This is a genomic window from Savagea faecisuis (assembly GCF_042675605.1).
GTDB classification, from domain to species: domain Bacteria; phylum Bacillota; class Bacilli; order Bacillales_A; family Planococcaceae; genus Savagea; species Savagea faecisuis.
The window spans coordinates 1-55972 of sequence record NZ_JBHTJF010000019.1 but is presented as its reverse complement, the minus strand read 5'-3'; the positions used below and the strand labels follow the sequence as shown (position 1 = coordinate 55972).

Annotated in this window: 56 protein-coding genes, 1 rRNA gene and 2 riboswitches; of the genes, 37 read left to right on the top strand and 20 right to left on the bottom strand. The window is 40.5% G+C overall.

Going from position 1 to position 55972, the window contains the following annotated elements; all coding sequences use genetic code 11:
* Nucleotides 1-1127 (top strand): helix-turn-helix transcriptional regulator (locus tag ACFQ0V_RS04425; protein WP_381010175.1); only part of this gene is annotated, 1127 nt, incomplete at its 5' end.
* Nucleotides 1128-1151: 24 nt separating this feature from the next.
* Complete coding sequence (locus ACFQ0V_RS04420; protein WP_381010172.1) at nt 1152-1463, top strand: hypothetical protein; 312 nt, start codon at nt 1152-1154, stop codon at nt 1461-1463.
* 62 nt (nt 1464-1525) lie between these two features.
* On the opposite strand, the gene ACFQ0V_RS04415 is transcribed toward ACFQ0V_RS04420, so the two are convergent.
* From ACFQ0V_RS04415 to ACFQ0V_RS04400, 4 genes are all read right to left on the bottom strand, one after another.
* On the bottom strand, nt 1526-1702 hold the full coding sequence (locus ACFQ0V_RS04415) for a hypothetical protein (RefSeq protein WP_381010169.1): 177 nt from the start codon (nt 1700-1702) through the stop codon (nt 1526-1528).
* A 208-nt stretch (nt 1703-1910) separates the two neighbouring features.
* Nucleotides 1911-3383, bottom strand: a complete 1473-nt coding sequence (locus tag ACFQ0V_RS04410) for a DASS family sodium-coupled anion symporter (protein WP_381010166.1) — start codon at nt 3381-3383, stop codon at nt 1911-1913.
* Nucleotides 3384-3665: 282 nt separating this feature from the next.
* Nucleotides 3666-4400 (bottom strand): TMEM164-related integral membrane acyltransferase, encoded by a 735-nt coding sequence (locus tag ACFQ0V_RS04405; RefSeq protein ID WP_381010163.1) that lies wholly within the window; start codon nt 4398-4400, stop codon nt 3666-3668.
* Nucleotides 4401-4528: 128 nt separating this feature from the next.
* Entirely contained in the window at nt 4529-4921 is a 393-nt protein-coding gene (locus ACFQ0V_RS04400; RefSeq protein WP_381010160.1) for a glycosyltransferase family 2 protein, read from the bottom strand.
* Between the two features lie 511 nt (nt 4922-5432).
* Here ACFQ0V_RS04400 and ACFQ0V_RS04395 point away from each other — a divergent pair.
* Nucleotides 5433-6275 carry a malate synthase gene (locus ACFQ0V_RS04395; protein WP_381010157.1) on the top strand — a complete coding sequence of 281 codons (843 nt, stop codon included), beginning with the start codon at nt 5433-5435 and terminating at the stop codon, nt 6273-6275.
* Nucleotides 6276-6326: 51 nt separating this feature from the next.
* On the opposite strand, the gene ACFQ0V_RS04390 is transcribed toward ACFQ0V_RS04395, so the two are convergent.
* The 3 genes from ACFQ0V_RS04390 to thiD all read right to left on the bottom strand — a co-directional run bounded on the left by ACFQ0V_RS04390 (nt 6327) and on the right by thiD (nt 9764).
* On the bottom strand, nt 6327-7961 hold the full coding sequence (locus tag ACFQ0V_RS04390; RefSeq protein ID WP_381010156.1) for a Na/Pi cotransporter family protein: 1635 nt from the start codon (nt 7959-7961) through the stop codon (nt 6327-6329).
* A 102-nt stretch (nt 7962-8063) separates the two neighbouring features.
* A complete protein-coding gene (locus tag ACFQ0V_RS04385) occupies nt 8064-8831 on the bottom strand; it encodes a TSUP family transporter (RefSeq protein WP_381010153.1) in 768 nt (255 codons plus the stop codon).
* 102 nt (nt 8832-8933) lie between these two features.
* Nucleotides 8934-9764, bottom strand: coding sequence for a bifunctional hydroxymethylpyrimidine kinase/phosphomethylpyrimidine kinase (gene thiD, locus ACFQ0V_RS04380; RefSeq protein WP_381010150.1), 831 nt, complete (start codon nt 9762-9764; stop codon nt 8934-8936).
* A 307-nt stretch (nt 9765-10071) separates the two neighbouring features.
* Nucleotides 10072-10235: riboswitch (M-box (ykoK) riboswitch) on the top strand.
* A 198-nt stretch (nt 10236-10433) separates the two neighbouring features.
* On the opposite strand from thiD, the gene ACFQ0V_RS04375 reads away from it, so the two are divergent.
* The 20 genes from ACFQ0V_RS04375 (at nt 10434) to ACFQ0V_RS04280 (ending at nt 32467) form a co-directional block, all read left to right on the top strand.
* Entirely contained in the window at nt 10434-11021 is a 588-nt protein-coding gene (locus ACFQ0V_RS04375) for a GNAT family N-acetyltransferase (protein ID WP_381010148.1), read from the top strand.
* Nucleotides 11022-11908: 887 nt separating this feature from the next.
* Nucleotides 11909-12193 (top strand): hypothetical protein, encoded by a 285-nt coding sequence (locus tag ACFQ0V_RS04370; protein WP_381010145.1) that lies wholly within the window; start codon nt 11909-11911, stop codon nt 12191-12193.
* Between the two features lies 1 nt (nt 12194).
* On the top strand, nt 12195-13844 hold the full coding sequence (locus tag ACFQ0V_RS04365; RefSeq protein ID WP_381010143.1) for a sodium:solute symporter family transporter: 1650 nt from the start codon (nt 12195-12197) through the stop codon (nt 13842-13844).
* A gap of 72 nt (nt 13845-13916) precedes the next feature.
* A complete protein-coding gene (locus ACFQ0V_RS04360; RefSeq protein ID WP_381010140.1) occupies nt 13917-14489 on the top strand; it encodes a YIP1 family protein in 573 nt (190 codons plus the stop codon).
* A gap of 275 nt (nt 14490-14764) precedes the next feature.
* Nucleotides 14765-15550 (top strand): enoyl-CoA hydratase-related protein, encoded by a 786-nt coding sequence (locus tag ACFQ0V_RS04355; RefSeq protein WP_381010138.1) that lies wholly within the window; start codon nt 14765-14767, stop codon nt 15548-15550.
* A 12-nt stretch (nt 15551-15562) separates the two neighbouring features.
* Nucleotides 15563-16603, top strand: a complete 1041-nt coding sequence (locus tag ACFQ0V_RS04350; RefSeq protein ID WP_381010135.1) for an enoyl-CoA hydratase/isomerase family protein — start codon at nt 15563-15565, stop codon at nt 16601-16603.
* 21 nt (nt 16604-16624) lie between these two features.
* On the top strand, nt 16625-18397 hold the full coding sequence (locus ACFQ0V_RS04345) for a sigma 54-interacting transcriptional regulator (protein ID WP_381010134.1): 1773 nt from the start codon (nt 16625-16627) through the stop codon (nt 18395-18397).
* 102 nt (nt 18398-18499) lie between these two features.
* Nucleotides 18500-20152, top strand: coding sequence for an acyl-CoA dehydrogenase family protein (locus tag ACFQ0V_RS04340; protein ID WP_381010131.1), 1653 nt, complete (start codon nt 18500-18502; stop codon nt 20150-20152).
* 32 nt (nt 20153-20184) lie between these two features.
* Complete coding sequence (locus ACFQ0V_RS04335) at nt 20185-21057, top strand: NAD(P)-dependent oxidoreductase (RefSeq protein WP_381010128.1); 873 nt, start codon at nt 20185-20187, stop codon at nt 21055-21057.
* A gap of 268 nt (nt 21058-21325) precedes the next feature.
* Nucleotides 21326-22894 (top strand): acyl-CoA synthetase MbcS, encoded by a 1569-nt coding sequence (gene mbcS / locus ACFQ0V_RS04330; RefSeq protein WP_381010124.1) that lies wholly within the window; start codon nt 21326-21328, stop codon nt 22892-22894.
* A gap of 153 nt (nt 22895-23047) precedes the next feature.
* A complete protein-coding gene (locus ACFQ0V_RS04325; protein ID WP_381010116.1) occupies nt 23048-23896 on the top strand; it encodes a DUF72 domain-containing protein in 849 nt (282 codons plus the stop codon).
* Entirely contained in the window at nt 23896-24720 is an 825-nt protein-coding gene (locus tag ACFQ0V_RS04320; RefSeq protein ID WP_381010114.1) for a sulfite exporter TauE/SafE family protein, read from the top strand. Before ACFQ0V_RS04325 ends, ACFQ0V_RS04320 begins: the two co-directional genes overlap by 1 nt.
* Nucleotides 24721-24725: 5 nt before the next feature.
* Nucleotides 24726-26099: a bifunctional metallophosphatase/5'-nucleotidase gene (locus tag ACFQ0V_RS04315; RefSeq protein ID WP_381010111.1), complete on the top strand. Its 1374-nt coding sequence runs from the start codon at nt 24726-24728 to the stop codon at nt 26097-26099.
* Nucleotides 26100-26151: 52 nt separating this feature from the next.
* A riboswitch (Lysine riboswitch) is annotated at nt 26152-26319 on the top strand.
* Between the two features lie 75 nt (nt 26320-26394).
* Nucleotides 26395-27957: a Na+/H+ antiporter NhaC family protein gene (locus ACFQ0V_RS04310; RefSeq protein WP_381010109.1), complete on the top strand. Its 1563-nt coding sequence runs from the start codon at nt 26395-26397 to the stop codon at nt 27955-27957.
* A gap of 150 nt (nt 27958-28107) precedes the next feature.
* Nucleotides 28108-29634, top strand: a complete 1527-nt coding sequence (locus tag ACFQ0V_RS04305; protein ID WP_381010107.1) for a sodium-dependent transporter — start codon at nt 28108-28110, stop codon at nt 29632-29634.
* 11 nt (nt 29635-29645) lie between these two features.
* Complete coding sequence (locus tag ACFQ0V_RS04300; RefSeq protein ID WP_381010104.1) at nt 29646-29762, top strand: methionine/alanine import family NSS transporter small subunit; 117 nt, start codon at nt 29646-29648, stop codon at nt 29760-29762.
* Nucleotides 29763-29852: 90 nt separating this feature from the next.
* The gene (gene lipA, locus ACFQ0V_RS04295) at nt 29853-30803 is read left to right on the top strand and encodes a lipoyl synthase (protein WP_213086713.1); all 951 of its coding nucleotides are present in this window, start codon (nt 29853-29855) and stop codon (nt 30801-30803) included.
* Between the two features lie 25 nt (nt 30804-30828).
* Nucleotides 30829-31104 (top strand): YutD family protein, encoded by a 276-nt coding sequence (locus tag ACFQ0V_RS04290; RefSeq protein WP_381010191.1) that lies wholly within the window; start codon nt 30829-30831, stop codon nt 31102-31104.
* Nucleotides 31105-31250: 146 nt separating this feature from the next.
* Nucleotides 31251-31703 carry a DUF86 domain-containing protein gene (locus ACFQ0V_RS04285; RefSeq protein ID WP_381010102.1) on the top strand — a complete coding sequence of 151 codons (453 nt, stop codon included), beginning with the start codon at nt 31251-31253 and terminating at the stop codon, nt 31701-31703.
* Nucleotides 31703-32467 (top strand): HAD-IIA family hydrolase, encoded by a 765-nt coding sequence (locus ACFQ0V_RS04280; RefSeq protein WP_381010099.1) that lies wholly within the window; start codon nt 31703-31705, stop codon nt 32465-32467. Before ACFQ0V_RS04285 ends, ACFQ0V_RS04280 begins: the two co-directional genes overlap by 1 nt.
* Nucleotides 32468-32527: 60 nt before the next feature.
* Here ACFQ0V_RS04280 and ACFQ0V_RS04275 read toward each other — a convergent pair whose 3' ends face one another.
* Nucleotides 32528-32764 (bottom strand): YuzB family protein, encoded by a 237-nt coding sequence (locus ACFQ0V_RS04275; protein ID WP_194563316.1) that lies wholly within the window; start codon nt 32762-32764, stop codon nt 32528-32530.
* Between the two features lie 138 nt (nt 32765-32902).
* On the opposite strand from ACFQ0V_RS04275, the gene ACFQ0V_RS04270 reads away from it, so the two are divergent.
* Together ACFQ0V_RS04270 and ACFQ0V_RS04265 are read left to right on the top strand one after the other, a co-directional pair.
* Entirely contained in the window at nt 32903-33970 is a 1068-nt protein-coding gene (locus ACFQ0V_RS04270; RefSeq protein WP_381010096.1) for an NAD(P)/FAD-dependent oxidoreductase, read from the top strand.
* Between the two features lie 232 nt (nt 33971-34202).
* Entirely contained in the window at nt 34203-34436 is a 234-nt protein-coding gene (locus ACFQ0V_RS04265; RefSeq protein ID WP_381010093.1) for a NifU family protein, read from the top strand.
* Between the two features lie 53 nt (nt 34437-34489).
* Here the strand turns inward: ACFQ0V_RS04265 and ACFQ0V_RS04260 are convergent, their stop codons facing one another.
* Nucleotides 34490-35182 carry a DUF2225 domain-containing protein gene (locus ACFQ0V_RS04260; RefSeq protein WP_381010090.1) on the bottom strand — a complete coding sequence of 231 codons (693 nt, stop codon included), beginning with the start codon at nt 35180-35182 and terminating at the stop codon, nt 34490-34492.
* A 108-nt stretch (nt 35183-35290) separates the two neighbouring features.
* On the opposite strand from ACFQ0V_RS04260, the gene ACFQ0V_RS04255 reads away from it, so the two are divergent.
* The 4 genes from ACFQ0V_RS04255 (at nt 35291) to ACFQ0V_RS04240 (ending at nt 37942) form a co-directional block, all read left to right on the top strand.
* Entirely contained in the window at nt 35291-35656 is a 366-nt protein-coding gene (locus tag ACFQ0V_RS04255; protein ID WP_381010088.1) for a HesB/IscA family protein, read from the top strand.
* A 157-nt stretch (nt 35657-35813) separates the two neighbouring features.
* Nucleotides 35814-37034 (top strand): NAD(P)/FAD-dependent oxidoreductase, encoded by a 1221-nt coding sequence (locus ACFQ0V_RS04250; protein WP_381010086.1) that lies wholly within the window; start codon nt 35814-35816, stop codon nt 37032-37034.
* 63 nt (nt 37035-37097) lie between these two features.
* On the top strand, nt 37098-37583 hold the full coding sequence (locus ACFQ0V_RS04245; protein ID WP_381010084.1) for an NUDIX domain-containing protein: 486 nt from the start codon (nt 37098-37100) through the stop codon (nt 37581-37583).
* A 32-nt stretch (nt 37584-37615) separates the two neighbouring features.
* Nucleotides 37616-37942 carry a YuiB family protein gene (locus tag ACFQ0V_RS04240; protein WP_381010081.1) on the top strand — a complete coding sequence of 109 codons (327 nt, stop codon included), beginning with the start codon at nt 37616-37618 and terminating at the stop codon, nt 37940-37942.
* A gap of 47 nt (nt 37943-37989) precedes the next feature.
* On the opposite strand, the gene ACFQ0V_RS04235 is transcribed toward ACFQ0V_RS04240, so the two are convergent.
* Nucleotides 37990-38463, bottom strand: a complete 474-nt coding sequence (locus tag ACFQ0V_RS04235) for a divergent PAP2 family protein (protein ID WP_381010190.1) — start codon at nt 38461-38463, stop codon at nt 37990-37992.
* 128 nt (nt 38464-38591) lie between these two features.
* Here ACFQ0V_RS04235 and ACFQ0V_RS04230 point away from each other — a divergent pair, with 128 nt between their 5' ends.
* Nucleotides 38592-40085 carry a leucyl aminopeptidase gene (locus tag ACFQ0V_RS04230; protein ID WP_381010079.1) on the top strand — a complete coding sequence of 498 codons (1494 nt, stop codon included), beginning with the start codon at nt 38592-38594 and terminating at the stop codon, nt 40083-40085.
* Nucleotides 40086-40138: 53 nt separating this feature from the next.
* Here ACFQ0V_RS04230 and mnhG read toward each other — a convergent pair whose 3' ends face one another.
* Genes mnhG through ACFQ0V_RS04195 form a run of 7 tightly spaced genes read right to left on the bottom strand, consistent with a single transcriptional unit; the run spans nt 40139 to nt 45900 of the window.
* Nucleotides 40139-40519, bottom strand: coding sequence for a monovalent cation/H(+) antiporter subunit G (gene mnhG, locus ACFQ0V_RS04225; protein WP_381010076.1), 381 nt, complete (start codon nt 40517-40519; stop codon nt 40139-40141).
* Nucleotides 40503-40784: a Na(+)/H(+) antiporter subunit F1 gene (locus tag ACFQ0V_RS04220; protein ID WP_194563307.1), complete on the bottom strand. Its 282-nt coding sequence runs from the start codon at nt 40782-40784 to the stop codon at nt 40503-40505. Before ACFQ0V_RS04220 ends, mnhG begins: the two co-directional genes overlap by 17 nt.
* On the bottom strand, nt 40781-41263 hold the full coding sequence (locus ACFQ0V_RS04215; protein WP_381010073.1) for a Na+/H+ antiporter subunit E: 483 nt from the start codon (nt 41261-41263) through the stop codon (nt 40781-40783). The genes ACFQ0V_RS04220 and ACFQ0V_RS04215 overlap by 4 nt, the downstream gene beginning before the upstream one ends.
* A gap of 7 nt (nt 41264-41270) precedes the next feature.
* A complete protein-coding gene (locus ACFQ0V_RS04210) occupies nt 41271-42752 on the bottom strand; it encodes a Na+/H+ antiporter subunit D (protein WP_381010070.1) in 1482 nt (493 codons plus the stop codon).
* Nucleotides 42745-43086, bottom strand: a complete 342-nt coding sequence (locus ACFQ0V_RS04205; protein ID WP_194563304.1) for a Na(+)/H(+) antiporter subunit C — start codon at nt 43084-43086, stop codon at nt 42745-42747. Before ACFQ0V_RS04205 ends, ACFQ0V_RS04210 begins: the two co-directional genes overlap by 8 nt.
* On the bottom strand, nt 43086-43508 hold the full coding sequence (locus tag ACFQ0V_RS04200; RefSeq protein ID WP_194563303.1) for a Na(+)/H(+) antiporter subunit B: 423 nt from the start codon (nt 43506-43508) through the stop codon (nt 43086-43088). The genes ACFQ0V_RS04205 and ACFQ0V_RS04200 overlap by 1 nt, the downstream gene beginning before the upstream one ends.
* Nucleotides 43495-45900 carry a Na+/H+ antiporter subunit A gene (locus ACFQ0V_RS04195; RefSeq protein WP_381010067.1) on the bottom strand — a complete coding sequence of 802 codons (2406 nt, stop codon included), beginning with the start codon at nt 45898-45900 and terminating at the stop codon, nt 43495-43497. The genes ACFQ0V_RS04200 and ACFQ0V_RS04195 overlap by 14 nt, the downstream gene beginning before the upstream one ends.
* A gap of 155 nt (nt 45901-46055) precedes the next feature.
* Between ACFQ0V_RS04195 and ACFQ0V_RS04190 the strand changes: the two genes are divergently transcribed.
* Nucleotides 46056-46628, top strand: coding sequence for a DUF5366 family protein (locus ACFQ0V_RS04190; protein WP_381010065.1), 573 nt, complete (start codon nt 46056-46058; stop codon nt 46626-46628).
* Between the two features lie 37 nt (nt 46629-46665).
* Here ACFQ0V_RS04190 and ACFQ0V_RS04185 read toward each other — a convergent pair whose 3' ends face one another.
* Together ACFQ0V_RS04185 and ACFQ0V_RS04180 are read right to left on the bottom strand one after the other, a co-directional pair.
* Complete coding sequence (locus tag ACFQ0V_RS04185; RefSeq protein WP_381010062.1) at nt 46666-48531, bottom strand: transglycosylase domain-containing protein; 1866 nt, start codon at nt 48529-48531, stop codon at nt 46666-46668.
* A 116-nt stretch (nt 48532-48647) separates the two neighbouring features.
* Complete coding sequence (locus tag ACFQ0V_RS04180) at nt 48648-49841, bottom strand: MFS transporter (RefSeq protein ID WP_381010187.1); 1194 nt, start codon at nt 49839-49841, stop codon at nt 48648-48650.
* A gap of 303 nt (nt 49842-50144) precedes the next feature.
* Between ACFQ0V_RS04180 and ACFQ0V_RS04175 the strand changes: the two genes are divergently transcribed.
* Both ACFQ0V_RS04175 and ACFQ0V_RS04170 read left to right on the top strand, forming a co-directional pair.
* Entirely contained in the window at nt 50145-50732 is a 588-nt protein-coding gene (locus ACFQ0V_RS04175) for a peptidylprolyl isomerase (protein ID WP_381010184.1), read from the top strand.
* A 26-nt stretch (nt 50733-50758) separates the two neighbouring features.
* Nucleotides 50759-50971, top strand: a complete 213-nt coding sequence (locus ACFQ0V_RS04170; RefSeq protein ID WP_381010181.1) for a hypothetical protein — start codon at nt 50759-50761, stop codon at nt 50969-50971.
* 48 nt (nt 50972-51019) lie between these two features.
* On the opposite strand, the gene ACFQ0V_RS04165 is transcribed toward ACFQ0V_RS04170, so the two are convergent.
* Nucleotides 51020-52201: a MalY/PatB family protein gene (locus tag ACFQ0V_RS04165; RefSeq protein ID WP_381010059.1), complete on the bottom strand. Its 1182-nt coding sequence runs from the start codon at nt 52199-52201 to the stop codon at nt 51020-51022.
* Nucleotides 52202-52425: 224 nt separating this feature from the next.
* Between ACFQ0V_RS04165 and yugI the strand changes: the two genes are divergently transcribed.
* The 4 genes from yugI to ACFQ0V_RS04145 form a co-directional block, all read left to right on the top strand.
* Nucleotides 52426-52812, top strand: coding sequence for a S1 domain-containing post-transcriptional regulator GSP13 (gene yugI / locus ACFQ0V_RS04160; RefSeq protein WP_381010057.1), 387 nt, complete (start codon nt 52426-52428; stop codon nt 52810-52812).
* A gap of 128 nt (nt 52813-52940) precedes the next feature.
* Nucleotides 52941-54185 carry a Glu/Leu/Phe/Val family dehydrogenase gene (locus tag ACFQ0V_RS04155; protein WP_381010178.1) on the top strand — a complete coding sequence of 415 codons (1245 nt, stop codon included), beginning with the start codon at nt 52941-52943 and terminating at the stop codon, nt 54183-54185.
* A 113-nt stretch (nt 54186-54298) separates the two neighbouring features.
* Nucleotides 54299-55207, top strand: a complete 909-nt coding sequence (locus tag ACFQ0V_RS04150) for a DMT family transporter (protein ID WP_381010054.1) — start codon at nt 54299-54301, stop codon at nt 55205-55207.
* Between the two features lie 410 nt (nt 55208-55617).
* Nucleotides 55618-55972 (top strand): 16S ribosomal RNA (locus ACFQ0V_RS04145); the annotation flags it as partial.

Below are 55972 nucleotides of genomic sequence, written 5' to 3'. Positions count from 1 at the left end.
TGAATACACACGTGATGAACTACCTTGAATGGGTGAATCGTCATTTACACAAAAATATTGACAGTACCCAAAGTAATCGTATGAAACAAAAAGAGTTAATCAATATATTAATCAAAGATTATGGTTACAATGAGAATATTAGTAATCATAGAAAGACTTTTAGGCGCCACCTTGAAAAATTAATTCATCATGATAAAAATCATCCTTCTAATAACGAGCGTTTTTCAAAAAAGAAACCGAAAATTTTATACGGTTCGAGAGAAGATGAAATACGAGAAGAGAGTGACGACGGACAAGATACAAAAAAAGGGAAAACATTAACGAACTTCGGATATGCACATACTTTTCAACAACAAGAACTCCGATTGCTCATTGACAGTTTACTATTTTCTCCTCGTATTCCAGATGAAGAACGTCAACAATTGATTAAAAAATTAGAAAGTCTAACAAGCGAACATTTAAAAAAGAGCTTAAATCTTGTAAAGGCGAAGAGTACTCCTCATCCTCACGTACAAAACTTATTTGAAAATATCGAAATTTTAGAAAAAGCGATTAGAAATAATAAAAAAGTGTCGTTCCACTATGCGAATTATACGGTAGATCAGCACAATAAATTACAGTTGACGAACCGCCAAAATTCGCATGGCGAAGATCGGACATATATCATTAATCCGTATGAATTAGTCGCAACGAATGGGAAGTATTATCTCATTTGCAACAATGATCCGTTCGATAATGTTTCACATTATCGTGTGGATCGTATGGTGAACATTGAAATATTAAACAGTTCTCGTAAACCGGAGAAACAAGTACAAGGATTGGATAAAAATAATTTGGCTGAGTATGTAGAAGAACATATTTACATGTTTGGTGGACAATCGACGACGGTTAGTTTACGCTTTAAAAAATACGTATTAAATGAATTCATCGATTGGTTCGGAACGAAAGACTTATATTTTTCGAATCAGACGGAAGATGAAGTGACGGTAACGGTAAGAGTGAATGAAATGGCGATGCGTAAATGGGCGTTGCAATATGCGCTTCATGTGACCGTCACTTCACCGAGGTCATTAGTGGAAGATATTAAAGACGACTTGCGTCAAGCGATGGCTCGTTACGATTTATAAGCGCGACATGAGGAGGAGAGGGATATGTTATTTTTGAATGGGATGCTCATTTTGTTAGCGATTATTGCTTTTAGTTTAGCCTATGCTCATCAATATAAAAAAGGTGAATGGCTTTTTGTCGGAATTAAAAAAGAGCGTATTCGCGACATCTCTCAATATCATAAACAACAAAGCCTTTTGAATCTGTCACTTGGAATTGTATTTTTACTCGTTCCATTGTCGATTTATGCTGTCGAAATGTACTCTATCTCTCCTCAATGGTTGTACGGTTGGCTCATCGTATTGGCAATTTTTATGTTCTTGAATATCCGCAGTGTGCGGAATAATCGAAAATAACGGATGATCTGTTCATATACAATAAGCGGAGCGACCGAGTATTTCGAGTCGCTCCGCTCTTTTTATTCATGTTTTTTCTTTTTCGGTTGGTCGTCACTATTTTTAGGGACAACACCACGGGCATTGCCGTCTTTTGCGAACCCTTCTTTCGGTTCATACTTATCCGGATTCGTGCCATGTTGTTCTTTTCTGCGCTGTTTTTCTACGAGTTTTTGTTCAGGTTCTCTTTTCTCACTCATGCATCTTCACCTCACTTTAGTTAAATTATCTTCAGAACAAATACTAGTACAATCAAAAAGGGGACTACTATGTAGATTCCCTATATTTGTTGAAAAAAACTAGGTGATTCATGAGAAAAAAGAACGGAATTTTTTAAAATAGAAATGAATCAAGACATAGAAAGACAAAAAACCTCTCCCTTCTTTGAATGAAGAGAGAGGCGAATAATTAAAGTAAACCGATCCATTGCCAGTACGTTGCACTGAAGAGAAGAATGAGCAAGTATCCGGCGATCATTAACGGAAGTCCTGATTTAAAGAAGTCTTTCACCGAGAAAGCACCTGTTCCGTAAGCTAACATGTTTTGTGGCGCGTTTACAGGGAGTAAAAATCCGAAACTAATGACGAATTGTTGGATTAAGACGAATCCGACTGGATTGAAGTCTCCTTGTAATGTTGTCGCTAACACGAGCACAATCGGAATGAGCGCACTCGCTAAACTTGTTGCGCTCGCAAAACCTAAGTGAATCAAAATGTTAAATAGAGCGAGAAGCGCGATTGTCGCAAGAAGCGGCATTGAATCTAACCCGAGAGCACCGAACACTTTGTCAGAAAGCCATTGAGCACCTGATGTATCGAGTAAAATGAGCCCTAATGCAATCCCGACAGCGAAGACGATGATCGTTCCCCAAGGGATGAGTTTTTCAACCGTTTTCCAATCGAAAATCCCGATTTTCGGCGTGAGCAAAATCGCGACTGCTACGAGTGTAATCGTCGTCGTATCGAATGGATGTAGACGCGATTCTGTCGACCAGAAAATGAGAAGTAACACAGAAATGACGATGAGTCGAATCTCTTCTGGACGAATCGGACCTAAACTTTTTAAATTTTCTTTGACGACGTCCATGCCGCCTTCTACAACTTTCGTCTCTGGTTTAATGAGTCGGACCATGATGAAGTACAAAATGACGGACATGAGAATCGACCACGGTGCGGCATATAAAAACCAATCGCCCCATGCGACTGTTTCTCCAAGTTGTTTTTCGATAAAGTCAATCGCGACCATATTTTGAGCAGCAGCCGTTTTAATTCCGACGTTCCAAATGGAAATCGCTTGAACTGCTGTAATGACGAGCAACGCGCCGAGTCTACTATTATGTGGTAGGCCGAACGCGGCAACCATTCCGAGTAAAATTGGAACGACAGCACCCGCACGTGCCGTAGCGCTCGGTACGAAAAAGGCTAAAATGATGGACACGAGAATCGCTCCGAAAACGATAGCTCCTGTTTTAGCTCCTACTTTCGATAAGATAAAAAGTGCAAGTCGCTTGTGCAAATTCGTCGCTTGCATCGCAGCGGCTAAAAATAGCGCTCCAGCTACGAGTGCGACGGCAGAGCTAGAAAATCCAGCAAGCGCATATTTCAATGCACCTTTCGTTCCCATGAGTTTTTCAGGATCGTCCAAACTTGGACTCGTTCCTAAAGATAAGGCGACGATAGCGATAATCATCGCAGCACTGACGGGATAGCTTACTGCTTCCGTCACCCATAAAATAACCGCGAACGCTAAAATCGCAAGCGCACGTTGACCAGCTACAGGTAAGTCAGGCGGTGTTGGAAGAAATGTAATGATAAATAATGTTGCAAATGCGAGTAAAATCCAAAGAGGTTTCAAATTTCTTTTCTTTTTTTCTTCAGTCATATAACTCTCCCTTTTTAAATAAATAAATGATTCCACTACTATTGTGCCATATTTTATAAGAAAAAAGTATGGAAAAATGAAAGTTAATATGAGCTTTACAAATAAAGAATGAATCAAATAGATAATTATTAATTGAAGGTGAAGATATATGATTTTGTAGAAAGTGATGGGAGAGAAGGGGAAAATGTCTTTTTTCTTTTAATACTATTCAATTGAAAGCGATAACAAAGGAAATTGAAATGATAAAAAAAGTTCCGATTTTTGTTAAAAAAGGAGCGAATGTTAAATTTCTCGAAATAGCTTATTCATCATTTTTGTTTTTTGTACGACTTTATACAAGAGGTTGACAAGGAAAAATAGTGAAAACATCATAATCACGAGAATGGGTACATGATAAGGATAAGCAGGAATATTGCTTAAAAACGGTGTCGGCGGTGCGGTGCGTAAATAAGCGTAATTGCTGCCGAGCCATTCATTAATGAAGAGAATGCTTAAAAAATAAATAGCGCTATATTGATACGTTTTGAAAAGATGCGCTTGATTCGGTTTGTAGTCGTGAATGACGGCTAAAAACACAGTTCCAATTAACAAAGCAGCATGCCCTAAGAAAAATTGAATAAACATGACATTCGGAAAGCCTAAGCCATTCGTGTCAGGAGAGAGAAGTGCCAGAAAAGCGCCGATTATTCCCCAATAAAACGTAAAATGAAACAATTTAGTATTCCATTTAAACAATAAGAATAGAACAAACAAAGTATTAATACGACAAGGATAAAGCGGTAGAGCGTCTACTGGACCAAAGGCATTGTGGGCAATGTACCAGGAATATAATAAAAATTGTTGAATGATAATCGTTACGATAAGCGAAACGCGAATCGTTTTTTCATAACGAAACGCAATTTGCGGACGAATGACGAATAATCCAGCAAGTAAAAAAATAAGCAAGAGTAAAGAAAGATGCTCGATCGACAAAATGGCGAATGTCGGCGCCTCTGAATAATACATAGAATGAATCATCAGCATTGGCCTCCTCATAAAAGTGTTTGTTTACTATACGATAAAAATTGAGAAAAGTTGTCAAAAAAGATAAGAATTAAGGATAACTTAAGATAAAAAACGAGCCCTCGATAAGAGATGCTCGTTTTTTACATAAAGGTTATTTTTTTATTTTCCGACTTAGCGACAACCTGGTCATATCCTTCTTCCCAAGCAGTGATTAATTCAGGTATGAGAGACGGCGGATGTTGTAAATCCCCGTCCATTAAAATAGCAGCATCGTATTCGCAATGTTTAAGGCCTGCAAGTAAAGCAGCTTCTTTCCCAAAATTACGAGAGAAATTAATAAAATGAACATATTTCTTTTGTGCGTGAAGTTGTTCTAATGTTTCTTTCGTATGATCTGAACTTCCATCGTTAACAAAAATATATTGAAATGAAAGGGAAGAAATTTTATGCGTCACGTCGTCTAAAACGTGGACGACACGTGTAATATTTTCCTGTTCATTGTAGACAGGAATAATAATGGCGATTTTTTTCATGTTTTTTCCTCAATTTCCTAAAATGATAATATATTGTCATTTCCACTTTTATGAATAGTTAAACTCACCTCTTCATCTTCTGTTGTATGAATAACCAAAATGTCCCCACCTATATTACGAAATAGAGAGCTATAAGTTTTCAAATAGTAACAAAGTGTTGTCGTGTCATTTCATATTTTGATTTTGCTTTAGTTAGATAGTATACGATGAATTAGAAGAAAAACATCGAAAATCCTTAATTTTTTATGAATAATTCATTGTAAATGATTCAAAAAGTAATTAATTATACTATAGGTGATAAGTGATAGTCAATGATTGAACTTGATTTTTTGTTACATATATGTTACGATAAATAAACAGAGACTACAGGATTAAAAGATCGTGCTCAATTTCTTTTTTCGAGAATTTGTGTGCGATTTTTTATATGTATAAAGAGATTAGAGTGGAACGTTCTCGACATGCGATTTTGAAAGAGAACGATGACACAAACTGATAAAGGGAGAGTGGAATTGTGAATTTAATTGATGAAACAGTGACGCATAAAGTTTTTGGTGAAGGACAAATTGTCGAGCAAGATGAGAAAACAATTACCGTAAACTTTGATGAGGATGTTAAAAAATTCGTATATCCGGATGCTTTCAAATCATTTATCATGTTGCAAGATCGTGATTTATCAGAACGTTTAGAAGAGACTTTAAAGAAAATGAGAGCGGAAGAAGCTAGATTAGAAGAAAAGCGAGAAAAAGAATTTGAACAAAAAATGATTCAACAACAATTGCGCGCTCGTTTGAAAAATGAAAATGTGCATGAAAGTTCTCAAATTGTTTTCTGGTTGAATGAAGAAGATGATGAAAACATTTTTGAAGATTGGACAGTTTTCACAGGAACAGTGCAAAGTGGTAAGAAAAAAGGAGAACCGAATCGCGCAGCTCGTTTACGTCCGAATAGTATGGCTGTTTTGACGAAACGCGACGCGAAAGAACAAGAAGCTGACCGTAAAATTGTCGGTCTGTTTATGGTGAGTGAAACATTTATCGGAAGTTCCAACGAAGATGGCTTCATCCCTTCTCATGAACTGTTTAAAATTGAATTAACAGAAGAAGAGTCTGAACAAATGTTGTTTTGGAATTACTATATGAATCCACGCTCGCCGAAACGAATGGCATGGAATTCAGGACGTTATCGTTATTTCGATAATGTTTGGGGCGCTCAAATTTTGCGAGACGTTTTAAATTTACGTCAAGATGAGGAAGAGCAAGAACGTTTAGAGGCCTTTTTTGACTATTACTGTCATTTAAATTTATTGGACCGTGAGACGATTCCAGCGGCGAACGGTTCATTACTCCAACAATAAATAATGGAAAAAAAGAAGGTTTGCGTGATAAAATGCAAACCTTCTTTTTTATTATAAGCGCTTTCCGAGTACGACTTCTGCCAAGTTTACCGCATGGTCACCGCTACGTTCTAAGTTCGATAAAATATCGACGTACACCATACCAGCTTCCAACGTACAAGAACCTTCACGCAATCGATCGATATGTGTTTTACGGTAACGATATTCCATTTGATCAATCGCAACTTCTTGTTCAACAACTTGACGTGCAAGATCTAAATTATTCGTTTGAAGAGCTTCAATCGCTTTCGTAATCGTTTCAATTGTTAAAGAGAACATCTTTTCCATTTCAGCCATCGCTTCGTCAGTAATTCCATTTTTATTTGTATTGTGCAAACTTTTTGTTAAGCCGACAATATTGTCACAATGGTCACCGATTCGTTCGATATCCCGGATGCTATCTAGTAATAATGCGTGTTTATGGGAGTCGCTCTCTGAAATGCGCATCGTGGAAATTTCAACGAGGTAGGACGTAATTTCACGGTCCAAATGGTTGATGGCGTCTTCTAATTGCTTCGCGAGTTCAGCATGCGACTCCTCGCCCGTTTGTACGTATAAAAGAGCTTCTTGCATCCCTTGAACTGCAAATTCTCCTGTGCGCACAACTTCTGCTTTTGCTTGCCCAATCGCAACAGCAGGAGATTCTTGAATGAATAAAGGATCTAAATGTTTCGGCTGATACTCAATCGTCACATCTTTTCCAGGAATTAATTTCGTGACGATCATTGCCCAAACGCCGATTAACGGAAATTGAATGATCGTATTCGCAACGTTGAATGAACCGTGAGCGAATGCGATTTGCATTTTTTCTTCCAGTGCGAGTAGTGCTGCCAACCATTCGACATACATCGTAAAAGGCACGAGTAAAATTAAAAAGATAACGGTCCCAAACAAGTTAAACAGTACGTGGACTGCCGCAGCACGACGCGCAGTAATCGATGCTCCTAGAGCAGCTAAAATTGCCGTGATTGTCGTCCCAATATTATCTCCGAATAAAATCGGTAGAGCGGCTTGCAAGTCGACGAGGCCTTCCGCATACAATCCTTGTAATATCCCGACTGTCGCACTAGAACTTTGGACGATCAATGTAAAGATTGTACCGGCGATGACACCGAGAATCGGATTATCACTCATCGACAATGTAAACTCTGCAAAAGCATCGAGTGAGCGTAACGGTTTCATTCCGCTGCTCATCATTTCAAGTCCTAAAAAAAGTCCACCGAACCCGAACATCACTTCCCCGAAGTTTTTCACTTTATCTTTTTTAAAGAAAAAAATGAGAAACGATCCGACAGCCATAATCGGAAGGGCGTAGGTGCCGACATCTAATCCGATGATGAATGCGGTGACCGTCGTTCCGATATTCGCACCCATAATGACACCTATTGCTTGACGTAATGTCATAAACCCCGCGCTAACGAGTCCGACCGTAATGACGGTTGTTCCTGAACTCGATTGAATGAGCACGGTGACGATAATTCCGACGAGCACACCCATAAACGGATTCGTCGTAAACTTATCTAAAATGCTTCGTAACCGGTCACCCGCTGCTTTTTGAAGCGCATCCCCCATAAACTGAATGGCGAATAAAAAAATACCGAGCCCACCTAAAAATTGAAAAATAATCCCTTGCCACTCGACTTCCACGATACGAATTCACTCCTCGATTCAAAGATACATTTAGTATAGAGGGCGGAATAGAAAAGGGAAGAGACGTTACAACAACTTTACATAACTGTTACAAAGTCTTCATAGTGAAGAAATATAATCCCACGATTGTTTCGCGAGTAAAGAGACGGTGACGACGATAAATAAAATTCGAACGTAACCGCTCCCACGTTTCATCGCAAAGCGAGATCCTACGATGGAACCGACGATTTGTGCAGCTCCCATAATGAGCCCGTAAACGAACAACACTTCCCCAAGCATCATAAACATGAGGAGCGCTGCGAAGTTACTCCCAAAATTTAACACTTTTGCATTGCCTGCTGCTTGTAAAAAGTCAAAGCCGCGCCACAATAATGCAAACATGAGGAACGAACCTGTACCAGGCCCTAAAAATCCATCATAAAATCCGATAAACGCGATAATTCCAGCGAATAAGAGGGCAGTACTTGTCGAAAAATGTTTCATTTGAGTGACACTACCCCAATCTTTTTTCATGAGTGTGTATACCGCGATAATTGCGAGCATAATGAGCATGAGTGGCTTCAAGACGTTCGGATCGAAAAAGGAAACGGTATAAGCACCAAGCATAGCACCGAAGAAAGAGAGAGGAAACAAGATTTCACATCGAGATGCCCTCCCTGAGCGTAAAAACATGAAACTGCTCGTAAAGGAGCCGATGGAACTTGCTAATTTATTCGTCGCAAGTGCCGCAGTTGGCGAAATGCCTGTAAAGAAAAGAGCAGGTAATGTAATGAGTCCACCTCCGCCGACGACTGAGTCGACGAACGCTGCTAAAAATCCGAAAACAATTAAAATGAGTAAAATGGTGAGATTTAAATCTTCTAACAATATGTTTCGCCTCGCTTTCTGTTTCCATTATAACGAATTTTCACACCATAAAATGATAAAAGTGCGCAAACTCAATGAATCGTTGAGCGTGCGCACTTGATGTTAGTCGAGTGGACGAATTGTCACTTCAGGAAGCGCGTGATGACGAGCTGCCCCGTGCATGACAGGTCCGACATATTCATTTAATTTCCAACCGTTTTGAATGGCTGCTGCGACGAATGCTTTCGCTTGAACGACCGCTTCTTGAACAGCGAGGCCGTTCGCTAAGTTTGCAGTAATCGCTGCTGCGAATGTACATCCTGCCCCATGATTGTAGTGAGAATCGATGACGTCGCTTTCTAATACGTAAAATGCCTCACCATCATAAAATAAATCTGTCGCTTTTTCAGTAGGGAGTGAACGTCCTCCTTTAATGACGACGGTTTGCGGTCCGTGAGCATGAATGCGTTTTGCTGCTTCTTTCATCTCTTCAACCGTTTTTGGCGTTTTCCTGCCCGCTAGCTGTCCCGCTTCAAATAAGTTCGGTGTCGTAACCATCGCATGTGGGAGTAAGTATTGAATCATCGCATCGGTATTTCCAGGGTTGAGCACTTCATCTTCCCCTTTACATACCATGACAGGATCGATGACTACTTTTGAAGTTCCAGACTGTTGGATCGCTTCCCCTGCGATTTGAATAACTTCTTCTGTCGCTAACATTCCTGTTTTCATCGCGTCGATCCCTGTAGAGAGCGCTGTTTTAATTTGAGCTTGTAAAACATCCGTCGGCAATGAGTATACACCGTGTGCCCAATATTTTTCTGGATCCATCGTTACGACGACAGTGAGCGCAGTCATACCGTAAGTTCCATGTTCTTGGAATGTTTTTAAATCGGCTTGAATTCCAGCGCCGCCTGACGTATCTGAGCCAGCAATCGTTAAAGTTTTCTTCATATTTTATACACTTCTTTCTCGTTGGAATGAAATGAACAAATTATACATCGTAACAGAAAAAACGACTAGAGTCAGTTCATTTTGAATCGATAAGGTCAGAATTTACATACAACTAACAATCAGAATTATCTGTCAATATAAAGTAGTTAAAATGAGCACAAATAACTATATAAAATAGGTCTAAAGTGCATTGTTGAAATGTTGGAATCGATGTAAATTTAGATTGTTCCAAGTGAACGAAACAAGTTTAAAAAATAAAAAATTGGGCATAGACAAATAACGGTCTTATGCCGCTAACAACATAAAATACAAACCTCGTTAGGTGAGGCTCCTGTATGGAGATACGCTGCTACCCAGAAACGTCTACAGACGCCAATGGGTTAGCAAAAACAATCGATTTAAGGTTGTTTTTAATGTAGCTGGATTCGTCCTATGCCATACAGTGCTAAAGCTCAACGATTGAGGGTTGATCTTAGAAATGTCTATGAGACATTTTAAATTCGACGTGCCTTCAATTGTGGAGGTGCGTTTTTTGTTGTTCGAAAGGAGGGGTGAACATGAGGGATAATTCAGAACTGCCGGCCAGTAGGTCCAACCATCATACAAACAACAATCAAATACAATGTGTGAGTGAGGAAGTACCTCTGTTCACACCGGGAGGTTATCATTATGCTCAAAAAACGTATCCTCAATCATTTCGAACAACAGTGCCTTTACGAAATGATGAGCCATCCTGAAGTGTTACCATTCGTTCGCCACAAAGCGTATTCATTGGAAGAGTTCACAAATGTGAATCGTGAAACAATCGAAGCAGAACTTCGTGGCGAGCTCATTTCACGTGTCATTTTAGACGCGTATGAGCAACCAGCAGGAACAATTAATTTATTCGATATTCATGGTACGAGCGGCTTTTTAGCAACTTGGCTCGGCAAAGAATTTCAAGGTAAAGGATTAAACCAAATGGCAAAATCCGAATTTTTATATGAAGTATTTACAACGACATCAATCGATACAGTATATATGTGCATCCGTAATGAAAACATTCGCTCACAACGCGCAGCGATGAAATTACCTTACGTTTCACAAGCGACAGCAACAAGCTGGGCACATTTTGAAACAGTGCGCAAAGACTACGCACAATTTCAACTACTTCAAGTGAATCGAGAAGATTTTTTACGCTACAACGAACAAGTTGTTCCATTTATCGCAGCAGAAGCTATGGAAGTTGCGCCGATGTTAGTCGCAACAGAGGGGTAAGCGTATGGATCATCCAATACAAAGATATGAAAATCCGTAAATATGGAGAGAATATACTCCATCATTTACGGATTTTTATTTTTTTAAAAATTATTTTTCCTATTTTAAAAAGTTTAATAGGAGATAAATATAATATCAAATCGACTTATCATATATGAAATCAAAGAACACTCTATACATAGTTGTCTAAATGAGAGAAAAAAGAAATGAAAACGAGCAATTGGACAATTGTCTAATGAAATATGTAAAAAAACAGTGTAAGTCGTAAAAAAATCCGTTAATTTTTGTAGAAAGTAAACAAAGTTGTGTATTTCAGTTAGACGAAACGAACAAAATAACAAAAAGTTGTCGGACTAGTTTATCGAGTTAAAAAACGACATGTTTAAAAAAGATGTCTATAATATAAATTTGTGTATAAAAGTGTCTGAAATTTTATGGTCGATCAATGTTTTTTTAGGAAAGGAAATGGAATAAAAAGTATAAAAAAGTATTTGACAACATTTTAGTAGTGAGGTATATTTCACTCATATTAGCAGCGTATTTGCTATTTCAAGCAGAAAAAACAGCTCTTGCATTATTTTAGAATGTGTTGTAAATTCAAGTTGTCATGCGAGATTAAAGGTTTTTTCGCTGTTAGCGATAGACTCCAGTATTCTTTAATGACTGTCTAGACATAATAAAGGGAAGTGTCGACAGAAAAGGATCTGGAGAGTAGATAGAGGAGGGTAGTTATAATGAGAAAGTAATAAGTTCACATTTATTTGTAAGCGCTTTCTATTTGTGTTGGGGAACATAAATGAGAGGAGAAGGTCGATTGGGGAATGGGCACTTCTTTTCTTCTTTGGAAGGTGAAACGCTACAAATGAGATAAAAGGGGGAAATAGAATATGAATGCGTATCAAAAAGAAGTGTGGTTCACGATTATTATGTCAGCTATCTTTTTAGTAGTAGGTCACTCTGGTTTATTGTTTGCGATGTTTCCAACAGACGCGATGCTCTTCGGGTTTCCAGTGATGTATATCGTCCCGATTTTGTCTGGTTGGTTCGGCGTTTTAATTTTAACGATTATTGCGGGAGCAATTGGGAATAAAATTGACGAAGCGATCGAACGTGAAAATGAGATGAAACGAGCGGAAGCAGCGGAAAAGAAATCGTCGGAAGGAGTGAACTAATATGGGGGAAAATGGATGGCAGCTTGAAAATCCGATTATCGGGATTGTCGTTGTAGCTTTAACGTTTTTATTATTCTATGTCGTTAGTTATATTTCCAACCGTTCGAGTAAATCGGTAGAAGATTTATATGCAGCAGGCGGGGGCGTCGGTGCATTTACGAACGGATTAGCGATGGCTTCTACTTATATGAGTATCGCGACGTTTTTAGGAGTTACAGGTCTTATTCTTAATATGAAAGTTCCATTCGTTATTATGTGGATTCAATTAATTTTAGCGATTCCTTTAATTACAATTATTTACGGAACCTCTTTACGACGTATGGGTGCATTTACACCGACTCACTTTATTCGTGAACGTTACGGAATTCGAGCATCGATCGTCGCAGCACTCTTTATGATTTTAGTTCAAATTATGTACGCTTTAGGTCAGATGATCGGAATTGCAGTAGCGTTTGAAACATTGCTTGGAATTCCGTACTTTGTCGGACTTGTCGCAGGTGGTTTACTCGTCATCGGGTTCGTTACAATCGGTGGAATGTCTGGAGCGACGAATAACGCGGCGATTCAAATGGTCATTATTACATTAATGTTCGTCGTGCCACTCGGTGCTATTATGAAAGCGATGGGTGGATCGGGTTGGTATTTCCCACCACTTCTATATGCAGACATGGTACCGACGATGTTGGAAGCAGTTCCGAACTTCTTTGACTATCAATATTCTGTGAAATGGTATTTCGCTATTATTCCAGCATTGACATTCGGATCACTCGGCTTACCGCACTTAGCGATGCGTGTGTATACGGCATCTAGCCTTCAAAGTGCGCGTAAAGCGATGGTTTGGTTCGCATTAGTATTAGGAGTCGTATTCTCGGCGACATATGCGATGGGGTTCGCAGGTGTTTACTTTACAGAAACGACAGGTAATCCAATTTCTGTAGAAGATGCAGATAAATTAACGATTATTTTGAACCTTGTGTATAACTCAGAATGGGTGACAGCACTCGTTATTGCGGGAGCTGTATCAGCAGGGCTTTCTACTTTAAGTGGAAACTTAATTGCGATTGGGGCACTCATTTCACAAGATATCGTTTCGACATTGCGTCCGCATTTAGCGAATAAATCAAAAGTACGTCTCGGTTATATTTCGATCGCACTCGGTGGTGTTGTCAGTGTCGTCTTAGCATTTAACCCACCTGATTTCTTAGTCGTTAGTATTTTATGGGCGTTCGGATTGGCAGCCGTAACGAACGCACCACTTATCGTTACAGGAGTTTGGTGGAAAGAGGCGAATAAATTCGGTGCGATGTCTGCCGCAATTATCGGTGGAATCGTCTACATCGTCGTATCACCGTTCGTCTTCCCTTCAATCGTCATTAGTGGCCATGCGATGACGGATGGTTTAGGGTTGTCGGGGGCGATGTTTACCGTACCGATCAGTTTCACTTTATTAATCGTCGTGTCATACGTTACGAACCGTATGCCAGGACTTCAAAAATATTTAACGAAAACTGAAGATGCGGAGTTAATTGAACGTATTCACGGCTGGGAAACAGTTAACCCAGCGCGCTACAATAGTATGGTAGCTGCGGTGATTATCGTTGTCGGAAGTATTGCGGTGTTCGCATGGGCGATCATGCCTTGGAACTTATAATGAAAATGGAGAAATTCGGTGATTGCACATCATCGAATTCTCCTTTTCTTCTATTAAAAGGAGGCGGAAACAATGAACTCACTCCAAACGATTAAAAGAAGTTTATTTTTAGATAAAGAAGCGATGGCGCAATTTAGCCAATCTGAAAAAATGGGAAAGTGGAGCATTTTCCTTATCGGATTGCTCGGAGCTATATACGGAGGGCTTTCCATTTATCAAAATCTCGAAACTGTACAGGCGTTAGAATCACCGTTATTGCGCACGGTTTTAATGCCGCTACTGCTCGTAGGTGTCGGTGTTATTACGGTATGGCTAACGGTATTTGTTTTTTCTTTATTGCTTTGGGCAGCTGCGCGTGGGTTTGGCGGAGCGGGCATTTTACGCATCATTCGTCGCGTGACGAGCATAGCTCTTTTGCCGGCAGCATTTGCGATGCCAGCGTTCATTACATTTACGAGTGGCGGGACGTTAACGATGCTTCATATCGGATTAGCGCTCGTAGCTCTCATTTGGATTTATTTACTTTGTGTTAAGGCGTTGGAAGCGACTCAACAATTCGAAACGAAAAAAGCGTATATTGCAGTTCTCATTATGTTTGTTTTCTTTACGAGTATTTATTACATTATATTGCCACCCGTTGCTTGATCTCTTGCCGACGAACGTTGCGAACGTTCGTTTTTTTATTTGTCTAAAATTGTTGTTTAGACAAACTAAAAGTGAAATGAAGAACAATGTAGAGTGAACATGTTCAATGAGCATAAAGTGTAAAAATGTGTATGTACAAAACTATACAATAATGTATAATTGTATATACAGATAGTCGTTTTTACAATTTAAAAATGTTGAAAGCGCTATCATTTAGACATTGGCATACAACTTGCATTACTTATATAGGCAAATCAACTGGAAAGGGGAAAAGTATGATGAGTGAATATTCAAATGTAACAGTAGAAAATCATATTGCAGTATTGGAGATTGATCACGCACCAGCGAACGCACTGTCTTCGCACGTTATTCAAGAGTTGCGAGATGAAGTGAGAAAATTGGGTGAGCAAGACGATGTTCATGCAATTATCATCACAGGAAAAGGACGCTTTTTCGTAGCGGGCGCGGACATTAAAGAATTCATTCCAGCGATGGGGAACGATGAGAATGGATTAAATATGGCGAAAGCGGGACAAGCGTTATGCGATGAAATTGAAGCGTTACGCAAACCAGTGATCGCAGCAGTGAATGGTCCAGCATTAGGGGGCGGACTTGAAATTGCATTAGGATGTCACGTTCGTTTAGCGAGTGAGAAAGCGATTTTAGGATTGCCTGAATTGAACTTAGGGCTAATTCCGGCATTTGGAGGAACGCAACGTCTCGCACGTTTGACAAATGAAGCAGTAGCACTCGACTTAATTTTATCAGGTCGTCACATTAGTGCAGCTGAAGCGAAAGATTTACACATCGTTCAATACGTCGTTCCAGGGGAAGAATTGCTCGAAAAAGCGAAAGAAGTGGCCGCATCTTATGTAAGCGCTCACAGTAACACATCGATCTCTCGTGCGATGAAGGCAGTTCAAGAAGGACTAGCGACAAGCTTAGAAGAAGGATTGAAAGTAGAACGTGAAATGTTCGCAGAATTGTTCTTAACGGAAGATGCGAAAGAAGGCGTTACAGCGTTCAGCGAAAAGCGTGCAGCTGAATTCAAGCATAAATAAGGAGGGATTTTTGTGGGAGAAGTACTCGTTGTAAAACATGAGAACGGGCTTGGAGAATTAATTTTAAATCGCCCGAAAGCGTTAAACTCATTAAATACAGATATGCTTTTAATTATTCAAAAGGCGTTAGAAGAATGGAAGACGGATGATTCAGTGCAAGCTGTATTGTTGCGTAGCGACTTAGAACGTGCGCTCTGTGCAGGTGGAGACATCAAAATGCTTCATGCGGCACAAGAATCAGAAGAAAATCGTCAAGCGGCGATGAACTTCTTTGACATTGAGTATGATGTTGATTTAACAATCGCAGAATACGACAAACCGATCATCGCTTACTTAAACGGAATTGTCATGGGTGGCGGTGTCGGACTTACACAAGGAGCAAGTCACCGTATCGTGACAGAAACGACACGTTGGGCAATGCCTGAAATGAATATCGGTTTCTTCCCGGACGTAGGGGGATCTTACTTTTTAAATCAAGCACCAGGACAAGTTGGACGTTACTTAGCATTATCAGCGAGCACGATCGGTGCACAAGATGCGATTTATGCGAAAGTGGCAGATGAATATGTGCTGAGCGAAAACTTATCAGCTTTAACGGAAGATTTAAAGCAAGCTGACTTTTCAAGCGGTTCAGCGAAAGAAGTCGTTGAGCAGGCGATCGCAAAAGTTCGAGCAACATTCGACGGAGAAGGGAAGCTTGAACAACAACGCGCGGCCATCGACGAACATTTCGCAAAAGAGACGGTAGAAGATATTATCGCATCACTTGAAAGTGCCGACGATGAGTTTTCTCAAAAAACAGCAAGCATCGTAAAAGGGAAATCACCTGTCTCGTTAAAAGTAACGTTAGAACAATTAAAACGTGGAGAAGGAAAGTCGTTGAAAGACTGTTTAGCGATGGAATTAAACATCGGCTCAAATTTCTTAAAGCATAAAGATTTTTACGAAGGAATTCGTTCAGTCGTCATCGACAAAGATCAAAATCCACAATATGAATATAAAAATTTAGAAGACGTTTCGGAGGCGTTTGTCGATTCATTTTTCACAGCGTAAATAGAAAGGTTTGGTGATGATATGTTTGCCTTTGAAAAAGAGACCGAAGTGAAAGATTGGATGCGTCGTAATTATTTAACGATTCAGCATACGAGTATCGTTCGAGATGCGATTCATCTCGTTATGCAAGTTGAATTGAATGAATTGCCAGTCATTCAAGATGATAAAATTATCGGTGTTTTCAATTTAAAGACGTATGTTCAAGCGTTGCAAAGTGCAGAGCAAATAGATCAAACAGACTCAGTCACCAAATGGATGAGCAAAACATTCGCTTACGTAATGGAAAATGAAAAGATGATGCATATCGAAACAGTGCCGAGCTATGTGGTCGATACGGACTATACGTTAATCGGCGTCGTCGATCAAGCTGTGCGTCACGATTATCATAAGGCGGCTGTACAAGAAATTAAACGTCTACAAGAATTGGAACATTGGTACAGTTTAACATTCGATCTCGCTTATGAAGGACTCGTGATTGTTGATAATGACGGCATCATTCGTGTCATGAACGATGCGTACTGTCGCTATGTCGGGCTGAATAAAGAACAAGCGGTCGGCAAGCGAGCAGCGGACGTTATCGAAAATACACGTTTACCTGTCGTGTTAAAGACAGGGGTACCTGAACGAAGCCAAGCGCACGTGTTAGGGGGACATAATTTAGTCGTTCACCGTTTGCCAATCTGGCGCGATAAAAAAGTAGTCGGAGCTGTCGGGATGCTGTTGTATGAAGGGGTTGCTGAAATTTATCAAGCTGTCCAGCGCATGCAAAAGCTAGAAGTGACAGACAAGGAAGGACTTCACATCAATTGGGAGAGTGAAGAAGAGCGAAATTCAATCGTTCGTTTCGATGATATTTTGGGAGATAGTTTAATTATTACACGAACGAAAAATATCGCGATCCGTGCGAGTGACACGCAAGCGACCGTGTTGATTACTGGGGAGAGCGGAGTTGGAAAAGAGCAATTTGCGAAAGCGATTCATGATATGGGAATTATGAAAGCAGGCAACTTCGTCAGTATCAACTGTGCTGCAATTCCAGATAATTTAATCGAATCAGAGCTTTTCGGTTATGAGGAAGGAGCTTTCACTGGAGCGAAGCGTGGTGGCCATAAAGGAAAGTTCGAAATGGCTCACAATGGCACATTGTTTTTAGATGAAATCGGTGAAATGTCTTTAAACATTCAAGCGAAAATATTACGTGTGTTGCAAGAGCGTGAAGTAGAGCGAATTGGAGGGACAGAAGCGATTCCAATCGATACTCGAATTATCGCAGCGACGAACCGTAATTTAAAAGAGATGGTACAAGCGGGAGAGTTTCGCGAAGACTTGTACTACCGTTTAAATGTCATCCCGATTGAAATTCCACCATTAAGAGAAAGATTGACAGATATTCCACTCATCGTTTCGTATAAGTTGAAAGAATTGGCGAAAAAATATGGGAAAGAGAAAACAATCGAAGAACAAATTATTCGAAAGTTTTACAACCATAGCTGGCCAGGAAATGTTCGCGAACTCGTTAATATGTTAGAGCGTTTATATGTTTTAACAGACGAAGATCATATTCGCATTAATGATTTAACGATTCATTTATTTCAAGAGCACGAACAAACGGTGACACCATCTATTCATCCACAACCTGTTGAAAATTTAGAAGAGTTGTTGGAAATGGAAGATCGCCGTTCGATTATACGTGCTTTACAAGAAACGGGTGGCAATAAGACGAGAGCTGCACAATTATTAAACATATCGAGAGCGACACTTTATAACAAATTGAATCGTTATAAAATGTCTTAAATGTACACGACAAAATGAAAGCGTTTTAATAAGGCTCATGGTGAGCATCATGAGCCGCATTATTTCACATATAGGGTAGTTAAAAAAGGGAGGATGTTTACGATGACAAGAACTTATATTTTTCCACAAATGAATGACACGACAAAAAAATTCGCACCAGACCACTTCAATGATGAAGAGAAATTAATTGAACAGACAGTGGAGCAATTCGCAGCAGAGCGAGTATATCCATCACTTGAAAAATTAGAGTCATACGACTACGCAACAGCGCGCCAATTGTTTGAAGAAGCAGGAGAGCTCGGACTTTTAGGAGCGGATGTTCCAGAAGATTATGACGGGATGGAAATGGGGAAGAAAATTTCAGGACTCGTCGCAGAAGGGCTCGGACATGGCAGTAGTTTCGGAGTCTCGTTCAACATACATACAGGGGTGGGAACACTTCCTTACATGTACTTCGGAACGCCAGAACAGAAGAAGAAATGCTTGCCGAAACTCGCTTCAGGAGAGTGGGTTGGTGCATACGCATTGACAGAACCGAACGCTGGTTCAGATGCGCTTGCAGCGAAAGCGACAGCGAAATTAAACGATGACGGTTCTTACCGTTTAAACGGTGAGAAACAATGGATCACGAACGCTCACTTAGCGAATGTGTACGTCGTATTCGCTAAGACAGAAGAAGGTATGACAGCATTTATCGTCGAGCGCGACATGCCAGGCGTTTCAGTCGGACCTGAGGAACAAAAGATGGGGATCAAAGGTTCTTCAACAGCGACATTAATTTTAGAAGATGTGAATGTCCCAGAAGAAAATATTTTAGGTGAGCGCGGTAAAGGGCATTACATCGCATTAAACATTTTAAACTTAGCTCGTCTAAAATTAGCATTTTCTAATATTGGATCGGGAAAACAAGCGTTCAATACAGCGCTTCAATATACGCAAGAACGTAAACAATTCAATCGTGAATTATCGCAATTTTCAATGTTACGCGAAAAGCTCGCAATGATGGCAGCGTCGATTTATCGAGCGGAAACAGGCGTTTACTATACAGCACGCCTCATCGATGAAGAAGACCTTTCAGAAGAAAATATTTTAAAAGTGCTTCCACAATATGCAGCAGATTGTGCGTTGAATAAAGTAGCAGCATCTGAAATGCTCGACTATGTTGTCGATGAAGGGGTTCAAATGCATGGTGGATACGGATATATGGAAGAGTATGATATCGAGCGCATGTACCGTGACGCACGAATCAACCGTATTTTCGAAGGGACGAACGAAATTAACCGCCTCACAGTAGCACGAAGCATTACGAAATTGTTTGCGAAAGATGCATCTGTTTTCGAAGCGGACGATGCGTTAGGCAATGAACAATATAATAAAGCGTTAGCAGCATTTAATAAAGTGATGCAAACATTGACGAGTGAGGAAGTCATTTCATTAAAAGAGTTCGAAAATGAGCAAGAATTAATGCGTCTCATTTCAGATACAGTGATGGACTTATACTTAATGAAAGCAGTGCTTATTCGCGTGGAAGAATCGAAAAAGCGCGACATCGAGCAAGCACTTGTAGCGTACATTACACATGATAGCAGCCGCAAAATTCAAGCGAACTTATTAGAAATTACAGCACGTATCGCTAAAGATCCAGCGGCACTCCAAGGGGAAATTCGTGATTTAACAGTAGATTCAGTGGACTTGATCGGTCTGAAGCGTCAAATTGCAGACTACATGATTGAAAAAGGTTCATATTCACTATAATTCAACACACATTCACAAAAGGGGGATTTTATATGAAAAAGGTAGGAGTAATTGGACTCGGTAATATGGGATTACCGATGGCGAAAAACTTATTAGCGAAATTTGAAGTGTACGGAAACGACATCAATGAGGCAGCATTAAAAGAGTTAGAAAGTCTCGGGGGGAAAATTGCGACAGGTCCAGCACAGTTAGCGGAAGAGTGTGACGTTATTTTAACGAGCTTGCCTTCTGAAGCGGTCGTCGATGCAGTTTACTTGGGGAAAGACGGCATCTTCAACAATCCGACGAATGCAATTATCGTCGATACGAGCACAGTATCACCTGAAATGAACTCGAAACTCGAAAAAATTGCGAAAGAGAAAAATATTCGATTTTTAGCTGCACCTGTAAGTGGTGGTGTAATCGGAGCGGAAAATCGTACATTGACATTTATGGTCGGTGGAGATAAAGCGACATTCGATGAAGTAATGCCGGTATTCGAACAATTAGGAGAAAATATTTTCTTAGTTGGCGAACAAATCGATAGCGGAACGACTGTGAAACTCATCAACAACTTATTAATCGGTTTCTACACAGCAGGAGTTGCAGAAGCGCTCCATATCGCAAACAAACAAAATATCGATTTAGATATGTTGTTCTCTATTTTAAACGTCAGTTATGGACAGAGCCGTATTTATGACCGTAACTACAATACATTTATCGCTAAAGATGATTATGAACCAGGATTTGCACTTGCACTTTTATTAAAAGACGTAAACTTCGCATTAGATTTAGCGAAAAGTCACGGTCTCGATTTGCCAATTAGTGAACAATTACAACAATTGTACACACAAGCAAACGAGGAAGGATACGGTCCGAAAGATATGGCTGTCTTGTATGAACGAGTAAAAGAACAGTCAAAATAAATAAAATTTATGATTGAAGCAAGAAAGAGTGTATGAGAGTAAATTGTTATGTTAAAACGAAATAGAAAGGAAGTCGATCACTTCCTTTCTTCGTTCTAATTTTTTACAAAAATGGGTTGAAATCTCTTAATGTAAGGGTTATCATTAATGTAATGATTTTTGTGAAGGGGAAAGCAGAAATCACTTATTATTATTTTTAAGTAATTTTTATTCATACTTAAATTTGGGGTTAACACACTTTAGTAATTCAAACGGAGGGGAATGCGTTATGACAAACAAAGACATTATTGCACCAGAGAACTATAATATTATTCAAGAATTCGAACAGTTTACATCTGATCCTGAAAGAATTGCACTCGTTTGGCAAAGTGAAGCAGGGGAAGAAAAGAAGATTACGTATGATGAATTAATTAAAGGTGCAAATAAAATTGGAAACGTTTTCAAAAAACAGGGGTTGAAAAAAGGTGATGCGATTCTCGTTATGCTTCCACGTTTAATCGAGGCATACCAAACGTATATCGCAGCATTAAAAATTGGTTTAATCGTTGCACCAAGTTCAGAATTACTTCGCGCAAGCGATTTAAAATATCGTATTAACCACGGAGATATTAAAGCGGTCGTATCTTATCATCCATATGTCGATCGTTTCAATGACGTGGAAGAAGTTCAAGAAGTTGAACGATTCGTTGTAGGTGGCGATACAGACAATTGGACAAACTTAATCGCTGCAGCAGATTCAGAATCGAATGAATTAGAAATGTCGGATACGACACGCGACTCAACAGCGTTCTTATCGTTTACATCAGGGACGACAGGAAATCCGAAAGCAGTTATTCATGCGCACGGATGGGGGTATACACACCTTCGTTTAGCAGCTAAAAAATGGTTGACGATTAAAGAAGGAGATCGTGTATGGGCAACGGCAGGTCCAGGATGGCAAAAGTGGATTTGGAGTCCGTTCTTAGCGACGCTCGGACTCGGAGCAACAGGTTACGCTTACTACGGTAGCTTCGATCCGGAGAAGTATTTACAAATGCTTCAAGACAATGAAATTAACGTCCTTTGCTGTACACCGACAGAGTACCGCCTCATGTCGATCGTTGATGATATTGGCAAATACGACTTAAGCAAATTACGTTCTGCTGTATCAGCAGGAGAGCCGTTGAACCGTGAAGTAATGGATACGTTCAAAAAGCACTTTAACTTAACGGTGCGCGACGGATACGGTCAAACAGAAAACACATTGTTAATCGGTGTGCTAGAAGGAATGGAAGTTCGTCCAGGCTCGATGGGTAAACCGATGTTTGAAGGCATGATTGAAATTATCGACGATGAAGGAAAGCCGACAGCTGTAGGACAAGTTGGAGATATCGCGATTCATAAAGATACACCTGCATTGTTCCGTGGTTACTACAAAGAGCCAGAGCGTACAGCAGCTCAATTCCGTGGTGATTACTACGTGACGGGAGACCGGGCTTCGAAAGACGAGGACGGGTACTACTGGTTTGAAGGTCGTTCAGATGATATTATCATCAGTTCGGGTTATACGATTGGACCTTTCGAAGTTGAAGATGCATTGCTCAAACACCCAGCTGTCCAAGAGTGTGCGGTCGTTGCGAGTCCAGACCCAATTCGTGGTAGCGTCGTTAAAGCATTCATCGTATTGCGTGGCAATAAATACACGCCAGGTGAAGAATTAACGAAAGAAATTCAAGATCACGTGAAAACAGTAACAGCACCTTATAAGTACCCACGTATTATCGAATTCGTTGAGGAGCTTCCGAAAACAATTTCAGGAAAAATCCGCCGTGTTGAATTACGTGAACAAGAAGAATAGAAACTATGAGCGTATAGACAGTGAAAATTGTCTATACGCTTTTTTTCTCAAGGATTTGCAAAATACAGAAGTGACCTACTTTTTTTGCAACTTAACATGCGAAGCCTTTTATAAAATATGGTATGATAAAGCTAATCTTTAGGAGGATTTTGCATGATTCGAATTGGGTTAACTGGATGGGGTGACCATCCATCTTTATATACGTCGACAGCGGCTTACAAGTTGGTCGATTACAGTGCACATTTTCCAGTAGTTGAAGTAGATTCAAGTTTTTACGCAATCCCTCGAGAGACGACGATTCGAAAATGGATTGATGAAACACCTGAATCTTTTCAATTCATTGTGAAGGCGTATAAAGGTATGACGGGACACTTACCGAAATCTGAATGGCCGTTTGACACAGCAGAAGAGATGTTTGAAGCGTATCGACAAGCATTTTTACCGATGCAACAGTCGGGAAAATTAGCGTTTTTACTTTTTCAGTTCCCTCCTTCTTTTCTTTGTGGAACGAAAGAAGTAAATTTATTGCGATACATTCGACAGCAACTACCTGAGTTCGATATCGCCATTGAGTTTCGACATATGTCTTGGTTTGAAGGAGAACGGACTCAAGCAACATTGCAATTTTTGCAGGAGCAGCGTTTCATTCATACGATTGTAGACGAACCGCAAATCGGTATGGGATGCGTGCCGAAAATTGTTGCGCAAACTGCACCGAAAATGTTTTATCGTTTACATGGACGGAATGACAAAGGATGGATCAATACATTCGGCTCTTCAGAAGCGTGGCGGAAAGTGCGCTATTTATACAATTATTCGGAACGAGAATTATTAGATTTACAAAAAATTGTACAACGAGAACAAGGCGAGCAATACATTATTTTTAACAACAATTCAGGACATCACGCTGCGCCGAATGCGAAGCGTCTTCAACAGTTATTACAAATTGAATATGAAGATTTAGCACCGATGCAACTGGATTTATTTAAGGAGGATTTGTAATGGCATATGTTATATTGGCGCTCATCGCGCTCGCTTCAGGAGTCATCGGAGCGCTTGTCGGCCTAGGTGGCGGCATTATACTCGTTCCACTCACACTCTATTTCGGAGCGGAACTCGGATGGATCGAAGGCATTAACCCTCAAAAAGTAGTCGGTCTTTCTGTCATCATGATGATTTTTACAGGATTATCATCTACGTTATCGCATATGAAAGCGAAAACAGTAGATTATCGAAGTGGTTTGATTTTCTTCGCGGGAAGTGTTCCGGGGACATTGATTGGAGCCTACGTGAATAAAGGTTTAGAAATCGCGTCATTTAACTTATATTTCGGAATTTTATTAATTATTTTAGCGACGATTTTACTCGTGCGAGACAAGGTGAAGCCGATTCATTGGTTTGTTGATCACGGTACGAAACGTACTTTCATCGATCCGGCAGGAGAAACGCATGTCTATGGGTATCCGATTTGGTTCGCATTATTGTTGACATTCGGAATCGGTTTTGCATCAGGGTTGTTTGGAATTGGTGGGGGGTCAATCCTCGTACCTGCGATGCTTATTTTGTTTTTATTCCCACCACATGTAGCGGTCGCGACGAGTATGTTTATGGTCTTTTTATCAGCGATCGTCAACTCAATTTCGCACATTTATTTAGGAAACGTTCCGTGGTTGTATACACTCCCAGTCATTCCAGCGGCTTATCTCGGAGCGACTCTCGGATCGATGTTGAATCGTAAAATGCAATCGAAGACAGTCGTCACGATGTTGCGCATTATATTACTCATTATCGGGATCCGTTCAATTATCGATGGTATATGGGGGTGAGCGTAATGGATTCATTGGAAACCATTCATATTTATCATTTAAATGATGTGCATAGTCATTTTCATAATTGGCCTCAAATGAGTCGGTTCATTCGGGAAAAAACAGCGATTCATCAAAAGGAAGGAGCTTCTACGTTCACTTTTGATTTAGGTGATTTTATCGATCGTTCCCATCCATTGACCGATGCGACGAAAGGAAAAGCGAATGTTCAACTTTTAAATGAAATGGGTGTTGACGCGGTAACAATCGGCAATAATGAAGGAATTACGATGGCTCATAAAGATTTAGAACGTCTTTATGAAAAAGCGGAGTTCGATGTGCTCGTCAGCAATTTAAATCATTTAGACGGGACACCTTTCGCAAAACGCTCCGCTATTTATGAAACACCATTTGGCACGAAAATTGGCGTATTCGGTGTGACAGCACCTTACTATCAGTTTTATAAACAGTTAGAGTGGGAAGTGACAGACCCTTATGAAGCGGTTGCTGAAATGGTTGAGGTGTTAGCGCCTAATGTAGATATTTTAATTTGTCTCTCTCATATCGGTGAACGATTCGACCGTGAAATTGCGAAGCGTCATCCAGAACTGACTATTATTTTAGGTGCACATACGCACCATTTATTTAAAAATGGTGAACGTGTGAATGAGAGCTTGTTAGGGGCGACGGGAAAGTATGCGGAGTATATTGGACATATGAAGTTAAAAGTCGATGAAAATCATCGAGTCGTCAGTCGTCGTGCAGGTGTTATTCGAACGGATCAACTTGCGGTAACGTATCAAGATGCTCAGTTTTCAGAGAATTATATGAAAAAAGGAAAAGAATTATTAAATAAGCCAATTTTTCATAATGAATTTAATTTGAGCAATGATTTATTTCAAACGACGGAACTCGATCGTTTCTTCGGACGAGCACTTTTAGAATATACGGGCGCTGATTGTGCGATGTTTAATTCAGGTATTTTTTTAGGGAGTTTGCGACGCGGGTACGTGACGAGCGAACAACTCCATGAATTGTTACCTCACCCTATCAATGTTGCAACTGTCGAAGTTGAAGGCTCCTTTTTAATGCACATTTATGAAAAAACGAAAGCGGAAGATTGGCCGAGAATTGAAGTGCGTGGATTAGGATTTAGAGGAACGTTGATGGGGAAGATGCATTTTGAACGCTTGTATGAAAAAACAAATGGGACGATTTTCATCGGAAATCGACCGTTGCGTCGCGATGAAACGTACACTTTAGCGACATTAGATATGTTTACGTTCGGATTTTTCTTCCCGGAATTATCCGAACTTCCGAAAAAATATTACATGCCAGAACTTATCCGAGATGTGTTCGCTTGGTATGGTGTACGTTCTTTCGGAGAACTATCTTCATGAGCGCTTGCATGCAATACGAAAAACTGTTAAAGTAAATGAACAAAAGAAAATAGTGTGAAGTAGAGGTTGCAAAATCGAAGAGTATCTTTTTGGAGCGGACAGCGAAGAAGAAGAGAGAAAGGCGATTTTGCCGAAAAGTAGAAGAGGTCACTGTTCTGCTTTGGGGTTACATAAAATATGTGTAACACTGTCATCCGAAAGATGTTGGGCTACTTAAAATGTTCGTCATTGAATATTAGCCTAAAACCGATACGTTCCTGCGTATCGGTTTTTTGAATAGAGAGGAGTTTTTCATATGATTGGTAGTATTGCGTCAATCGTTCCACCGATTATTGCAATCGTCATGGTTTTATTAACGAAACGTGTCATTTTATCGCTCGGGTTCGGTATTTTAAGTGCGGCGATTTTAATTAGTTTAGATGGCCATTCATTTTTCACGGTATTAGGAAAAGGAATGATCGCTTCTTTATGGGATGGAGGAGCGTTTAACTGGAGTAACATATTCATTATGTTGTTCATTTTATTGTTAGGTATTATTACAGCTTTCGTCAGCTTGTCAGGTGGAACGAGAGCGTTCGCTGATTGGGCGACGAGACGAGTGAAAACACGTCGCGGAGCGAAATTATTAACGGTCTTTTTAGGTCTTTTATTTTTCATTGATGACTATTTCAACGCTTTAGCGGTCGGACAAATTGCGCGACCGATTAGCGATAAACAACGTGTGTCACGTGCGCAACTTGCGTACTTTATCGACTCGACGAGCGCACCGATTTGTGTCGTCTCACCAATTTCAAGTTGGGGAGCGTTTTTAATTGGTCAGCTCGCATCGATTTTAGGAGCTGCGGCGATTGTAACGTATTCTCCGTTATCAGCCTTCGTTTTAATGGCACCGATGAACTTCTACGTTGTAGCGACATTAATTTTCGTCTTCTATTTCGCTTTGACGAACGTTTCATTCGGAGGCATGCGCGATCACGAAATGCGCGCTATTGAAACAGGTGAATTGTATGATGCATCAAAAGATATTCCAGGAGAGTTAAAGGAAGATTTCCCAGAGCATAGTTACGGTCGTGTGCGAGACTTAGTATTGCCGATCGTCGTGTTAATTCTCGTGACATTTACGATGATGTTCATTACGGGAGCACGCGCAAGCGATAGTATGAGCATTTGGGCTATTTTTGAAGAGACGGACGTTCCATTATCATTAGCTGTCGGGGGATTAATCGGGGCGTCACTAGCAGTCGCTTTATACATTGGACAAATGAAGAAGAACGAAACAGCTTCTTGGGGCTGGGTTGGTACAGCGTTAAAAACAGGTATTCAATCGATGGCTCCAGCGGTTCTCATTTTATTTTTCGCTTGGGCGTTGACAGACTTTATCGGAACGTTAGAAACAGGTAGTTATTTAGCATCCATCGTCGAACAGACGAATGTTTCTCCAGCCTTTTTACCGTTTGTGCTCTTTATTTTTGGTGGTTTAATTGCCTTTTCAACAGGGACATCTTGGGGTTCGTTCGGTATTTTATTACCGATCGCGGCAGATGTCATGATCGCGACAGACGTGTCATTATTGTTGCCCGCTATGAGTGCTGTATTAGCAGGAGCAGTATTCGGAGACCACTGTTCACCGATTTCCGATACGACGATTTTATCTGCGACAGGAGCGGGTTGTAACCATATCGATCACGTATCGACACAGTTGCCGTATGCGATTTTATCAGCGCTCGTCGCAGGCTTCGGTTATCTCGTGTTCGCCTTTACGACATCGATTGTCATTAGCTTAATTGCATTATTGATTGTGATGGTTATTGTTTTAACTGTTTTATCAAAAAGAAGCAAGATGCCAGTTGCATTATAAGAAAGAAAGACGTTAAGAAGTAGAAACATTGCTTTTTAACGTCTTTTTTGTAATTTTTAACGAAAACCGTTCACCATATTGACAATATTCTGAATATTAGATAAAATTCCAGTATAATAAATGAAAAGTAAGAAGGAAGGGGTGGGGCATATGGACAATCAACAAAATTCACAATGGGGCACACGAGCAGGTTTTATTTTAGCAGCAATCGGGTCAGCAGTTGGACTCGGTAACATTTGGCGTTTTCCATACGTTGCGTATGAAAACGGTGGAGGCGCTTTCTTTATTCCGTACTTATTCGCATTATTAACTGCAGGAATCCCTATTTTGATTATGGAATTTACGATTGGGCATAAATATCGTGGTTCTAGTCCGTTGTCATTTTTTAGATTAGCAGGGAAGAAAGCAGAATGGATTGGCTGGTGGGGAGTCATTGTAGCTTTCGTCATTTCCACTTATTACTCGGTCATCATTGCCTGGGCAATAAAATATACAGGCTATGCGTTTACGATGAAATGGGGACAAGATACGAAGGACTTCTTATATGGGGATGTATTGAAACTTTCAGAAGTGCCTGGAGAAATCGGGGGATTCGTTCCGGGCGTGCTCATTCCACATTTATTCGTTTGGGCAATTGTTTTCCTTATTTTATTCGGGGGAGTTAAAAAAGGAATAGAATTTGCGAATAGAATTTTCATTCCATTATTAACGGTTGTTTTCATTGCGATTGTCATTCGCGCTGTCACTTTACCTGGTGCAATGATTGGATTACAGTCATTTTTCCAACCAGACTTAAGCAAGTTGACGAATGCGACTGTTTGGGTAGCGGCATACGGTCATATTTTCTTCAGTTTATCGATCGCCTTTGCCATTATGATTACGTATTCAAGTTATTTACCTAAAAAATCAGACGTGACGAACAACGCGTTTATTACAGGGTTTGCGAATTCAAGCTTCGAATTGTTAGCAGGGATTGGGGTATTCGCAGCGCTCGGATTCATGGCTTTACAAAGTGGCTTACCGATTGATAAAGTCGTATCAGTAGGTGTCGGATTAGCATTCGTCGCATTCCCATCTATCATCAATGAAATGCCGGGAATGAATGCAATTTTCGGAGTGTTATTCTTCTTATCTTTAACGTTAGCAGGAATTTCATCATTAATTTCCATTGTGGAAACGTACATTGCAGGAATTCAAGATAAATTTAATATTTCACGTGGGAAAGCGGTCTTTTTCGGAGTTGGCTTATCGATGTTATTCTCTTTAATTTACTCGACGAATAGCGGTCTTTATTTCTTAGACACAGTCGATTACTTCATCAATAATTTCGGTGTAGCAGCACTCGGATTAGTAGAAGTTGTCGCGATCGTTTGGATATTCAAAAAGCTCGATACGTTACAAACGCATGCGGATGCTGTATCTGATATTCGTTTAGGAGCATGGTGGAGAATTTCATTGCGTTACATTACACCAGTTGTACTCGGTTACATGTTTATCGATTTATTACGCGTTAACGTTATGCGATTACATGATTCAAAAACAGGAAACTACGAAGGGTATACGAATGAGTTCATCATGACAGCGGGTTGGTCAGTTGCTGTAGGGGCATTAGTATTCGGCATCCTCTTCATGCTGTTGAAATGGCGTAAAGATCCACAGAGAGAACTGTATAAATAGGAGGGGTACTTATGACAGCTAGTGCAATCTTTATGATGATTGTCGGAATTTTAATTATTTGGGGTGGTCTTGCAGCGAGTATCATTCATGCCGTTATGAAATCGAGAAAGTCAATTGAAGGAAATTAAGCGAATTTCATAAAAAAGGAGCAAGAATGTTTTGTTGTCGACATTTGCAATTTGTGTTACATTGACAAATAGAATGAGCACTCAAATTTTCTGAAAGAAACGGAGTCGAGCAAAGTGACAACAAAACGCAAAGATGAATACTTACGCAAACCGGAATGGTTGAAGATTAAGTTAAATACGAACGAAAACTATACAGGGTTAAAAAAGTTAATGCGTGAAAAAAACTTGCATACGGTATGTGAAGAAGCAAAATGTCCGAACATTCATGAGTGTTGGGCAGAGCGCCGTACAGCGACGTTCATGATTTTAGGGGATACGTGTACACGTGCTTGCCGTTTCTGTGCGGTAAAAACTGGGCTTCCTACAGAATTAGATCGTGCGGAGCCAGAGCGTGTAGCGGATTCTGTCGCATTAATGAACTTAAAGCATGCGGTTGTAACAGCTGTAGCACGAGATGATTTAAAAGATGGTGGATCGGAAATTTTCGCTGAAACGATTCGCGCGATTCGTCGTAAAAGTCCATTTACAACAGTCGAAGTCCTTCCTTCTGATATGGGGGGAGATATCGACAATTTACAACGTTTAATGGATGCGAAACCAGACATTTTAAACCATAATATCGAAACGGTTGAACGTTTAACACCACGTGTTCGCGCACGTGCAACGTACCCGCGTTCACTTGAGCTTTTGCGTCGTGCGAAAGAAATGTATCCTGAAATCCCAACAAAATCGTCATTGATGGTAGGACTTGGAGAGACGAAGGAAGAAATCATTCAAACGATGGATGACCTTCGCGCAAACAATGTCGACATTATGACGATCGGTCAATATTTACAACCGTCACGTAAACACTTAAAAGTACAAAAATATTATACGCCTGAAGAGTTTAATGAATTATATGAAATCGCTATGTCAAAAGGCTTCTCACACTGTGAAGCAGGTCCACTCGTGCGCTCAAGTTATCACGCGGACGAACAAGTGAACGCTGCAGCTCGTGAGCGTCAAAAACAAGGTGAACAAGAGCTTCAAGCGAAACAATAATCGATTGGAGAATCTATTCGTGGAAATTAAAATTGGTAAATTTCAATACGAGTTAATACATGATCATAAAGAGGCGTTTCAAGAAGAAGTATTCGCAGAACGCTACACAGATATTTTAGGGAAATATGATTATATCGTCGGGGATTGGGGATACGGTCAACTGCGATTAAAAGGATTTTATGAGGACCGCCATCCGAAATCTACGTTTGAAACGAAGTATAGCAATGTACAAGATTACTTATACGAGTATTGTAATTTTGGATGTGCATACTTTATCGTGAAAAAATTGAAAAAACAATAAGGCAATCGCCACGCTATAAAGCGAAGGAAGGTTCAGCAATGAACGAATCCTTCGCTTTTTTGTTGGAACTTCAATGCGTATCCTCAAATAATTATGATATGATAATACGTAATGATAAAATTTATTATTTAGTTGGAGGGGTCATCATGTATTTTGTAGATCGAAATAAAATTAATGACACATTGCAACATATGGATCAATTGTTAGAAGTGTTCAATGAGCGTTCTGAATGGACAGAAACGACAGTAGAGCAACTCGCATTAGAGCGTTTGACACATGTCGTCATCGAGTCGATTATCGATGTCGGAAATGCGATGATTGATGGATTTATTATGCGCGACCCAGGAAGTTACGAAGATATTATTGACATTATGGACGATGAGGAAGTCATTACGGACGATATGGTTGAACCGTTAAAAGCGGTCGTTGCACTTCGTAAAGAAATCGTTCAACAGTTTACGAATATGAATCATTTAGCGATGTATACAGCGATGCAAAAAAGTATGCCAGCTTTACAAAATTGGTCAAAACGAGTGAATTACTATTTAGAAAATGAGCTCGGCCCTGTATCAGCATTTTTACCAGAGGATCACGCATAATGAAACAGTACCGCGCGTATTGTTTTGATTTAGATGGCACCGTATATAAAGGGACAGAAGTGATTGAAGTGGCAGCTGAAACGATTCGTTGCTTACAACAAAAAGGAATTGAACCTTATTTTATTACGAATAATGCTTCAGTCAACCGAGAAGATGTCGAGAAAAAATTAGCGAAGATGGGGATTACTGCAGTGCGTGAACGCATTTATACGACAGCGGTAGCATCAGCTTTATATTGCGCAGAGCATCATGCCTCTTCTCGCATTTATTTATACGGTGAAGAAGGTTTGCGAAAAGCATTCGCTGAACAAAATCTTCACGTTGTAGGACCAGAAGAAGCGGACGTTGCAGTTGTCGGCATTAACCGTAACTCGACGTATGAGAGCTTGTCCGAAGTTATGAATGTCATTCGAAACGGTGCAACTTTTATCGCGACGAATAGCGATAAAATCATTCCGACAGCGACAGGATTCGGTGTTGGCAATGGCTCGTTCATTCGACTTCTTGCGCATGCGACAGGTATTGAACCACTCTATATCGGAAAACCGGAATCGACGATGCTCGAACTCGTTCGAGAAAGTGGCGGTTATACGAAAGATGAGATGGTCATGATCGGTGATAATTATGATACGGATATTTTATGTGGTATTCGATATGAAATCGATACGATTCACGTCGCAGGAGGCGTTCATTCGAAAGAACAAATTCAAGAACGCGAGCTGCAACCTACTTACTTTGTAAATACTTTAACTGAAATAATATGAAAAAATGCCCTTTTCCTCAAAACTTTCACATAGAAAGACAAGGAAAAGGGCATTTTTCTTTTAAAAGAGAGGATTGTCCTCAATGTATTGATAAATGCGCTCCGTTAATTGTTCAGGCGTTTCAGCTTCTACGATATCGCCATTGACAAGCGCGTATAAACCTTCTGTACATTTCGTACAGTAACTTAAACAACCGTACTCGAGCACGTCTAAGTTCGGATCGCGTTCTAACGTTTCGAACGTCTCTTGTGCACCTTGCGCGAGATTTGAAATGCAAAATTCGATAATTGGATTCACTCTGTTCACCTCACCTTTAAAATGTACTCTGTTTTTTCTTTACCGTCAACGAATAAAAATCATTGTGAAACTTTGCACAAACTGCTATAATCAAAAGTAGAAAAGTTCGGACTATAACAAAAGGTGAAGGAGAATAACATGAGAAAACTACTGTTATTAGGTGCAGGATACGGAAATATGCGTATTTTATTGCGTTTATTAAACAAGGACTTACCAGAAGATATCGATATTACATTAGTCGATCGCACGCCATTTCACAGTTTAAAAACAGAATTTTATGCGATTGCGGCTGGGACAGTTCCAGATTCTGAAATTCGTGTAGCACTTCCAGAACATCCACAACTAACATTTGTAGAAGGGGAAGTATCTCGCATCGATGCGGAGCAACAATTCGTTGAACTTGGGGACGGAAAGAAATTACAATATGACGAACTCGTCATCGGTTTAGGTTGTGAAGACAATTATCACGACGTACCTGGAGCTGCTGAACATACATACAGCATTCAAACGATTGGGGATTCACGCAAAACATATCAAACATTGCTTGGACTACCAGGTGGTTCTACAGTGGGGATTGTTGGAGCGGGATTAAGTGGGATTGAACTTGCGAGTGAACTTCGTGAAAGTCGCCCTGATTTAAAAATTAAATTATTCGACCGTGGACCACGAATTTTACGTGATTTCCCAGAACGTTTAAGCAACTATGTGAAAAGTTGGTTCGATGAGCACAATGTAGACGTAGTTGCAGAGTCTAATATTACGAAAGTAGAACCGACTTGTTTACACAACCATAAAGAAACGATTCCAGTTGATGCTGTCGTTTGGACAGCAGGTGTTCGTCCAGTTCTTCCTGTACGTGAATTGGACGTTGAAAAAGCAGGCGGTGGGCGCGTCGTCTTAAATGAGTATCATCAAGTTCCACAACATGATAATGTATATGTCGTCGGTGATTGTGCTGCTTTACCACATGCGCCAAGTGCTCAATTAGCCGAAGTTCAAGCGGAGCAAATCGTCACTGTGTTACGCAAAGTATGGGCGAATGAACCACTACCAGAAAAAATGCCAGAACTGAAATTAAAAGGATTTATGGGTTCACTCGGTAAGAAAAAAGGTTTCGCTTACGTTGCAGATCGTACTGTTACCGGTCGTATCGCACGTCTGATGAAATCAGGTTTACTTTGGTTCTATAAATGGCATAACAACTAAAATAAAGGCTTTCCTCATTTTACTAAGGAGGAAAGCCTTTTTTATCGAAAATAGAATAATTATTAAGAGAGTATGTTCATTTGATACGGAAAAGAATGATAAAATATTCATTTCTATATAGATGACAATGAAAATCAAGCTTATTCATTCTCAATTAAAAGAGTTCGTGCTATAATGAAAAAAACTCAAGCAACATTTGAGTAAAAGTTAAACGTGAAAGGAGCATCCATCAATGTCACAAGAATTAATGGAACCTGTACAGGAAGTATTGGATAAATTACGCCCATTCCTCATTCGTGATGGAGGGGACTGTGAATTAGTAGATGTGGAGGACGGAATTGTAAAATTACGTCTACTCGGAGCATGCGGTACGTGCCCAAGTTCAACGATTACGTTAAAAGCAGGAATTGAACGTGCACTTTTAGAAGAAGTACCAGGGATTGTAGAAGTCGAGCAAGTATTTTAGTTGAACGTATGAAAAATGTAGACAAAGTGCTTGCACTTTGTCTACATTTCTTTCTATTCTGATTTATTTTCGTCAAGCTCACGAATTTCTTGCCAACGTTCTTTAGCGAGGTCTACCGCTTTCGGATCGGTAGAGTTCTTTTGATTACTAATGATGTAGCTGAAATTTCGAATCGCTTCATCTTTATCGCCGATGCGCCAAGATAACTCTGCGATTAAATAAACGACACGAGTTTCTGACATCGTCGTACCGGCATGATCACCTGCCGTAAACGCTTCTTTGTAAGCGTCGCGAGAAGCAGTGAGGAAGCGAATTTCATTTTCTTCATCACCGAGTTCACGGTAGAGCCAAGCTAAACGTAAAGCGAGCCCAGCAGTAGGAAGCGCTTTTTCTTCTTTTAATTTGGAGCTGAGAAGAGCGAGTTTATACGTTTCAATCGCATCTTCAATCGTACGTTCACCCGTCAGGTCACGTTCGTTCCAATTAGCGCGAATAATTTTTTCGATTTTTTGTTCAGCATGTGGAGCGAAATAAGGTAAGAAATCTTCGGTGAAAGCGAAGCCACAACTTGGACAAACTGCTACGTTATAATAAAGTGGGTTAGCCTCTACATTTTTGTAGTTCGGCTTAAAATCGGTATCATGGGAAGCAACGCGAACGAAACGTGAACGAACACGCGATGTTTTAAAAGGATGTTTACAGTACAGACATTTTATACTTTTCGGATAAATCGGTTCAATTTGCATAATAAAGTCCCTCCACAAATAATTAATAGTTCTTATTAGTATTATAGACGAATAATTAAAAAAATGTGAAGAATGGCTTATAACAATATAAAAGGAGGATGTTGAGAAATGACACAAGCAGTAGAAATTACGACAGCAGCAGCGACACAAGTGAAAACGATGATGAAGCATAACGGGGAAGAAGGTTCTTACTTACGCGTAGGAGTACAAGGTGGAGGATGCAGTGGTCTTACGTACAGTTTAGGGTTTGAAAAAGAACGTCAACCGTCTGATATCGTCTATGAACAACACGGTATTCCTGTTTTAGTAGAGAAAGATGATGCAGCTATTTTAGAAGGGACGATTGTAGACTTTAAACAGTCGCTCATGGGCGGTGGATTTACGATTGATAATCCGAATGCGATTGCATCTTGCGGATGTGGAACGTCTTTCCGTACAGATAAAAAAGTTGGTACTCCAGAAGTTTGTGAATAGTTCACGAAATGGTAACTTTGACACGAGAAACTCGTATAACGTATTGAAATAACCATCTAAAAACGATATTATTAAAAGTAGCAGTTTGTTTCTAACAACATTTGCCAACCGTTCGCGGCAAAGTAAATAAATAATATAAAAGGTGGTTTCGATTTTCGTGAAAAGACCAACGATTTTAGTATTAGGTGCAGGGTATGGTGGTTTAATGACCGTCACGAACTTGCAGAAGAAGTTAGGAGTGAACGAAGCAGAGATCGTTCTCATTAATAAGAACTCCTACCATTACGAATCAACATGGCTCCATGAGGCAGCAGCAGGTACGCTTGAGCCGAATGAGGTTCGTTATGAAATTAAAGATGTCATTGATCAATCTAAAGTAAACTTCATTCAAGCGGAAGTGACAAAGATTGATGTCGATGAGAAAGTCGTATTATCAACAGCTGGAGAGCACACATATGACTACTTAGTGATCGCACTTGGTTTCGAAGGAGAAACTTTCGGCATTCCAGGTTTAGAAGAACACGCATTTTCAATTGCGAACGTTCTCGCAGCGCGTCGCATTCGTGACCATATTGAATATCAATTTTCAACATGGGCTACAGAACAAGAAGGAGAGCGTGACGACAGCCGTTTAACATTCGTTGTCGGAGGCGCAGGATTCACAGGTATTGAATTTTTAGGAGAGTTAGGCAACCAAGTTCCAGTATGGTGTGATGCATACGATGTACCACGTGAAAAGGTACGTGTGATTTGTGTCGAAGCAGCACCTATGGTATTACCAGGATTCGATCCAGAACTTGTTGACTATGCGGTCGCTCAATTAGAATCAAAAGGCATTGAGTTTTCAATCGGTACGCCGCTCGTCGAAGCTACAGAAGAAGGCGTTAAAATTAAAACTGGTGAAGAAGAGTTTGAATTCATCGAAACGAAAACAGTCGTTTGGGCAGCGGGTGTTCGTGGAAATCGTTTAATCGAAGAGACGAATATCGAAAGCGCACGTGCACGCGTACGTGTAGAACCAGATTTACGCGCACCAGGACGCGAAGATGTATTCATCGTCGGAGACTGTGCATTTATGATCAACGAAGCAGAGAATCGTCCATATCCACCGACAGCACAAATTGCGATGCAACAAGGACAGCAATGTGCAGCGAATATCGCGTCACTATTAGCGAAAAAACCTACAACAGCATTTGTTCCTGACTTAAAAGGTAGCGTTTGTTCACTCGGTTCAGACGATGCTATCGGTGTTGTGTTCGGTAAAAAAGTAACGGGCGGTACAGCATCATTTATGAAAAAGATGGTCGATAACCGTGCATTATTCATGGTTGGCGGACTTGGCTTAACGATGAAAAAAGGTAAATTTGATTTGCTATAAGAGCGAATGATAACACTTGCCAACGATTTGTTGAGCAAGTGTTTTTTAAAGGGGGAATGACATTTGAGTCGTCGTGGTGAAGTGTGGTTAGGTGCGGCAGCAATTGTTGAAAATTCGAAAGGCGAACTTCTCGTCGTTGAAAAGTCATACGGCGGATTGAATGGCCGATGGAGTTTCCCCGCAGGCTTTGTCGATAAAGGAGAGACCCTCGATGAAGCTGCAGTGCGTGAAGTGCAAGAAGAGACAGGCATTTCGATTGAAGTTGTCGGTTGTATCGGTGTACGTTCAGGCGTTTTAAGTAATGATGTGAGTGATAATATGGTACTATTTATAGGACGCCCATTAAATGAACGACAGACGATACGAGTAGCTGAAGGTGAAATCAATCTTGCCCATTGGTTGCCGAAAGAGTATTTATTAGAAGATGAAAGAAGTTCAAAAATGATTGTTCAATTTTGCCGTGCTTTTCCGAAAGGATATTTTCATAAAGTTGAGAATTTCAATCCTGGAAATCAATTTGGCTATAAATCATACAATCTGTTCTTATAACAGGGGTTAATGATCAACAGGAGGTTAACGAAGTGGAACAAATTACACTCGTCCAACTATTTTTAACAGCATTGTTATTTTTAGTGATTTTCTTCGGAATCGGGTTTTTAATCAATATGTTGCTCCGAATGACATGGTTTATGGCCATTGTTTATCCGATCATCGTCATTTTAATTATTGATGAAGTAAAGTTTTACGAATATTTTACGAAACCGAAGTATGCATTTGATATGCTCGGAACGAAACTATCAAACTTAATGATGGCAGATATTGTAACGCTCATTTGTGGATTTATCGGAGCGGTATTGTCTGGAATTGTCATGCGTATTTTACGTAAACAAGGGTACCAAATGTTTTAATAAAAAGACCTTCACTTTTAGCTAAATCGCTAATGGGAAGGTCTTTTTCATATACTAAAATAAAGAATAATTGCTAAACCGATCCCTGTACATGCACCGAAAAATACTTCACTAGGCTTATGCCCGAGCAATGTTTTTAATTCTTGGCGCTTTTCAGGTTCATCTTTTTGTGCCCACTCTTTCGATACTTGAATGAGCTGTTGAAAATCGTCGCGCATTTGGTTAATGACAGCTGCTTGTTGCCCCGCTTGATAACGGATGCCTGTCGCATCGAACATGACGATGACTGCAAAAATTGCGCTAATAGCGAAGAGTGGAGAATCAAAGCCTTCTTGCAAACCGACAGCAGTCGTCAAACCTGATACAGCAGCGGAATGAGAGCTCGGCATACTTCCCGTAGACGTCAGCAAACTCCAATCGATTTTGCGTGTGACGAAAAAATGAATCGGTACTTTAACAAATTGTGCGAGTCCAATGGCGAGTAGAGCAGTGATGAGAGGAAAGTTAGAAACTATCGAAATTAGGCTCAGTCCTTTCGTGCATTTTCTCTATTATACTAAACATTGTGTAAATGAAATGTAAAATCGATTCGGAACTCGAAATAAATGGAAAACATGGTATAATGAAAAACGAAAAGGAGTGGAATTTCATGAACGTAACACAAGTGAATCAAACAGCATTCGGTGAAGCGACAAGCTCTTTCTACGTCGTAGCAGTACACCGTGCAACAGATCAAGAGCAATGGGTAGCCGATTTAAAAGAAAAGACAGGGGTTGACCTCGTTGCGCTTTTAAAACAACAACTCATTTCTCATGAAGAAGGAAAAGTATCGCTCGTACCTACGATGCAAGAGTCAGGTATTACACGTATCGTAACAGTCGGTCTCGGAGCGAAATCAGAATGGATGATGTCGACAGTACGTGAAAGCTTCGCAGCAGTCGGAAAAGCGGCGCTTCAAGCGAAAGCGGAAGAAGTGACAATTTGTGTGCCAGCACTTGAAGCATTTGAGCAAGAGGTAGAAGAAGTCGTTAACGTAGCAGTAGAAGGAATCGGCCTCGGTCAATACGTCGTTCCTCATTACAAAGCGACGGTGAATGAAGCGGCATATGAGTGGTCTACGCTCGGTTTAGACGGTGCGGAAGATTTAGATGTTACAGTAGGACTCGCAAGTGCAGAAGCGGTGAATTACGCTCGTACGCTCGTCAACATGCCACCAAACATTTTAACGGCACGTGAAATGGCACGCCAAGCAGAGAAAATTGCTGAAAAGCACGGTTTTGAAATCGAAGTACTCGGTAAAGAAGAGCTTGAAGAAATCGGAGCAGGTGCATTGTTAGCGGTGAACCAAGGTTCTGTAGAGCCCCCACGTCTCATCGTTATGAAATATCATGGCGGCGGAGAAGACTGGACAGATGTGTTAGGTCTCGTCGGAAAAGGAATTACGTTCGATACAGGCGGTTACACATTAAAGCCAGGTCCTAGTATGGTCGGCATGAAAGGCGATATGGGCGGTGCAGCAGCAGTTCTCGGAGCGATGGACTTAATCGGTACACTTCGTCCAGAGCGCAATGTGATGGCGGTCATCGCATCGACAGATAATATGATTAACGGCGAAGCGATCCGTCCGGATGATGTCATTACATCACTTAGTGGCAAAACGATTGAAATTGTCAGCACAGATGCGGAAGGTCGTCTCGTTTTAGCGGATGCCGTAACGTATGCGAAACAAGAAGGAGCAGACTACTTAATCGATGTTGCGACATTGACAGGTGGTGTCATCGTAGCACTCGGTAAAGATAAAACAGGTGCGGTGACGAATGACGAAGCATATTTCGAAGAATTTATGCAAGCGGCGATTGAAGCGGATGAATTCGTTTGGCGTCTCCCATTGACGAAAAACGATAAAAAACGTATTCGCAACAGTTTAGTAGCGGATTTAAATAACGCACCAGGCCGTGACGGTCATATGATTTTCGGCGGTGGTTTCGTAGGAGAGTTCGCGGAAGATACACCGTGGGTTCATTTAGACATCGCAGGAACATCAGACGCAGAAGGACCACATGTGTTAGGTCCAAAAGGTGCGACCGGTGTTATGGTTCGTACGCTCGCGACATTTGCGGAGCAATTTGAAACGGAAAAATAAAAAATTGAAACAAAAAAAGCGAACGTCTCGTTAATCCGAGCGTTCGCTTTTTGTTAATCGATATCAGGGCGAGGGCGTGCTTTGCGCTTCGCTTCCTCTACAACTTCCTCTAATTCGTCTCCAACAGTGAGCGGTGACTTCTCGACGCCTGAAATGTAAGCAGCGCGTCCCATTAAGTGACCTCCGATAGGAGAGGTAATGAATAGAAAGACGATAGCAAGCAATAATTGAATACTGAACAAGCCTTCTTTTAACCAATAGTGGAAAAATACCCCGAGTAAAATACTCAGTACCCCAAATGTCGTACTTTTTGAAGCAGCATGTGCGCGTGTGTACACATCGGGCAGACGGAGAATACCAATCATCGTGACGAGTGTGAAAAGCACTCCGACACTAATTGTAATGACAATTAACGTATTAGCGATCACGGTCATATTGAATGATCTCTCCTTTCTCTATAAATTTAGAGAATGATACTGTCCCGATAAAGGACATAATCGCAACGAGTAAAATGACTTCGATGAAAAATTCTGTATCGAAAATAATGGATAGTAACGCGGTAGCGGAAATGATTAAAATACCAATTCCGTCTAAAGCGATGAGTCGGTCGGGAATCGATGGACCTTTGAAAACACGGTACATGAGCCCGAGCATCGACAATAGGACGAGCACGAGGGCTACCCACATAAATGTCATCATGAACGACTCACCTCCAATATCGCTTTTTCGAATGTGTTTTTGATTGAATGAATCGCTTCATCCACATCATCGACATCGATCGCGTGAATATACAATGTACTTTGATCATCTGAAACGTATAATACGACCGTTCCTGGTGTCAATGTAATTAAACTAGAAAGCAATGTAATTTCCCAGTCATGTTCTAATTCTGTAGGCAATGCGAAAATCATCGGTTGAATCTTTTCGAGATCTGGTTTCAAGACGACCATTAAAACCGAAATGTTGGATAACGTTAATTCCTTTAAAAAGATGAGGAATAATTTCGTCGCTGACCAAAGGCGCCAAATGTATAAACGCTGTTTGAAGAAGCGACGGAAAAGCACGATGAGCAAAAGCCCAATAATATATCCAACAATGAAAGACGTTGCGGAAACCGATGAATTAATTAACATCCAAATAACAGCGATAAATACGTTTAGTAATATTTGAAATGCCATTCGTTCATCACTCCTTAAATACCGCATCAATGTATAATGATGGGTCTAATAATACGTCTTTTGAATCTGTAATTAATGGCATGAACCATTCAGTTCCAACTCCGTAGACGACAGATAAGATGACGAGCAATGTCGTCGGAATCATCATCTTCTTATATTGCATGCGATTGACAGGCTTCGTCTCTTTCGGCTCTCCCCAAAACGCATATAAGAAAATGCGAATGACAGAGAGTAATACGACTAAGCTTGATAATAGTACCGCAATCGCTCCGATCCAATGCCCAGCATTGAACGAACCTTGAACGATGAGAAGCTTACCGATAAATCCGCTGAGTGGCGGAATTCCAGCGAGTCCGAATGCGGCGATTAAGTAAGTCCAACCGAGTCCAGGGTATTGCTTCATCAACCCGCTAATCTCTCGTAAATTACTCGTACCTGTAACGAAAATGATGACACCAATTAAGAGGAAGAGTGCTGCTTTAATGAGCATGTCGTGCACGATGTAGTACACGCTTCCTGCCATCGCGAAATCATCCATTAAAGAGACACCGTATAAAATGACACCGACTGCGATGACGATGTTATAAATAACGATTTGTTTTAAGTCGAAGTAAGCGAGTGCTCCGATACATCCGACAACGATTGTTAAAAGAGATAATCCCATCAACCACATATGTGTATAACCTACATCATGTACGAAGAAGAGCGTATACGTGCGTGTGATGGAGTATATGCCGACTTTCGTAAGTAAAGCACCGAATAGTGTCAATACAGGAATCGGTGGCGCAGCGTAAGCGCTAGGCAACCAGAAGTACAGTGGGAAAATCGCTCCTTTAATTCCGAAGACGATTAAAAATAAAATTCCAATCACTGTAATAATTCCAGGTTGATCAACTTCTGCAATCTTCACTGAAATGTCTGCCATGTTTAACGTTCCGACAATCGAGTATAAATACGCGACCGTAATGACGAATAGTGCAGACGATACGACGTTCACTAACATGTATTTAATCGATTCACGAAGTTGACGTTTCTCTCCGCCAAGGACAATTAAAACGTAACTCGCCATGAGAAGCACTTCGAAAAATACGAACATGTTGAAAATATCACCCGTCGTAAATGCGCCGTTAATTCCTGTAATCATAAATAAAATTGCAGGATAGTAATAGTTGCGCTCTCGTCCTTCATCGATCGCATAGAAGCTGTAGATGACGACGAAAAATGTAACAATTAATGTCGTCGTGACGAGCAATGCGGAGAAAGCATCGGACACCATCGAAATTCCGTAAGGTGCCGCCCAACTACCTAAATTGACGGTTTGAATTCCATCTGTATGGACGATGTACGCTAAGAAAATCGAGCTAATGAGACTGAGCGCAAGTCCGAGAGATACTAGAATTCGTTGAACGATAATATTTTCTTTAAAGAACAATAAGACAATCGCAAAGAAGAACGGGATGAGAATCGGAAATAATACGATATTAGTCATGTTCATCATTTCCTCTCAATGCATTCATATTGTCAGTTTTATGGACCGCATATAAACGGTAAGACAACACTAACATGAATGCTGTCACTCCAAAGCTAATGACGATCGCTGTTAAAATGAGCGCTTGTGGAAGCGGGTCGGCGAAGTCTGTCACACCATCTGCGATAACAGGAGGTGATTCTCCACCGAGGCCACCCATCGTTAAGATGAGCAAGTGAGCCCCGTGACTGAGCAAGCCCGTTCCTAAAATGATTTTTAAAAGAGAGCGCGATAAGATTAAGTAGACCGCTGCTGTGAAAAGTACGCCTACTAAAATAGCTGTGAGCAGTTCCATTACGTATCGCCTCCAATCGTTTGAATCATCGTCATCGCCGCTCCGACGACGACTAAATAAACACCTAAATCAAAGAGCATCGCGGTATGCAATGACGTTTCACCGAAAAGTGGTAAGTTGAAATCGTCAAAAGCATGTGTGAAAAATGGTAAGTCGACAAAAAGTGGCCAACTTGCCGTTAAAATCGCGAGCAACAGTCCGACTGCCACGACTTTCATAAAGTCGAAAGGCAGGGCTTTTTGAACTGTTTTTAAATCGAAGGCGAGCAATAGTAAAATGAGCGCCCCTGTCGTCAATAATCCTCCAACGAATCCTCCCCCAGGTGTGTAATGACCGGCGAAGAAAATATGGATGGAGAAAATGAAGATGATGAAGAAAACGACTTTCGTAGTTGTCTGTAAAATGACATCATTTGTTTTCATCTGCATGATCTCCTTTCAAACGTAGACGAATCATCGTGAATACACCGATTGCCGCAATCGATAAGACTGCGATTTCAAACAATGTATCAAAGCCACGATAGTCGACTAAAATAACGTTTACGATATTTCCCCCACCTGCTAATGTGTCGACCGTATCTTTATAATACTGTGAGATGGAAGGGATGAGCTTCGTCGAATGAGAAGCGAGAGCAACGAGTGTGATCGTAATTCCGACACCTGCTGCAATGATTCCGTTGACGATTTTATTTTGTTTCGTTTCACCGTGCGTATTCAATTGTGGCAAACGTTGGAATGCTAACAAGAATAACGCAACAGAGACCGTTTCAATAACGAGCTGTGTGAGCGCTAAGTCTGGCGCTTTAAACATGACGAAAAATAGTGCGATTGAATATCCGCTCGCCCCGAGTGCGATAAATGCTGCAATACGTGATTTTGCCAATAGGACGAAACTGATCGCCAACAGTAAAATCATCGCATTTAAAATAGCGAAAATCGACACAGGTGTTACGGAAGATAAATCAAACGCAAATGCGCTTTTCGCAAAGACAGCGATTAGCGTAATGATCGAGAATGACGCGAAAATGTATAAGAAGTACGTGCGCGTCACGCCTGTCATATAAGCGCGTGAAATTTTATTCATACCGACTTCGCTAAAGTTCATCATCGCATCGTAGAAACGATTGAGCGATAAGTAGCTCGGCTGAATGCCGTAATACGGTTGCCATTTGTCCAATGTTTTATACATGAGGAATCCAATGACCACGACTCCGACCGTTAACCAAAGTGCAGGTGCATTGAATCCGTGCCAAGCTTGAATCTGAATCGTTACATCTTGTGGCACTGCATATAAATGTGGTTGGAGTGCTGCGACAGCAGGTTTAATAATCCAATCACTAAACTTGTTCGGAATGAAGAAGATGACGACGACAAATGCCGCTAAAATAATCGGTGAAATGAGCATGCCAAATGGCGGCTCTTTCGGTGAAGCGGGCAGTTGTTCGACATCGCCTTTTTTCACGAATGTGTAGAAGACGAAATAGAAGCTGTAAATAAATGTGAAAACGCTCGCAATCCAAGCGATGACAGGGAATAAAATACCCCACGTATCAAATTGGAACAATTCGAAATGACGAATTGTAAGCATCGCATCTAAAAACATCTCTTTACTTAAGAAACCGTTAAATGGTGGAAGACCTGCCATCGAGAATGAACCGATCGCCGCTACAGTGAATGTAATCGGCATAATGCTCATCAATCCACCTAATTTACGAATATCTCGAGTGCCTGCTTCGTGGTCAACAATCCCTGCAATCATGAACAAGCTTCCTTTAAAGGTAGCGTGGTTCAATAAATGGAAGATCGCTGCGAAACCGGCAATCGCGAAAATAGGTTCAGCAGAATGTACAGACATCCCACTTGCCCCGAGCAACGACATAATTAAACCGAGTTGACTCACAGTAGAGAAGGCGAGAATCGCTTTGAGGTCGGTTTGTTTGACCGCAAAGAAAGAGCCCCAGAACAATGTGAATAACCCGATTCCTGTCACGAGCCAAATCCAAACGCTCGATGTTGCAAATAAAGGGGTGAAACGAGCAACGAGATAAAGACCAGCTTTAACCATCGTCGCAGAGTGTAAATACGCACTGACGGGTGTCGGTGCTTCCATCGCATCTGGCAACCAGATGTAGAATGGAAATTGTGCAGATTTCGTGAATGCTCCTAATAAAATAAGGAGTAAAGCTAAAATAAATAACGGATGATCCGCAACTTGTGAACTGTTGGCGATCATCTCACGGATAGAATAACTGCCAGCTGCTAAACTTAAAATCGCAAAGCCTCCGAGCATCATTAAACCACCGAATACTGTAATCATCATCGATTTCAAAGCTCCGAATCGAGATGCGTCCTTCGTATACCAATAACCGATTAATAGGAATGAAGAAATCGACGTTAACTCCCAAAATAAGTAGAGTGAAATGACGTTATCCGATTGAACAACCCCGAGCATCGCGCTCATGAAAAGCAATAAGTACACATAGAAGTGACCTAGTTTTTCCTTTGATTGATCTAAATAATAAATCGAATAGAGGACGACGAGCGACCCAATTCCAGTAATCAATAAACTAAATAGTAAGCTCAGTCCATCAATGTATGAATAAAATTCAATTCCGAGCGAGGGAATCCAACTGAAAGAAGATTCAAGTACGAATCCTTCCATTGAGGTCGGAATGAGCATCGCATAAATGATGAAAAGCACGAGTGGAACGGCTAAAACGAACCAACCAGTATGTATGCGCTTTACTAAACGGAATAAAGATGGGACGAATAAAGCTGCAATCATCGGCACGAAGATAAAGAAAACATAATCCACGAAATAATCCTCCTTTCGAAATAAAAAGCATGTACTACCAACAAAGTATAGCGCAAAATAAAAAACTTTGCATTGTGTAAAATAGGACAATCCTTGCTAAAAATGAGTTCTTTCCTATATATTAGAGAGGTTAAAAAATATTTTTGAGGTGCCGTATGAAAAATCCTTATATTTTTGGCTATTTACCGTTCGTCAACATCGTCCTATTCAGCTTAACGTTCGGTGTTTATGCTGTCAGTTTTATCGTTGAACAATTTAAACATATCGGCTTATATGAAGGACTTTTAGAATTTTTTTCAGATATTCAAATACGCTTACTTTTTTTAATTGTTTTTGCTGTTTTATTTTTTATGATTTTTTCAGCGTTGAAACTGATCGCCGAAACGATTCATGAAACGGCGATGCTCTTTTTTGCAAAAGAAGTAGATCCTTCATTATACCGAAAAGTGAAGAGCGGCAACTTAATTTATTTTTTAGGTGCGTTAATTTCAATCGCATCGATTCAATCATTGCTCGGTCTCATCATTATTTTTGCAGCATCGACATTGCTCTACTTTAATTTTTTAATGTATCAATTAAGTAAACAAACGAATTTTATGCATTTAATCGGTCTTATCTTTTTTGAAATCATTATTTGGGCGACGCTATTATCTGTTGTCGCTTACGCTTTATTGAAATTGTATAACGGAATTGTCGAAGCGATACCGCTTGTGACGACAGAACAATAAAAGAGAAGGTTTCGCCTGAGCGAAGTATTCTCTTTTTTTAGTGACCGTAATAAGGATTGAGTAAGTAAGAGAGTGAACGATGATGTAGTTTAGCGGAACTGTAAGATTCGATACTTTTATTGTCATCATTTCCGAGCCATACTGCCGCGGTATAGCGATCGTTCAATCCAGCAATCCACAAATCTTTATAGTAATCTGTAGTACCTGTTTTAGCACCAGTGTAATTTGTAGAGTATGTTAAGCCTTGGGCCGTCCCATTGACAACGGTACTGTGTAAAAGTTGTCGCATTGTACTCACTGTGCGTTCATTCCATACTTCAATCGAATCGACAGGTCGTTGATACAATACCTCGCCATTTAACGTCTTTAAAGAACGGATTGTTGACGGTTCTAAGTAATAGCCATCGATAAAACTTGAATATCCTTTGGCCATTTCGAGGGGTGTAAAACCTTTTGTAAAACCACCTAATGCTGCGGCATACGTATGGTCTTGCTCTGTAATATGTTCAAAATTGAAAGGTTGAAGCGATTCAAAAGCTTTATCTAATCCGACTCGCTGTAAAGAGCGCACTGCAGCGGTATTGTGACTGTAGCGAAATGCTTGGTCTAACGTCGTCACACCGTATGTCGCACGTCCGATATTTTTAGGACAATATTGATGAATACAAATATTGCTGCTATCGATCAAAGATTGTGGCGTATATCGTTGCTGTTCGAGCAATGGTGCATACACGAGTAATGGTTTGATCGCAGAACCAGGTTGGCGCACGGCTTGGTGAGCTCGGTGAAATCCTGCTTTTTCATAGTTTTGTCCCGCATAAAGGGAGACGATTTCACGCGTGTCATTTGAAATGACGGCTCCTCCCATTTGTAAAACTGGGTATGGGGAGAGTAATTGGTTCACATTTGTTTCCACTTGATTTTGCTTTTGCTCAGCGAGTGCTGTTTCAATGATAAGTCCGTCTTGTAAAAGTTGATGGTATTCGGCTTGGAATTCCTGCCAAATGACTGACTGTTCATCTACTGAAGCGTTTTTTAATCGCTCATCATAGCCAAGTTCTCTTATTAAAATACGTTGAGCTTCTGACATGACGTAATCCGAATACATCGGGAAGCGGTCTACTTTTTGTTTCACTTGCAAATCAATCGGCAATTGTTTGAAAGCTTCTGCTTCTTCTTCAGTAATGACTCCTTCACGAGCGACGAGGTCGAGCAATCGTTCTTGACGCGCTTTCGTTCGCTCAAAATGGCGTAAAGGGTTGTAAAAAGATGGGTTGTTTGGAATTGCTGCTAAGAAGGCAATTTCCGCTTCATTCAATTCGGCGAGTGGCCGACTGAAATAATAAGTGGCCGCCGCACCTAATCCATATACACGATTTGCGAAATACATTTCATTTAAGTACATTTCTAAAATTTCATCTTTTGAAAATTTCTTTTCTAACTCGGCAGAATAAAGGAGCTCTTTAAATTTTCGTTCATACGTTTTTTCGGTCGTTAAAAAGCGCATACGTACGAGTTGTTGAGTAATCGTCGAAGCCCCTTGTTGAATGTCATCATTCACACTATTCATCGCGAATGCACGGATAATCGCGGCGATATCATAGCCTTTATGTGTATAAAAAGCGCGATCTTCACTTTGTAAAAAGATTTGTTGTGCAAAGTGAGAAAATTGGTGAAGGGCGAGCGGTTCACGCCATTCTACATACACTTCTGAAAATACTTGTCCATCGCTATTGAGCAATGTGACGGGTAAAGTGAGCAGCGGGTCTTCAATGACGATTGAATCTTGGACACGCTGTTTATATTCAGTGGCATAGTACCACTCTGAAACGATTCCTTTTTGAGCGAAGAAAAGTAGTGGAATCGCTAAAAGAGCGAGTACGAAGCCGACCCATTGCTTCATGCAAGTAGCCTCCTTGAATCAAAACATAATAGTAAAAGAATAGCACACTTTTTCTGAATGGAACATGATGGGAAAGTAAAAAATGCCCTACCTTTCGAAAAAGGCGGGGCATCTCTTTACGATTGTTGTTCTTTTAATAAATAATCTTCAAAATCGATCGTTTTTCGTTTGCGTGCTAAGAACAGTAAAACGAAAGCGATGACGAAGAGGGAAGCGGTCACTAAAAAGACAGCAGAAATGCCGATGATACCACTGATAATCCCTCCGAACATCGGTCCGATAATATTACCTAAGAAGCGGAAGCTCGTATTGTAGCCCATCACTTCGCCTTGAATTTCAATCGGTGCTTCTCTGCGCACGAGTGCAGTCGTCACTGGAATCATGCCACCAACGACGATTCCGAATAATAGTCTGCATAAAATTAATTGCCATAAGCTCGTAACGAACGCTTGTGGGAAAATGAAAAGAGCGGATAGCAATAGAAGAATCGTCAATACTTTTTCATATCCGATAGAATCTCCGAGTTTTCCCCATTGTCTCGCGAATAGCAAGTTACCGAGACCGGCTGCACTGAACGTTAAACCAGCTAAAAATGCGACTTCTTGCGCACCTGTTAATTCCGCTACATAGAGCGAAAGTAAAGGTTGTATACTGAAGTTACCAATTTGAATTAAAGATGTGACGAGCATGACATTTAACATGAGTGGGTGATGTAAAATTCCATGTAAAATCATCTTGCGTGAAAACTTAGCTTCACGTTTCGTTTTTACTTTTTTCTCTTCTTTAATGCCGAAAAGAACGAGTAAAGCGGCAGTCGCTACTGTAGCAGAAGTGATGATGAACGTGTATTGGAATCCGAAAGCATCTGCGAGAAGGCCTCCGAAGACAGGACCAAATAAAGTACCAGCAACGCTCCCCATTTGCATCGTACCGAGCATTTTTCCTGCTTCTTCTTTTTTTACTTGTGAGGAGATGAAAGCGAGAGATGTCGGCACGAATCCTGTTACGACACCGTTAAAAAGACGTAAAATGAAGAAAGTTTCGACTGAATTGACGAATCCCATTAAAAAAACAGAGAGTGCAATCCCGAAACCGTTAATGAGTAAAATTGGCTTAAAGCCGTATTTGTCTGCGATTCGTCCCCAAATTGGTGACATGATGAACGCAGTGACGAAGGTAGCCCCGAAAATGAGCCCTGCCCATTTTTGGATATAGGCGTCAGAGTGATCTCCGAACGTCGTAATGTATAAAGATAAAAAAGGCATGATCATCGTCATCGTGCCCGCCACTAAAAAGTTGGCGAACCACATAATGATAAAATTCTTTTTTTGCACGTTTTTCACTATAGAAAACCTACTTTCTGTCTCGTGCTCTATTGATTTAAGTATAGGCTACTTCCGTTTGTGAATAAAGTGTCATGCTTTCTTATCGAAATTGTGAGATACTTGTGCTAAAATAATGAAGGTGATAGACATATGAAAAAAATGAAGATTAGTCTCTTTCTATTACTCGCTACATTTTTACTCATCGCATGTTCTGAAGAGGATGAATCGAGTACAGCTGGTGAGTCCAGTGAGCCGGTAGAAGAGAAAAGCCAACAGGAGGATCATAATATGTACCCACAGTTAAACAAAGAAGTAGCAGAAAATGAAGCACTCGTTGTCATGCATACGAATAAGGGTGACATCAAAATAAAATTATTCAAAGAAGAAACACCGAAAACAGTAGAGAACTTCATTACTCACGCTGAAAACGGTTATTATGACGGTGTGATTTTCCACCGCGTCATCGAAGATTTCATGATCCAAGGGGGAGACCCTGATGGAACAGGAATGGGCGGCGAAAGTATTTACGGCGGTTCATTTGAAGATGAGTTCACGATGAACTTATTTAACTTACGCGGTGCGCTTTCAATGGCAAACGCTGGTCCAAACACGAATGGTAGCCAGTTCTTCATCGTACAAGCGAACAAGTCACACGGTTCAGCTGCACAATTAAAAGAAGGTGGATGGCCAGAAGAAATCGCAGAAGCTTATGAAGAGATGGGTGGAACTCCACATTTAGATCAACGCCATACAGTATTCGGTCACGTAGTAGAGGGAATGGACGTTGTCGATGACATCGCAGCAGTTCAAAAAGGCCCTGGCGACCGTCCAGTATACGATGTAGTCATTGAGTCAATCGACGTCATTCAAAAATAATAAAAGAATAGGAAGTGGTTCAATTGATGCCGTTCCTTTATTTCCCGGAAGATAAGTCGGAATACATTCCGGCTGCTATATCATTTACGATTTTTATGATTTTAATGATCATCACTTACCGTTGGATTCTTAAAATCTCGAAAAAGCAAGAAGCTGAATCGAAAAAAATCGAAGAACGTGTCATGCGTGAACGTGAAGAGAATATAAAGCATACTGCTCAACACTCGCACGACAAATAAGGAAAAGCTCTCAGTAAGATGACTGTCATCTCGCTGAGAGCTTTTTTGTTAACTTAAAGACTGGAATCCTTTTATAATGCGCGCGACACCATCTTCAAGAAATGGCTTCGGAGTTGCGACGTTAATGCGTAAAAATCCTTCGCCTTCTTTTCCATATTTACTACCAGGGTCGAGTGCTACTTTCCCTTCATGAAGTAAAGCGTTCATCACTTCTTTTTCGGAGAATCCTGTTTCACGGTAGTCGAGCCACATTAAATACGTACTTTCTGGTTTGCGAATTTTTAATTTAGGAAGTGCAGTCGTTAATGTTTCGATGACATAATCGAAATGTTCATCCAATACGCTCTTCAATTCATCGAGCCAAGGGCGACCTTCGCGATATGCAGCGATCCAAGCACTTGAAGCGAAAGCATTCAATTCCATTTGACCGTGGAATTGAGCCGTTTGTTGTAACGCTTTACGAATTTCAGCATTCGTCACAACCATCGCAGCCGCTTGTACACCCGCTAAGTTAAATGTTTTCGTCGGAGCGACACAAGTGACTAGGCGATCTTCTTTTGTCGCTAACGTTGCGATTGGAATATGTTGTTGTGAAAAGACGAGGTCTGAATGAATCTCATCCGATAAAATGAAAACATCGTGACGACGACAAATGTCGAGCACTTTTTGCAAATCTTCCCGGCTCCATACGACACCAGCAGGATTGTGCGGGTTGCATAAAATAAACATTTTGACATCATGTTCAATAATCGTTTGTTCGAAGTGCTCAAAAGCAAAAGAATACTGTCCGTCTTGCTCATGCAAAGGAGAATAAACGACTTTTCGGTTTTGATTCGTTGGAATGTTGAAGAACGGTGGGTAGACAGGGGGAGTCATAATAACCGTGTCTCCAGCTTCGGTAAATGTTTCTAAAATGGCAGCGATTGCAGGAATCACGCCATGCTGGAATAAGAGGTCCTCCGTTTGAATCGTCCAATCATGACTTTCTTTTAACCAATCAACTAAAGCGAGCTTACACTCCTCGCACATGTAAGAATAGCCGAAAATGGGATGCTTCAATCTTTCCTCTAAAGCAGCAGTGATCACATTAGGGATGGCGAAATCCATATCGGCAATCCACATCGGTAAAATATCACTCGCATCATCTAGCTGATAAACCGCTTCCATTTTGCCCCACTTCACAGAGCGCGTATTGTGTCGGTCATACACTTTTAAAAATTGTTCCCTCATAAAAACTCAACTCCTTTTGCATATTCTTTTTAAGTATAAACGATATACAGATTGAACGATAGATGAAGTAGAGAGAATTTTTAATTTAATAACGAGCGTTCAATTAACAGAATTGTGAAAAATAAGAGAAATCATTCAGTCTTTTTTGCGACAATAGAGGAGCTTTGTTATACTGATACATGAACATACACACATAGCGGATGAATAATGAGGAGCTGTTCCACATGGCGAAAATTTACAGAGTAGGTGACATCCTCACTGGAAAGGTGACAGGTATCCAGCCGTACGGAGTTTTTATTGCATTAGACGAACAGACTCAAGGACTCGTCCATATTTCAGAAATCACATACGGATATGTAAAAAACATTGAGGATTTTGTGAAAGTTGGCGATTACATCCGAGTGAAAGTATCCCATATCGATCGCGATACAGGGAAAATTAGTTTGTCGATCCGTGCGCTCAAAAAAGCACCTGCTCGCCGGCGCAAATATTACCGTTCTACGAAAACGTTACAGGAGCGGGTGAATGAGAGGGACGAGGTCGGTTTTCATTCGTTAGCTGAGAAGTTAGATGAATGGATCGAACAGTCAGGATTTAAAAACGGGGATTAGCATGATAGAGCTAATCCTCGTTTTTGTATGGAAGGGAATGAAACGACTAATTAAAACGTTCACTATTTTCGCAAGATTATGTTACAATGAGTGCAACAAATCATTTTATAAAAGAGGCGAATGAACTTATGGGGGAAAACTTTAACTTATTGACATCGACACAAGAGATTATTAAAGAAGCACTTCAGAAATTAGGTTACGATAAAGGTATGTACGAATTGTTAAAAGAGCCTTTGCGCACTGTGGAGATTAGAATTCCTGTCCGCATGGATGATGGCAAAGTACAAGTATTTACCGGTTTTCGCGCTCAACATAATGATGCAGTCGGTCCAAATAAAGGCGGTATCCGTCTGCACCCGCATGTCACTGTCGAAGATGTGAAAGCGTTATCGATGTGGATGACATTAAAAGCAGGTGTTATGAATTTACCTTATGGTGGCGGAAAAGGGGCTATCGTTTGTGACCCTAGAGAGTTATCGTTAGGTGAATTGGAACGTTTAAGTCGTGGTTATGTACGTGCACTGTTTGACTTAATAGGTCCAAATCAAGATGTTCCAGCCCCTGACATTTTCACAAATGCTCAAATGATGGCTTGGATGTTAGATGAATACAATACGTTAAATCGTTCGCAACAACCAGGTTTCATCACGGGCAAGCCGGTCGCACTCGGTGGATCGGAAGGACGCGAACGTGCTACTGCTTCAGGTGTAACAGTTGTCGTGAAAGAAGCGGCTAAAAAACGCAATCTCGATTTAAATGGTGCAACTGTTATCATTCAAGGATTCGGAAATGCTGGCAGCAACTTAGCGAAATTCCTTTCAGATGAAGGAGCTAAAGTAATTGGTATTTCAGATGCGCATGGGGCTTTACACGATTCGGAAGGTTTGGACGTAGAATATTTATTAGATCGTCGCGATAGTTTCGGTACAGTGACGACATTATTCGATGAGACAATTACAAATGAAGAACTTTTACAAATCCCTTGTGATATTTTAATTCCGGCAAGTATGGGAGAACAAATTTCATATCAAGATGCAAAGACTCTCGATACGAAAATTATTGTAGAAGTGGCGAATAATCCATTATCAGAAGAAGCGAACCGTTTATTAACAGAAAAAGGTGTGCTCATCATTCCAGATGTACTCGCAAGTTCAGGTGGCTTGACAGTATCCTACTTTGAATGGGTTCAAAACAACTCTGGTTACTATTGGACAGATGAAATGGTACGAGAGCGTATGTCAGCGAAAATGGTCGAAGCTTTCGAAAACATTTATACAGTTGCAGAAAGTCGTCGCATCGATATGAGACTCGCAGCTTATATGGTAGGAATTCAAAAAATTGCTGAAGGTTCAAGATTTAGAGGTTGGGCGTAAACGAAAATATATTCGCCTTTCTTATAAAGAAATAATATATTTGTAAAGGGAAGTTCTTTCGCAAAATCCATTGCGGGAGAACTTTTTCTATGGAGAGAGGGCGGGAATTCACAATGAAACCAAAAATGCATCCCTATATTCCGATTGCTATCGGGGTGATCGCGGTAGCGTTATCTGCTATTTTTGTAAAGATGACAACGGCAGATTCAGGTGTTGTCGCGTTTTATCGTATGTTGTTTTCAGTGCTATTAATGTCACCTGTTTTTTTAACACGTTACTTACATGAAGTGAAACTTTTAACAAAGCGGGATTGGATTTTCTCAAGCATTGCAGGATTATTTTTAGCTTTACATTTTGTGTTTTGGTTTGAATCTCTGAATTATACATCCGTTGCTAGCTCTACTGTTCTTGTAACATTACAACCGATTTTCGCTTTTGTGGGCACTTACTTCCTATTTAAAGAGAAAATTTCGATGCAAGCTTTTTTCTCGGCAACATTAGCGATTACAGGGAGCTTTATTATAAGTTGGGGAGACTTCCAAATTGGCGGAACCGCATTATTTGGAGATATCCTTGCTTTACTTGGTTGTGCATTTATTACAATCTATTTGCTTTTTGGGCAAGATGTAAGAAGAAGATTATCGTTAATGACTTATACATTTATCGTATACAGTGTAAGTACAATCGCTTTATTTTTTTATGTTTTAATGAAAGGAGCTTCATTCGGCCCGTATTCGTCAAATGAATGGATGTGGTTTTTCTTATTAGCACTCATTCCTAACTTCCTTGGTCATACACTTTTTAACTGGGCGCTAAAGTATGTCAGTACGAATGTAATCTCTGTGGCTATTTTATTTGAACCAGTAGGAGCGTCGATATTAGCTTATTATATATTTAAAGAAACATTAACGACGAGCCAAATAGCAGGGGGAATCGTTGTCATTGCAGGGATTTTATTGTTTGTAGTGGATCTCAAGAAAATAAAATTAAAGTATTTTCAAAAAAGACTTGATTTAAATTAGAGAGATGGTGTATATTAGTTATTGTCTTATTCGAGAGACGGAAAACAACTTTCGAATAACGAAATAAAAAAATATTAAAAAGTTGTTGACAAATGAATGAAGATGCTGTAAATTAAAGAAGTCGCTAAGAACGACACCATGAACATTGAAAACTGAACAGTAACTTGTTGATGAAATAAATCGTTTCTTTATTCAACCCCGTTGGATATCGAAACAAAAATTTTGGACATCTATAAAAGATGCCAGCAAAAATTTGAGCTTACTCAAATTTCTCTTTTTCTGTGAAAACAGAAAAAGAAACGAGACGCGAGCGAGACGAGGAAACGAAAGAGCGAATGAAGGAGCGTATTCAATACGTGACTGAAATGAGCGATTGAAGTTGACGAAGTATCGCGAAGCAGATCGCTTTCTTTTTTGAGAGTTTGATCCTGGCTCAGGACGAACGCTGGCGGCGTGCCTAATACATGCAAGTCGAGCGAACAAGAGAGGTGCTTGCACCTCTTGCGTTAGCGGCGGATGGGTGAGTAACACGTGGGCAACCTGCCCTGTAGATTGGGATAACTCGCGGAAACGCGGGCTAATACCAAATGATCCATCGTACCTCCTGGTACGATGTTGAAAGACGGTTTCGGCTGTCACTACAGGATGGGCCCGCGGCGCATTAGCTAGTTGGTGGGGTAATGGCCTACCAAGGCAACGATGCGTAGCCGACCTGAGAGGGTGATCGGCCACACTGGGACTGAGACACGGCCCAGACTCCTACGG

What these genes read in the sequence shown, in the direction of transcription:
- ACFQ0V_RS04370 (WP_381010145.1), top strand. Translation starts at nt 11,909, where the DNA reads ATGAATGCGTATCAAAAAGAAGTGTGGTTCACGATTATTATGTCAGCT.
- ACFQ0V_RS04155 (WP_381010178.1), top strand. Translation starts at nt 52,941, where the DNA reads ATGGGGGAAAACTTTAACTTATTGACATCGACACAAGAGATTATTAAA.
- ACFQ0V_RS04405 (WP_381010163.1), bottom strand. Translation starts at nt 4,400, where the DNA reads ATGATTCATTCTATGTATTATTCAGAGGCGCCGACATTCGCCATTTTG.
- ACFQ0V_RS04320 (WP_381010114.1), top strand. Translation starts at nt 23,896, where the DNA reads ATGGCATATGTTATATTGGCGCTCATCGCGCTCGCTTCAGGAGTCATC.
- ACFQ0V_RS04420 (WP_381010172.1), top strand. Translation starts at nt 1,152, where the DNA reads ATGTTATTTTTGAATGGGATGCTCATTTTGTTAGCGATTATTGCTTTT.
- ACFQ0V_RS04400 (WP_381010160.1), bottom strand. Translation starts at nt 4,921, where the DNA reads ATGAAAAAAATCGCCATTATTATTCCTGTCTACAATGAACAGGAAAAT.
- ACFQ0V_RS04200 (WP_194563303.1), bottom strand. Translation starts at nt 43,508, where the DNA reads ATGAAAACAAATGATGTCATTTTACAGACAACTACGAAAGTCGTTTTC.
- ACFQ0V_RS04355 (WP_381010138.1), top strand. Translation starts at nt 14,765, where the DNA reads ATGATGAGTGAATATTCAAATGTAACAGTAGAAAATCATATTGCAGTA.
- ACFQ0V_RS04310 (WP_381010109.1), top strand. Translation starts at nt 26,395, where the DNA reads ATGATTGGTAGTATTGCGTCAATCGTTCCACCGATTATTGCAATCGTC.
- ACFQ0V_RS04340 (WP_381010131.1), top strand. Translation starts at nt 18,500, where the DNA reads ATGACAAGAACTTATATTTTTCCACAAATGAATGACACGACAAAAAAA.
- ACFQ0V_RS04165 (WP_381010059.1), bottom strand. Translation starts at nt 52,201, where the DNA reads ATGAGGGAACAATTTTTAAAAGTGTATGACCGACACAATACGCGCTCT.
- ACFQ0V_RS04335 (WP_381010128.1), top strand. Translation starts at nt 20,185, where the DNA reads ATGAAAAAGGTAGGAGTAATTGGACTCGGTAATATGGGATTACCGATG.
- ACFQ0V_RS04230 (WP_381010079.1), top strand. Translation starts at nt 38,592, where the DNA reads ATGAACGTAACACAAGTGAATCAAACAGCATTCGGTGAAGCGACAAGC.
- ACFQ0V_RS04365 (WP_381010143.1), top strand. Translation starts at nt 12,195, where the DNA reads ATGGGGGAAAATGGATGGCAGCTTGAAAATCCGATTATCGGGATTGTC.
- ACFQ0V_RS04190 (WP_381010065.1), top strand. Translation starts at nt 46,056, where the DNA reads ATGAAAAATCCTTATATTTTTGGCTATTTACCGTTCGTCAACATCGTC.
- ACFQ0V_RS04150 (WP_381010054.1), top strand. Translation starts at nt 54,299, where the DNA reads ATGAAACCAAAAATGCATCCCTATATTCCGATTGCTATCGGGGTGATC.
- ACFQ0V_RS04345 (WP_381010134.1), top strand. Translation starts at nt 16,625, where the DNA reads ATGTTTGCCTTTGAAAAAGAGACCGAAGTGAAAGATTGGATGCGTCGT.
- ACFQ0V_RS04325 (WP_381010116.1), top strand. Translation starts at nt 23,048, where the DNA reads ATGATTCGAATTGGGTTAACTGGATGGGGTGACCATCCATCTTTATAT.
- ACFQ0V_RS04315 (WP_381010111.1), top strand. Translation starts at nt 24,726, where the DNA reads ATGGATTCATTGGAAACCATTCATATTTATCATTTAAATGATGTGCAT.
- ACFQ0V_RS04210 (WP_381010070.1), bottom strand. Translation starts at nt 42,752, where the DNA reads ATGACTAATATCGTATTATTTCCGATTCTCATCCCGTTCTTCTTTGCG.
- ACFQ0V_RS04280 (WP_381010099.1), top strand. Translation starts at nt 31,703, where the DNA reads ATGAAACAGTACCGCGCGTATTGTTTTGATTTAGATGGCACCGTATAT.
- ACFQ0V_RS04180 (WP_381010187.1), bottom strand. Translation starts at nt 49,841, where the DNA reads ATGTGGTTCGCCAACTTTTTAGTGGCGGGCACGATGACGATGATCATG.
- ACFQ0V_RS04205 (WP_194563304.1), bottom strand. Translation starts at nt 43,086, where the DNA reads ATGGAACTGCTCACAGCTATTTTAGTAGGCGTACTTTTCACAGCAGCG.
- ACFQ0V_RS04255 (WP_381010088.1), top strand. Translation starts at nt 35,291, where the DNA reads ATGACACAAGCAGTAGAAATTACGACAGCAGCAGCGACACAAGTGAAA.
- ACFQ0V_RS04185 (WP_381010062.1), bottom strand. Translation starts at nt 48,531, where the DNA reads ATGAAGCAATGGGTCGGCTTCGTACTCGCTCTTTTAGCGATTCCACTA.
- ACFQ0V_RS04175 (WP_381010184.1), top strand. Translation starts at nt 50,145, where the DNA reads ATGTACCCACAGTTAAACAAAGAAGTAGCAGAAAATGAAGCACTCGTT.
- ACFQ0V_RS04415 (WP_381010169.1), bottom strand. Translation starts at nt 1,702, where the DNA reads ATGAGTGAGAAAAGAGAACCTGAACAAAAACTCGTAGAAAAACAGCGC.
- ACFQ0V_RS04265 (WP_381010093.1), top strand. Translation starts at nt 34,203, where the DNA reads ATGTCACAAGAATTAATGGAACCTGTACAGGAAGTATTGGATAAATTA.
- ACFQ0V_RS04375 (WP_381010148.1), top strand. Translation starts at nt 10,434, where the DNA reads ATGCTCAAAAAACGTATCCTCAATCATTTCGAACAACAGTGCCTTTAC.
- ACFQ0V_RS04270 (WP_381010096.1), top strand. Translation starts at nt 32,903, where the DNA reads ATGAGAAAACTACTGTTATTAGGTGCAGGATACGGAAATATGCGTATT.
- mnhG (WP_381010076.1), bottom strand. Translation starts at nt 40,519, where the DNA reads ATGACCGTGATCGCTAATACGTTAATTGTCATTACAATTAGTGTCGGA.
- ACFQ0V_RS04285 (WP_381010102.1), top strand. Translation starts at nt 31,251, where the DNA reads ATGTATTTTGTAGATCGAAATAAAATTAATGACACATTGCAACATATG.
- mbcS (WP_381010124.1), top strand. Translation starts at nt 21,326, where the DNA reads ATGACAAACAAAGACATTATTGCACCAGAGAACTATAATATTATTCAA.
- ACFQ0V_RS04300 (WP_381010104.1), top strand. Translation starts at nt 29,646, where the DNA reads ATGACAGCTAGTGCAATCTTTATGATGATTGTCGGAATTTTAATTATT.
- ACFQ0V_RS04215 (WP_381010073.1), bottom strand. Translation starts at nt 41,263, where the DNA reads ATGGCATTTCAAATATTACTAAACGTATTTATCGCTGTTATTTGGATG.
- ACFQ0V_RS04220 (WP_194563307.1), bottom strand. Translation starts at nt 40,784, where the DNA reads ATGATGACATTTATGTGGGTAGCCCTCGTGCTCGTCCTATTGTCGATG.
- ACFQ0V_RS04410 (WP_381010166.1), bottom strand. Translation starts at nt 3,383, where the DNA reads ATGACTGAAGAAAAAAAGAAAAGAAATTTGAAACCTCTTTGGATTTTA.
- ACFQ0V_RS04260 (WP_381010090.1), bottom strand. Translation starts at nt 35,182, where the DNA reads ATGCAAATTGAACCGATTTATCCGAAAAGTATAAAATGTCTGTACTGT.
- ACFQ0V_RS04170 (WP_381010181.1), top strand. Translation starts at nt 50,759, where the DNA reads ATGCCGTTCCTTTATTTCCCGGAAGATAAGTCGGAATACATTCCGGCT.
- ACFQ0V_RS04360 (WP_381010140.1), top strand. Translation starts at nt 13,917, where the DNA reads ATGAACTCACTCCAAACGATTAAAAGAAGTTTATTTTTAGATAAAGAA.
- ACFQ0V_RS04305 (WP_381010107.1), top strand. Translation starts at nt 28,108, where the DNA reads ATGGACAATCAACAAAATTCACAATGGGGCACACGAGCAGGTTTTATT.
- thiD (WP_381010150.1), bottom strand. Translation starts at nt 9,764, where the DNA reads ATGAAGAAAACTTTAACGATTGCTGGCTCAGATACGTCAGGCGGCGCT.
- yugI (WP_381010057.1), top strand. Translation starts at nt 52,426, where the DNA reads ATGGCGAAAATTTACAGAGTAGGTGACATCCTCACTGGAAAGGTGACA.